The organism is Roseomonas gilardii subsp. gilardii, from assembly GCF_023078375.1.
Lineage (GTDB): Bacteria > Pseudomonadota > Alphaproteobacteria > Acetobacterales > Acetobacteraceae > Roseomonas > Roseomonas gilardii.
Window position 1 is genome coordinate 3,484,635 of record NZ_CP095554.1, and the last position, 56,275, is coordinate 3,540,909.

Annotated in this window: 51 protein-coding genes, 3 pseudogenes and 1 riboswitch (2 of these 55 only partly in view); of the genes and pseudogenes, 35 read left to right on the forward strand and 19 right to left on the reverse strand. The window is 70.8% G+C overall.

The window, feature by feature from the left end; all coding sequences use genetic code 11:
• Positions 1-381 carry the 3' portion of a Na+/H+ antiporter gene (locus MVG78_RS16070; protein WP_247553176.1) on the forward strand. Its footprint begins 1,257 nt before the window's first position, so 381 of the gene's 1,638 nt are visible here — the last part of the coding sequence; its start codon lies off the left edge, out of view; its stop codon occupies positions 379-381.
• A gap of 206 nt (positions 382-587) precedes the next feature.
• Entirely contained in the window at positions 588-1,073 is a 486-nt protein-coding gene (locus tag MVG78_RS16075) for a DUF2059 domain-containing protein (RefSeq protein ID WP_247553178.1), read from the forward strand.
• A 15-nt stretch (positions 1,074-1,088) separates the two neighbouring features.
• Here the strand turns inward: MVG78_RS16075 and MVG78_RS16080 are convergent, their stop codons facing one another.
• Positions 1,089-2,243 (reverse strand): helix-turn-helix transcriptional regulator, encoded by a 1,155-nt coding sequence (locus MVG78_RS16080; RefSeq protein ID WP_247553180.1) that lies wholly within the window; start codon positions 2,241-2,243, stop codon positions 1,089-1,091.
• 82 nt (positions 2,244-2,325) lie between these two features.
• The gene (locus tag MVG78_RS16085) at positions 2,326-3,336 is read right to left on the reverse strand and encodes an LLM class flavin-dependent oxidoreductase (protein WP_247553182.1); all 1,011 of its coding nucleotides are present in this window, start codon (positions 3,334-3,336) and stop codon (positions 2,326-2,328) included.
• 316 nt (positions 3,337-3,652) lie between these two features.
• On the opposite strand from MVG78_RS16085, the gene MVG78_RS16090 reads away from it, so the two are divergent.
• The 3 genes from MVG78_RS16090 (at position 3,653) to MVG78_RS16100 (ending at position 6,856) form a co-directional block, all read left to right on the forward strand.
• Positions 3,653-4,723: a S1C family serine protease gene (locus MVG78_RS16090; protein WP_247553183.1), complete on the forward strand. Its 1,071-nt coding sequence runs from the start codon at positions 3,653-3,655 to the stop codon at positions 4,721-4,723.
• Between the two features lie 250 nt (positions 4,724-4,973).
• Entirely contained in the window at positions 4,974-6,029 is a 1,056-nt protein-coding gene (locus tag MVG78_RS16095; protein ID WP_247553185.1) for a FecCD family ABC transporter permease, read from the forward strand.
• The gene (locus MVG78_RS16100; protein WP_247553186.1) at positions 6,026-6,856 is read left to right on the forward strand and encodes an ABC transporter ATP-binding protein; all 831 of its coding nucleotides are present in this window, start codon (positions 6,026-6,028) and stop codon (positions 6,854-6,856) included. The genes MVG78_RS16095 and MVG78_RS16100 overlap by 4 nt, the downstream gene beginning before the upstream one ends.
• Positions 6,857-6,865: 9 nt before the next feature.
• On the opposite strand, the gene MVG78_RS21585 is transcribed toward MVG78_RS16100, so the two are convergent.
• Positions 6,866-7,093, reverse strand: a complete 228-nt coding sequence (locus MVG78_RS21585) for a hypothetical protein (protein ID WP_282615015.1) — start codon at positions 7,091-7,093, stop codon at positions 6,866-6,868.
• A 470-nt stretch (positions 7,094-7,563) separates the two neighbouring features.
• Here MVG78_RS21585 and mgtE point away from each other — a divergent pair, with 470 nt between their 5' ends.
• From mgtE to MVG78_RS16125, 4 genes are all read left to right on the forward strand, one after another.
• Positions 7,564-8,988 (forward strand): magnesium transporter, encoded by a 1,425-nt coding sequence (gene mgtE, locus MVG78_RS16110; RefSeq protein ID WP_247553194.1) that lies wholly within the window; start codon positions 7,564-7,566, stop codon positions 8,986-8,988.
• A 155-nt stretch (positions 8,989-9,143) separates the two neighbouring features.
• Positions 9,144-9,824, forward strand: coding sequence for a winged helix-turn-helix domain-containing protein (locus MVG78_RS16115; RefSeq protein WP_019461493.1), 681 nt, complete (start codon positions 9,144-9,146; stop codon positions 9,822-9,824).
• 107 nt (positions 9,825-9,931) lie between these two features.
• Positions 9,932-11,527 carry a sensor histidine kinase gene (locus MVG78_RS16120; protein ID WP_247553196.1) on the forward strand — a complete coding sequence of 532 codons (1,596 nt, stop codon included), beginning with the start codon at positions 9,932-9,934 and terminating at the stop codon, positions 11,525-11,527.
• A gap of 56 nt (positions 11,528-11,583) precedes the next feature.
• Positions 11,584-11,886, forward strand: a complete 303-nt coding sequence (locus MVG78_RS16125; protein WP_247553198.1) for a hypothetical protein — start codon at positions 11,584-11,586, stop codon at positions 11,884-11,886.
• Positions 11,887-11,921: 35 nt separating this feature from the next.
• On the opposite strand, the gene aidB is transcribed toward MVG78_RS16125, so the two are convergent.
• From aidB to MVG78_RS16150, 5 genes are all read right to left on the reverse strand, one after another.
• Positions 11,922-12,749 (reverse strand): AidB family quorum-quenching N-acyl homoserine lactonase, encoded by an 828-nt coding sequence (gene aidB, locus MVG78_RS16130; RefSeq protein ID WP_247553200.1) that lies wholly within the window; start codon positions 12,747-12,749, stop codon positions 11,922-11,924.
• A gap of 47 nt (positions 12,750-12,796) precedes the next feature.
• Positions 12,797-13,399, reverse strand: coding sequence for a class I SAM-dependent DNA methyltransferase (locus tag MVG78_RS16135; protein WP_247553202.1), 603 nt, complete (start codon positions 13,397-13,399; stop codon positions 12,797-12,799).
• Complete coding sequence (locus MVG78_RS16140) at positions 13,396-14,154, reverse strand: PIG-L deacetylase family protein (RefSeq protein ID WP_247553204.1); 759 nt, start codon at positions 14,152-14,154, stop codon at positions 13,396-13,398. The genes MVG78_RS16135 and MVG78_RS16140 overlap by 4 nt, the downstream gene beginning before the upstream one ends.
• Positions 14,155-14,232: 78 nt before the next feature.
• Positions 14,233-15,252 carry an acyl-CoA dehydrogenase family protein gene (locus tag MVG78_RS16145; protein ID WP_247553206.1) on the reverse strand — a complete coding sequence of 340 codons (1,020 nt, stop codon included), beginning with the start codon at positions 15,250-15,252 and terminating at the stop codon, positions 14,233-14,235.
• Between the two features lie 21 nt (positions 15,253-15,273).
• Positions 15,274-15,432, reverse strand: a complete 159-nt coding sequence (locus MVG78_RS16150; RefSeq protein ID WP_247553208.1) for a hypothetical protein — start codon at positions 15,430-15,432, stop codon at positions 15,274-15,276.
• Between the two features lie 212 nt (positions 15,433-15,644).
• Between MVG78_RS16150 and MVG78_RS16155 the strand changes: the two genes are divergently transcribed.
• From MVG78_RS16155 to MVG78_RS16190, 8 genes are all read left to right on the forward strand, one after another.
• Positions 15,645-16,181: a CHAP domain-containing protein gene (locus tag MVG78_RS16155; RefSeq protein ID WP_247553210.1), complete on the forward strand. Its 537-nt coding sequence runs from the start codon at positions 15,645-15,647 to the stop codon at positions 16,179-16,181.
• A 148-nt stretch (positions 16,182-16,329) separates the two neighbouring features.
• Positions 16,330-17,319, forward strand: a complete 990-nt coding sequence (locus tag MVG78_RS16160) for a Bug family tripartite tricarboxylate transporter substrate binding protein (RefSeq protein ID WP_247553212.1) — start codon at positions 16,330-16,332, stop codon at positions 17,317-17,319.
• A 367-nt stretch (positions 17,320-17,686) separates the two neighbouring features.
• Complete coding sequence (locus MVG78_RS16165) at positions 17,687-17,953, forward strand: twin-arginine translocase TatA/TatE family subunit (protein WP_247553214.1); 267 nt, start codon at positions 17,687-17,689, stop codon at positions 17,951-17,953.
• Between the two features lie 217 nt (positions 17,954-18,170).
• The gene (locus MVG78_RS16170; RefSeq protein WP_247553216.1) at positions 18,171-18,803 is read left to right on the forward strand and encodes a methylthioribulose 1-phosphate dehydratase; all 633 of its coding nucleotides are present in this window, start codon (positions 18,171-18,173) and stop codon (positions 18,801-18,803) included.
• On the forward strand, positions 18,800-19,354 hold the full coding sequence (locus MVG78_RS16175; protein ID WP_247553217.1) for a 1,2-dihydroxy-3-keto-5-methylthiopentene dioxygenase: 555 nt from the start codon (positions 18,800-18,802) through the stop codon (positions 19,352-19,354). Before MVG78_RS16170 ends, MVG78_RS16175 begins: the two co-directional genes overlap by 4 nt.
• 7 nt (positions 19,355-19,361) lie before the next feature.
• A complete protein-coding gene (gene mtnC, locus MVG78_RS16180) occupies positions 19,362-20,072 on the forward strand; it encodes an acireductone synthase (protein WP_247553219.1) in 711 nt (236 codons plus the stop codon).
• 149 nt (positions 20,073-20,221) lie between these two features.
• A complete protein-coding gene (gene corA / locus MVG78_RS16185) occupies positions 20,222-21,208 on the forward strand; it encodes a magnesium/cobalt transporter CorA (RefSeq protein WP_247553220.1) in 987 nt (328 codons plus the stop codon).
• 85 nt (positions 21,209-21,293) lie between these two features.
• Positions 21,294-22,022, forward strand: a complete 729-nt coding sequence (locus MVG78_RS16190; RefSeq protein ID WP_247553222.1) for a hypothetical protein — start codon at positions 21,294-21,296, stop codon at positions 22,020-22,022.
• A gap of 15 nt (positions 22,023-22,037) precedes the next feature.
• Here the strand turns inward: MVG78_RS16190 and MVG78_RS16195 are convergent, their stop codons facing one another.
• On the reverse strand, positions 22,038-23,279 hold the full coding sequence (locus tag MVG78_RS16195) for an MFS transporter (protein WP_247553223.1): 1,242 nt from the start codon (positions 23,277-23,279) through the stop codon (positions 22,038-22,040).
• Positions 23,280-23,522: 243 nt separating this feature from the next.
• On the opposite strand from MVG78_RS16195, the gene MVG78_RS16200 reads away from it, so the two are divergent.
• The 3 genes from MVG78_RS16200 (at position 23,523) to MVG78_RS16210 (ending at position 26,401) form a co-directional block, all read left to right on the forward strand.
• The gene (locus MVG78_RS16200) at positions 23,523-24,083 is read left to right on the forward strand and encodes a CvpA family protein (protein WP_247553225.1); all 561 of its coding nucleotides are present in this window, start codon (positions 23,523-23,525) and stop codon (positions 24,081-24,083) included.
• Positions 24,084-24,093: 10 nt separating this feature from the next.
• Complete coding sequence (gene purF, locus MVG78_RS16205; protein ID WP_247553226.1) at positions 24,094-25,590, forward strand: amidophosphoribosyltransferase; 1,497 nt, start codon at positions 24,094-24,096, stop codon at positions 25,588-25,590.
• 157 nt (positions 25,591-25,747) lie between these two features.
• Positions 25,748-26,401 carry an SDR family NAD(P)-dependent oxidoreductase gene (locus tag MVG78_RS16210; protein WP_247553237.1) on the forward strand — a complete coding sequence of 218 codons (654 nt, stop codon included), beginning with the start codon at positions 25,748-25,750 and terminating at the stop codon, positions 26,399-26,401.
• Between the two features lie 331 nt (positions 26,402-26,732).
• Here MVG78_RS16210 and der read toward each other — a convergent pair whose 3' ends face one another.
• The 3 genes from der to MVG78_RS16225 form a co-directional block, all read right to left on the reverse strand.
• Positions 26,733-28,097 (reverse strand): ribosome biogenesis GTPase Der, encoded by a 1,365-nt coding sequence (gene der, locus MVG78_RS16215; protein ID WP_247553248.1) that lies wholly within the window; start codon positions 28,095-28,097, stop codon positions 26,733-26,735.
• A 214-nt stretch (positions 28,098-28,311) separates the two neighbouring features.
• On the reverse strand, positions 28,312-29,652 hold the full coding sequence (locus MVG78_RS16220) for an outer membrane protein assembly factor BamB family protein (protein WP_247553250.1): 1,341 nt from the start codon (positions 29,650-29,652) through the stop codon (positions 28,312-28,314).
• A gap of 5 nt (positions 29,653-29,657) precedes the next feature.
• Positions 29,658-30,308, reverse strand: a complete 651-nt coding sequence (locus MVG78_RS16225) for a tetratricopeptide repeat protein (RefSeq protein WP_247553252.1) — start codon at positions 30,306-30,308, stop codon at positions 29,658-29,660.
• A gap of 247 nt (positions 30,309-30,555) precedes the next feature.
• Here MVG78_RS16225 and MVG78_RS16230 point away from each other — a divergent pair, with 247 nt between their 5' ends.
• The 7 genes and pseudogenes from MVG78_RS16230 to MVG78_RS16260 all read left to right on the forward strand — a co-directional run bounded on the left by MVG78_RS16230 (position 30,556) and on the right by MVG78_RS16260 (position 36,147).
• A complete protein-coding gene (locus tag MVG78_RS16230; protein WP_247553253.1) occupies positions 30,556-32,001 on the forward strand; it encodes a paraquat-inducible protein A in 1,446 nt (481 codons plus the stop codon).
• Positions 31,998-33,728, forward strand: a complete 1,731-nt coding sequence (locus MVG78_RS16235; protein ID WP_247553264.1) for a PqiB family protein — start codon at positions 31,998-32,000, stop codon at positions 33,726-33,728. Before MVG78_RS16230 ends, MVG78_RS16235 begins: the two co-directional genes overlap by 4 nt.
• Before the next feature lie 16 nt (positions 33,729-33,744).
• Positions 33,745-34,377, forward strand: a complete 633-nt coding sequence (locus MVG78_RS16240) for a PqiC family protein (protein ID WP_247553266.1) — start codon at positions 33,745-33,747, stop codon at positions 34,375-34,377.
• 24 nt (positions 34,378-34,401) lie between these two features.
• Positions 34,402-34,761: a hypothetical protein gene (locus tag MVG78_RS16245; protein ID WP_247553268.1), complete on the forward strand. Its 360-nt coding sequence runs from the start codon at positions 34,402-34,404 to the stop codon at positions 34,759-34,761.
• 80 nt (positions 34,762-34,841) lie between these two features.
• Positions 34,842-35,078 carry a VOC family protein gene (locus MVG78_RS16250; protein WP_247553270.1) on the forward strand — a complete coding sequence of 79 codons (237 nt, stop codon included), beginning with the start codon at positions 34,842-34,844 and terminating at the stop codon, positions 35,076-35,078.
• Positions 34,988-35,227 (forward strand): annotated as a pseudogene (locus MVG78_RS21810) (VOC family protein); the annotation flags it as partial. The gene MVG78_RS16250 and the pseudogene MVG78_RS21810, both read left to right, overlap by 91 nt.
• Before the next feature lie 233 nt (positions 35,228-35,460).
• A complete protein-coding gene (locus MVG78_RS16260; protein WP_247553273.1) occupies positions 35,461-36,147 on the forward strand; it encodes a carbonic anhydrase in 687 nt (228 codons plus the stop codon).
• A 55-nt stretch (positions 36,148-36,202) separates the two neighbouring features.
• Here MVG78_RS16260 and MVG78_RS16265 read toward each other — a convergent pair whose 3' ends face one another.
• The gene (locus MVG78_RS16265; RefSeq protein ID WP_247553275.1) at positions 36,203-37,552 is read right to left on the reverse strand and encodes a dihydroorotase; all 1,350 of its coding nucleotides are present in this window, start codon (positions 37,550-37,552) and stop codon (positions 36,203-36,205) included.
• Between the two features lie 121 nt (positions 37,553-37,673).
• Positions 37,674-37,906: riboswitch (cobalamin riboswitch) on the forward strand.
• Between the two features lie 36 nt (positions 37,907-37,942).
• Here MVG78_RS16265 and metE point away from each other — a divergent pair.
• Positions 37,943-40,273 (forward strand): 5-methyltetrahydropteroyltriglutamate--homocysteine S-methyltransferase, encoded by a 2,331-nt coding sequence (gene metE, locus MVG78_RS16270; protein WP_247553277.1) that lies wholly within the window; start codon positions 37,943-37,945, stop codon positions 40,271-40,273.
• Positions 40,274-40,340: 67 nt separating this feature from the next.
• Here the strand turns inward: metE and MVG78_RS16275 are convergent, their stop codons facing one another.
• The 4 genes from MVG78_RS16275 to MVG78_RS16290 form a co-directional block, all read right to left on the reverse strand.
• Positions 40,341-40,673 (reverse strand): DMT family transporter, encoded by a 333-nt coding sequence (locus tag MVG78_RS16275; RefSeq protein WP_247553288.1) that lies wholly within the window; start codon positions 40,671-40,673, stop codon positions 40,341-40,343.
• Between the two features lie 4 nt (positions 40,674-40,677).
• Positions 40,678-42,432, reverse strand: a complete 1,755-nt coding sequence (asnB, locus tag MVG78_RS16280; protein WP_247553290.1) for an asparagine synthase (glutamine-hydrolyzing) — start codon at positions 42,430-42,432, stop codon at positions 40,678-40,680.
• Positions 42,432-43,463, reverse strand: a complete 1,032-nt coding sequence (locus MVG78_RS16285) for a glycosyltransferase (RefSeq protein WP_247560475.1) — start codon at positions 43,461-43,463, stop codon at positions 42,432-42,434. The genes asnB and MVG78_RS16285 overlap by 1 nt, the downstream gene beginning before the upstream one ends.
• A 163-nt stretch (positions 43,464-43,626) precedes the next feature.
• Complete coding sequence (locus tag MVG78_RS16290; protein WP_247553292.1) at positions 43,627-44,577, reverse strand: glycosyltransferase family 9 protein; 951 nt, start codon at positions 44,575-44,577, stop codon at positions 43,627-43,629.
• A gap of 62 nt (positions 44,578-44,639) precedes the next feature.
• Here MVG78_RS16290 and ygfZ point away from each other — a divergent pair, with 62 nt between their 5' ends.
• The 7 genes and pseudogenes from ygfZ to MVG78_RS16325 all read left to right on the forward strand — a co-directional run bounded on the left by ygfZ (position 44,640) and on the right by MVG78_RS16325 (position 52,875).
• Positions 44,640-45,461, forward strand: coding sequence for a CAF17-like 4Fe-4S cluster assembly/insertion protein YgfZ (gene ygfZ / locus MVG78_RS16295; RefSeq protein ID WP_247553294.1), 822 nt, complete (start codon positions 44,640-44,642; stop codon positions 45,459-45,461).
• A gap of 63 nt (positions 45,462-45,524) precedes the next feature.
• The gene (locus MVG78_RS16300; protein WP_247553296.1) at positions 45,525-46,157 is read left to right on the forward strand and encodes a 3'-5' exonuclease family protein; all 633 of its coding nucleotides are present in this window, start codon (positions 45,525-45,527) and stop codon (positions 46,155-46,157) included.
• A gap of 21 nt (positions 46,158-46,178) precedes the next feature.
• A pseudogene (locus MVG78_RS16305) lies at positions 46,179-46,990 on the forward strand (transposase).
• A 409-nt stretch (positions 46,991-47,399) separates the two neighbouring features.
• On the forward strand, positions 47,400-47,621 hold the full coding sequence (locus MVG78_RS16310; protein WP_247553297.1) for a hypothetical protein: 222 nt from the start codon (positions 47,400-47,402) through the stop codon (positions 47,619-47,621).
• A 46-nt stretch (positions 47,622-47,667) separates the two neighbouring features.
• A complete protein-coding gene (gene ggt / locus MVG78_RS16315) occupies positions 47,668-49,317 on the forward strand; it encodes a gamma-glutamyltransferase (protein ID WP_247553299.1) in 1,650 nt (549 codons plus the stop codon).
• A 68-nt stretch (positions 49,318-49,385) separates the two neighbouring features.
• Positions 49,386-51,197, forward strand: a complete 1,812-nt coding sequence (locus MVG78_RS16320) for an SLC13 family permease (RefSeq protein ID WP_247553301.1) — start codon at positions 49,386-49,388, stop codon at positions 51,195-51,197.
• Between the two features lie 52 nt (positions 51,198-51,249).
• On the forward strand, positions 51,250-52,875 hold the full coding sequence (locus tag MVG78_RS16325) for an L-lactate permease (RefSeq protein ID WP_247553303.1): 1,626 nt from the start codon (positions 51,250-51,252) through the stop codon (positions 52,873-52,875).
• Positions 52,876-53,245: 370 nt separating this feature from the next.
• Here MVG78_RS16325 and MVG78_RS16330 read toward each other — a convergent pair whose 3' ends face one another.
• Entirely contained in the window at positions 53,246-54,109 is an 864-nt protein-coding gene (locus tag MVG78_RS16330; RefSeq protein ID WP_247553305.1) for an SDR family oxidoreductase, read from the reverse strand.
• 128 nt (positions 54,110-54,237) lie between these two features.
• Positions 54,238-56,275 (reverse strand): annotated as a pseudogene (gene ppdK / locus MVG78_RS16335) (pyruvate, phosphate dikinase) (it continues 636 nt past the right edge of the window).

The window sequence follows — 56,275 nt, forward strand, 5'->3', positions numbered from 1 at the left end:
AGGCTCCGCTTGCCGCCGCAACCCACGGAGGAGCACGAGGAGGACGAGGCCCGTGCCGCCGCCGCCAGCGCCGCCATCCGCGCCATCGAGCGCGTGCAGCACGAACTGGCCGAGGGCCGCGACGACGCCGACCTCTTCGCCGAGGCCGCCTCCCACGCGATGGAGCCCTATCGCCGCTCCAGCGACACCCATGCGCAGGCGCCGGAGGAGCAGGAGCGCGCCCGGAAACGCGTGGCCGTCGAGCACCACCTGCGCCTCGCCGGGCTGCGGGCCGAGCGCGACGAGCTCTACCGCCTGCGCCGCGCCCGGCGCATCGAGGACGAGACGCTCCGCCATCTGGTGCGGGAGATCGACCTTACCGAAGCGCGATACGCATCCTGAGCGAAGCGGGTGGTCCTGCCTGCGCGGAGGACCCACAACCATTCCGTACGGGGAGCGCCAGGCCGGACCCGCGGCCCGCCGGCCCCGGCCCTGCGAAAGACGAGGGACCCGTGATGCGCCTCCCGCCCCTTCTCCCGCGCGCCGGCCTGCTCACCGCCGGCCTGAGTATTGCCCGTGTGGTTATTGCCAGTGTGGGCATTGCCAGCTTGGCGGGTGTCCCGGCATCCCTGGCCCAGCCCGCCCCCGCCGCCACCCCGGCCCCAGCCCCCGATCCGGAGGCCCTGGACGCGGCACAGGACCTCATCCGGGCCACGGGCATGGCGGCGCTGATGGACCAGATGATCACCGCCATGCGCGGTTCCATCATCGAGGGCATGCAGCGCCAGTCGCCCAGGACCCCCGCCGGTGAGATCCGGAAGGTGATGGACGAGGTCCTGCTGCCGGAATTCCGCGCCCGCCTGCCGGAGCTGACCGGTGCCTTCGCCGCGATCTACGCGCAGAACTTCAGCGCCGCCGAACTGCGGGAGCTGGTGGCCTTCTACGGCACGCCCCTGGGCCAGAAGTCGCTGCGGCTGATGCCGCAGATCATGCAGCAGGGCGTGGCGCTGGGGCAGAGCTGGGGCCGGAAGGTCGCTGAGGAAGCCATCGCCAAGCACCGGCAGGAGCTGCGCCGCCGCGGCCTCGACCTGTAGGGGCCGGGCGGGGGCCTATCGCCGCTGTGGCTTCGTCCACGGCGCCAGGCGGCTGAGCAGGGCCACCAGCTCCGCCTGCCGCCCGGTGCCGGTCTTCTCGAAGATCGCGCGCAACTGCGTCCGCAGCGTTTCCCGCGACAGGCCCGTGGCCGCGGCCGCCTGCGGCAGGCTGTGACCCTGCATCAGCAGCCTCGCCAGCCGCGACTGGGCCGGGGTCAGGCCGAAAAGCTCCTGCAACAGCCTGGGTTCCGGCGGGAGCGGCAGCCGCACCTCGTTCAGGACCATCAGCGCCAGCGCACCGCTGAAGAACTCCTGCGCCCCACGGCGAAGGGGGAGGAGCCGCAGGATCACGGCCGGCTCCTCCGCCCGGGCCGCGCTGGCGAAGGACAGGATTGGCGGCACCCGCCCCGCCGAGATCGCGTCCAGCGCCACCAGCACCTGCCGCTCCAGCTCCTGATCCGGCAGGGCCAGCCGATCCCCGGCCCCCGGCACCGCCCCCTTCCGGCCCAGCAGGGCCTGGTTCGCGGCCAGGACGCGGCCGCCACGGCCCAGGACGGCCGCCGGCAGGTCGATCTCCTCCAGCAGGTCGATCTGCCGGTTCAGCAGGCCACGGCCCAGTCGCGCGACCAGGGCCGCGGCACGCGCCAGATGGGGCCGCAGCCGGTCGAGCGCGCGGAGCTGGGCGTCCTCCAGCGGGCCGCGGGAGAACTGCCGCTCGATGCTGAACAGCAGCCCCTCCTCATCCGGCAGACGGATCACGGAATAGGCGCCCCAGCCCAGGTTCTTCGGCCGCAGGAACTCCTGGTAATGCGGGTCCGCCGAAAGCTCGCCACGCGTGTAGAGTTCGGCATATTGCAGGAAGCGCGGCTCGTCCCGCCGCCGCAGGCGCTCCGGCAGGTCCGAACGCCGGTCCCAGCCCTGGGCGAACCAGTCCTCCGTCACCGGCTTCAGGCTGGGCGAGGTGATGAATCCGACGCCCTGGCGGATCGTGACCATCCCCGCGCCCCCATCGCCGACCTGCATCATCCGTCCCAGCTCGTCGAACACACCCTCCCAGAGGTCGGGGCGCAGCGCCGCCTCGTAGAGGCGGTCGGTCAGGGCATCGAGATCCTCGTCCGTCAGGCTCAGGTCGCTCCCCCGTCCGCCCCCCGGCAGTGACCGACGGGGCATTCGCGCATGTTTGCAGGATAGACCGGGCGATCAAGCCACCCACCCCATCCCGCCCACGGTCCCTATCCCCGGCTTTCCGCCTTCATGCCCTGTCACGCCGGGCAGCGAGGCCCTCGCCCAGTTCCGCCACGAGGCGGAAGGAGCGCAGCCGGGCCTCGTGGTCGAAGATCTGCCCGGTCAGCACCAGCTCGTCCGCCCCGGTCCGCTCCAGGAAAGCCTCCAGCCCGGCCCGCACCTGCTCCGGCGTGCCCACCGCGGAACAGGACAACGCCCGCTCCGTGCCGGCCCGCTCGGCGGCGTTCCAGTGCCGGTCCATGTCGTCCACCGGCGGCGGCAACTGCCCTGGCGTGCCGCGGCGCAGGTTCAGGAACTGCTGCTGCAACGAGGTGAAGAGCCGGCGCGCCCCGGCCTCCGTCTCATCCGCGAAGACATTGATCGCGGCAGCCACATAGGGCCGGTCGAGCTGCTCCGAGGGACGGAACTGCTCCCGGTAGATCCGCAGCGCCTCGTCCAGCGCATCCGGTGCGAAATGGGAGGCGAAGGCATAGGGCAGGCCCAGCGCCGCCGCGAGCTGCGCACCATAGAGCGAGGAACCGAGAATCCAGAGCGGCACCTCCTGCCCCGCCCCCGGCACGGCCTGGAGCGGCTGCCCCGGCCGCGCGGGGCGGAAATAGGCCTGCAGCTCCACCACATCGCGCGGGAAGCCGTCCGGGTCGCTGTCCAGGTTGCGGCGCAGGGCACGGGCGGCCCGCATGTCGCTGCCCGGTGCCCGGCCCAGCCCCAGGTCGATACGTCCGGGAAAGAGCGCCGCCAGCGTGCCGAACTGCTCCGCGATCACCAGCGGGGCATGGTTGGGCAGCATGATGCCCGCCGCGCCGACCCGGATGCGGGAGGTCGCGGCCGCCACCTGGCCGATCACCACCGCCGTGGCGGCACTGGCGATGCCGGGCATGTTGTGGTGCTCGGCCAGCCAGAAGCGCCGGTAGCCCCAGGACTCGGCATGGCGGGCCAGGTCGATGCTGTTGCGCAGCGCCGTGCCGGCATCCGCGCCCTGCGGAATGGGCGAGAGGTCGAGAAGGGTGAAGGGGACCATGCGTCCTTCCATCCGGTGGCCCGGGCGGAATTGCCGGGGCCGTCCGGCTACAGATAGGGTGCCGGGGCCTGTTCGTCCCGCCCTGCCCGCGGGGCTGCCCCGCGCCCTTCGGCTTCACGCCCCGGAGCCATGCCGCTGACCGGGGCTTTTCCCCGCCACCGGCGGGCCCAGTTGGAAGGGCCTGACCGGAAGGCCGCGCCACCGGATGGTTTTTTCGCCACATCCCCCGCACACCGCCACCGGAGCGCCGCCGCGACCGGCGCAAACCCCGGCTTCGGCCCTTTTGGCGCCGCGCGGGATGGAGGATGATCCGCCCATGATCCAGCACAGCAGCCGACGCAGCGCCCTGCTTGCCTTCACCGGCCTCGCCATGGCGGGTTGCACCGCCCGCCCCTTCCCCGCCGAGGCGCAGCGGGTGGCGGTGATCGATTTCGCCGACCTGGCCGAGAAGGTCCTGCCCGCCGTGGTGAACATCGCCGTCACCGGGGAGCAGCAGGTCCAGATCCCCCCCGACATGCGCGGCACCCCCTATGAGCGCTTCTTCCGGGAGCGCCGGGGCCGCCAGCAGGTGCAGGGCGCCGGCTCGGGCTTCATTATCGATCCTTCCGGCCTCGTCGTGACCAACAACCATGTGGTCGGCAATGCCAACCGTGTCGTGGTGGCGCTCCAGGACGGGACCGAGATGCCGGCCCGGGTGGTGGGCACCGACGACCTCACCGACCTCGCCCTGCTTCGGATCGAGAGCAAGGAGACGCTGAAATCCGTCCCCTGGGGCTCCTCCAGCAAGCTGCGCGTGGGGCAATGGGTGCTGGCCGCCGGCAATCCCTTCGGCCTGGGCGGCACCGTCACCTCCGGCATCGTCTCCGCCCGCGGGCGCGAGATCGGCGCCGGCCCCTTCGACGACTTCATCCAGACCGACGCCGCCATCAACCCCGGCAATTCCGGCGGCCCGCTCTTCAACCTCGATGGCGAGGTGATCGGCATCAACACCGCGATCTTCTCGCCCTCCGGCGGCTCGGCCGGGATCGGCTTCGCCACGCCCTCCGACCTCGCCCGGCCGGTGATCGAGCAGCTCCGCCGCGACGGGCGGGTGGAGCGCGGCTGGCTCGGCGTGGCGGTGCAGGATGCCGCGCCGGAAGGCGGGCGTGGCCGGCGCGGCGTGCTGGTGCAGGGGGTGGAGCGCAACAGCCCCGCCGCCCGCGCCGGCCTGCGCCAGGGGGATCTGGTGATCGCGCTGGACGGCGAAAGGGTCGATACCTCGCGCGTGCTGATCCGCTCGGTGGCCGGGGTGGCGCCGGGGCAGACCGTGCGGCTGACCCTGATCCGCGACGGGCGGCAGCAGGAGGTCCCCGTCCAGGTCGGGCGGCGGCCCAGCGGCGCCGGCTGAGGCCGGCCTCCGCGCCTGGGAGCGCCCCTCGGGAGCGGCTTGCGGGGCCATGCCCCGCAAGCATGGCGCCGGAGCGTGGCACCACCCGCGAATGATTATCAGCGCCAGGCGAATTGGTGTATGGAGCCGTCCATGCCGCCGACCCCGCCGCACCGCACCTGCGACACCACACATCCCGCCGGAGCCTCCCCCGCCGGGGCCGGACCCATCGGGGCAACCCGCCATGCCCGGGGCCGGGGGCTTTCCCGCGGTGAGCGCCGCCACCTCGCATGACCTCGCCGCGGCGGATTACCGGCGCCTCCTGCTCCGCCGTGGCGCCCTGCTCGCCTTCCTGACCCTGCTGCTGCTGGTGGCGCTGGTCTGCGACGTGATGACCGGCCCCTCCCGCCTGCCCTTCGCCGACGTGCTTTCCACCATCCTCTCGCCCGATGGCGCGACCGGCCCGATGCGCGTCATCGTCTGGGATGTCCGCCTGCCCTACGCGCTGATGGCGGTGCTGGTGGGCGCCGCCCTGGCACTGGCGGGGGCGGAGATGCAGACGGTGCTGAACAACCCGCTGGCCAGCCCCTTCACCCTCGGCGTCTCCTCCGCCGCCTCGCTCGGCGCGGCGCTCGCCATCGTGCTGGGCCGCGGCGTGCCCTGGGTGCCGCAGGACTGGCTGATCCCGGCCAATGCCTTCGTCTTCGCCTTCGCCTCGATGCTGCTGCTGCACTTCATGTCGCGACTGCGCGGCGCCGGGGTGGATGCGCTGGTGCTGTTCGGCATCGCCCTGGTCTTCGCCATGAACGCGCTGGTGGCGCTGCTGCAGTTCGTGGCCACGGAACAGGCGCTGCAACAGCTCGTCTTCTGGTCCATGGGCTCGCTGGCCCGCGCCACCTGGCCAAAGATCGGCATCATGGCACTGGCGCTGGCCGTCTGCGTCCCCTTCTGCGCCCGCGCCACCTGGAAGTTGACGGCGCTTCGCCTCGGCGAGGACCGCGCCCGCTCCTTCGGCGTGGATGCCACCGCGCTGCGCCGGGGCTCGCTGCTGCGCGTCTCGCTGCTCGCCGCCGTCTCCGTCGCCTTCGTCGGCACGATCGGCTTCGTCGGCCTCGTCGGCCCGCATGCGGCGCGGCTGATGGTGGGCGAGGACCACCGCTACTTCCTGCCCGCCTCCGCCCTCTGCGGCGCGGTGCTGCTCTCGCTCTCCTCCATCGCCTCCAAGATGATCGTGCCGGGGCTGCTGATCCCGATCGGCATCGTCACCGCGCTGATCGGCGTGCCCGTCTTCGTGGCGCTGGTCTTCGGCCGGGCCCGCGCGGCATGAGGGACGAAGCCATCCTCCACACGGACAACCGCCAGCCCCTGACCGTCGGGCATGTCTCGGTCGGCTATGGCCGGCGGCAGATCATCCGCGACCTGTCGCTGCGCCCCATGCTGCCCGGCACGCTGACCGCCCTGGTCGGCCCCAACGGCGCCGGCAAGTCCACCCTGCTGCGCGGCCTCGCCGGGCTGGTGCCGGCGAAGGGCCAGGTGCATCTCGGCGGCCAGGACCTGTCCGCCATGTCGGTCGGCCGGCGCGCGCGCCATGTCTCCTACATGCCGCAGGGCCTGCCCCAGGGCGTGGCGCTCACCGTGCTGGAAACGCTGGTCGGCGCGCTGAAGGCCGTGCCCCCCGCCTCCGGCGCCGTCTCGGGCGAGGAAGCCGCCCGCCGCGGCCTCGCGATGCTGGAGCGGCTGGGCATCTCCGACCTCGCCCTGCGCGGTCTGGACCGGCTCTCCGGCGGCCAGCGGCAGCTCGCCGGCCTCGCCCAGGCCCTGGTGCGGGAGCCGGAGGTGCTGCTGCTCGACGAGCCGACCTCGGCGCTCGACCTGCGCTTCCAGCTCTCGGTGATGGGACTGGTGCGGCAGACGGTGCTGGAACACGGGCTGGTCGGCGTGGTGGTGCTGCACGACCTCAGCCTCGCCGCCCGGTTCTCGGACCGGGTGGTGGTGCTGCACGACGGCACGGTGCGGGCGGACGGCACGCCCGGGGACACGCTGACCCCGGCGATCCTGGCCGAGGTCTATGGCGTGGCGGCGCGGATCGAGTTCTGCTCCCAGGGCAGCCTGCTGGTGCTGGCCGACGCGCCTCTCCCCCGGCGGGCGGCCTGATCCGCCGCATCAGCCCAGCCGGTCGATCCGCAGCGCGCTGTCCACGGCCTGGAGGATGCGCCCGTTCATGAGATAGGCCTGCCGCGCCGCCTCCATTTCCGCCGGTGGCCGCGGCTCGACCTGCAGGACCAGAAAGCGTTCCCCCTCCCGCCCGACTGGGAGCGTGTGCCGCCGCATGCCGGGCTGCAGGCCCCCGGCCCGGAGGGCCTGCAGGGAGGCATCATAGGCGGCCAGCACCCGGCCGCCGTCCCGTGCAGGCCCGGCCGGGAGAGGTTCCGGGGATGGGTCGTGAAGGCGTGAATCGGCGGTCGGGCCGAAACCCGGGCCGATGCCCGGAGGGGTGAGGACCATGCTCATGCCCGTGAAATTGCCCTCCGTTCGTTAACGCCATCCTAAAACGCTGCAACTTCCCTAATGGCCCGTAAGGCCGGCAACAGCTTCTTCCCTGTACCGTCGTCCTTCTCCGCGCGGCAGGCCCCCGGGGCCTCCGCGCCCCTGCTTGACACCGCGGCGCGAAAGGGTCATGCGCCTTCCCGCCGCGCGGCACCTTCCGGGTCCGGCACGGCACCGAAACCCCCAGACGAAGCTCATGCCAAGCGACAGTCACAGTCGATCTCGCTCGCCGTTGGTGGCCTGCGCGGACTGATCCCGTCTCCGGGTCCGGTTCCCTGCGTTCCGCTGTCAACGGCCTGACGGAACGGTGGAACATGGACACGAACAGAGACACCCCCGGCGGCGCCCTGGCTGACCGGAGCTCCGGCCCCGGCCCCGCGCCCACCCTGCGCGAGCCGAGCCCGGCCGAGTATTTCGCCACGCAGCTCGCCCAGGGCCATGTCGCGGATGCGGTGGAGCGGGCGAACATCCTCACCCCCGAGGAAGCCGCCGCCGCCCTGGCGCTGCTGCCCGACGAGCGCGCCGTCGAGATCCTCGACAAGCCCGAGCTCGACGATCCGGCGGAGATCATCCACTTCCTGCCGCGCGACCGCGCCGCGGTGCTGCTGGAAGGCATGTCCGCCGACCGCGTGGCCGACATGCTGCGCGACCTCGAGGGCACCGAGCGGGCCGCGCTGGTGGCGCGGCTCAGCGCCGAGATGGCGCTGGCCGTGCAGCGCCTGCTCTCCTATCCGCCGCGCACCGCCGGCAGCATCATGACGACCGAGTTCGTCAGCGTCCCCTCCAACTGGACGGTGGCGGAGACCCTGGCGCATATCCGGGCGGTCGAGCGGACGCGCGAGACGGTTTACGCGATCTATGTGGTGGAGCCGCGGACGCGGGCCCTGGTGCGCGCTGCCACCATGCGCCGCCTCATCACCGCGGAGCCGGGGGATTTCATCCTCTCCGCCACGCGCGAGGCCGAGCCCGTCACCGTCACGCCGCTGACCAGCCGGGAGGAGGTCGCCCGCCTGTTCCGCCGCCACGACCTGCTGGCCGTGCCGGTGGTGGACGACGCGCACCGCATCCTCGGCATCGTCACGGTGGACGACGTGCTCGACGCCATCGTGGAGGAAGGCACCGAGGACGTGCAGCGCTTCGGCGGCATGGAGGCGAGCCACGAGCCCTATACCGAGCTCAGCTTCGTGGGCATGATCCGCAAGCGCGCCGGCTGGCTCTGCGCCCTGTTCCTGAGCGAGATGCTCACCGCCAGCGCCATGCAGCACTACGAGGATGCGCTGGAGCGCGCCGTGGTGCTGACGCTGTTCATCCCGCTGATCATGAGCTCGGGCGGCAATTCCGGCAGCCAGGCGACCTCGCTGCTGATCCGCGCCCTGGCGCTGGGCGAGCTGCGGCTGCGCGACTGGTGGCGCGTGGCGCTGCGCGAGCTGCCGACCGGCCTCACCCTGGGCGCCATCCTGGGCGTCATCGGCATGGCGCGCATCACGATCTGGCAGGAACTCGGCTTCTTCGACTATGGTGAGCACTGGGTGCTGATCGCCCTGACCGTGGGCGCCGCCCTGGTGGGCATCGTGACCTTCGGTTCCCTCGCCGGCTCGATGCTGCCCTTCATCCTGAAGCGCATCGGCTTCGATCCGGCCAGCGCCTCCGCCCCCTTCGTGGCGACGCTGGTGGATGTCACGGGGCTGGTGATCTACTTCTCCGTCGCCTCGGCCATCCTGCGCGGAACGCTGCTGTGATCGCCCCCACCCCCAATCACGGCTGGGGCGGACTCCAGGGCGCGGCGGGAATGACCGCTCCGACTGATCCGGCCTTCACAAAAGGCCGGAATGTCATCAGCCTGCCCATCCAGCACGGTCTGGGCTAAGCACAACTTCCCGCCGGGAGACCTGGAATGCGGATTCTGCTTGTGGAGGACGACGCCGAGGTCGCCCGCTTCGTGACCAAGGGGCTGCGCGAAGCGGGGCATACCGTCGAGCATTCGTCCAATGGCCGGGACGGCCTGTTCCTCGCCGCCTCGGAGCCCTTCGACCTGCTGGTGCTCGACCGGATGCTGCCCGGCGGCGTCGATGGCGTGCGGCTGGTGGAAACCCTGCGTACCCAGGGGAACCGGACGCCCGTGCTGTTCCTGTCCGCCCTCAGCGCCGTGGATGAGCGCGTGAAGGGGCTCAAGGCCGGCGGCGACGACTATCTCGCCAAGCCCTTCGCCTTCGCCGAGCTGCTCGCCCGCGTCGAGGCGCTGGGCCGCCGCCCGGCGGTGGATGCGCCGGCCACGCGGCTGAAGGTCGCGGACCTGGAGCTCGACCTGCTTTCCCGCACCGTGACGCGCGGCGACAAGCGCATCGAGATCCAGCCGCGCGAGTTCCGCCTGCTGGAGCACCTGATGCGCCATGCCGGGCAGGTGGTGACGCGCACCATGCTGCTGGAGAAGGTCTGGGACTATCACTTCGATCCGCAGACCAACGTGATCGACGTGCATGTCTCCCGCCTCCGCCAGAAGCTGGACAAGGGCTTCGACAAGCCGCTGATCCATACCATCCGCAACGCCGGCTACATGCTGCGCGCGGATCCCTGACGGCGGCCCCTCCATGCGTATCCGGGGAGGCCGGCAACGGGAACCGGCCCCGCCCCGCCCCGGTGGCGCGGAGGCCGCGCGGGCCAGGACAGAGGCGTGATGCCGCGATGAACGCCGAGCCACCGGACGGACCGGAGCGGGAAGCGGAGCGCGGACGGGCGGGCGGGCCATCGCCGGGCGGCCCCCCGCACAAGCTGCCGGCCGGAGCGCCGAACGGGCCGCCACGGCGGCCGCGCCAGCCGCTGGCCGGGCTGCGCCTGCTCGGCCAGCGGCTGGCGCGGCTGGTGGGCGGTGCCGGCTTCCGCGCGGCCGCCTTCTTCGCCACCGTCTTCCTGCTGGCCGGGCTGGTCTTCGCCGCCGTGCTCTGGTGGGGCACCGCCGGGGCGCTGGACCGGCAGACGGACGCCACCATCCGCAGCGATGCCGCCGTTTTCCAGGAACGCTGGCGGGAGGCCGGGCGTGACGGGCTGATCGAGGCCATCGCCCAGCATCTCGCCGAGGACGTGGAGGACCAGAGCCTTTACCTCCTGACCGACGCCACGGGGCACCGGCTCGCCGGGAACCTGGAGGCGCCGCGCGACGGCTATTTCGATACCTATCTCGCCGGGCCGCGCTGGCAATCCCTGTCCCTGCTGCGGGAGGGCGTGCTGACCGAGGCGCGGATCTTCCGCCTCGACTTCCCCAATGGCGACGTGCTGCTGCTGGGCCGCGACGTGGAGGACAAGCTGCGGCTGCGGGAGCTGCTGAACGAGGGCCTCGCCTGGTCCGCCGCCGCCGCTGCCTTCTTCGCCTTCGCCGGTGCCTGGGTGCTGCGCCGGGCGCTGGAGGACCGGCTCCAGCCCGCCGCCGACACCGCCGCCGCGATCGCGCAGGGCGACCTGAGCCAGCGCGTGCCGCTTTCGGGCCGGGAGGACGAGTTCGACCGCCTCGGCAGCGCCATGAACAACATGCTGGACCGCATCGCCACGCTGATGGAGGGGGTGCGCGGCGTGTCCGACGCCATCGCCCACGACCTGCGCACGCCGATCGCCCGCGCCCGCGCCAAGCTGGAGGACGCGCTGGCCGAGGCCGAGGGCGCCCCGGACCAGGAGGCGGCGGAGCTGCTGCGCCAGGCGGTGGACCGCGGCATCGCAGACCTGGACGGTATCACCCGGGTCTTCCAGGCGGTGCTGCGGATCGCGGAGGTGGAGGCCGGCGCCCGGCGCGCCGCCTTCGCCCCCTTCGACCTCGCCCCGGTGCTGGCGGATGCGGCGGAACTCTACGGCGCCTCGGCCGAGGCGGCGGAACAGAGCCTGGTGGCGGAGATCCAGCCCAACCTGCCGCTGGTGGGCAACCGCGACCTGCTGCTGCAGGCGGTGGCCAACCTGCTGGACAATGCGGTGAAGTTCTCGCCGCCGGACAGCACGGTGCGGCTGCGCGCCTTCCGCGACCGTCAGGCGGTGCATGTCACCGTGGCGGATGAGGGGCCGGGCATGAACCCCGAGGAGCGCGCCCGCGCCGGGGAGCGGTTCTTCCGCACCGACGGAGCCCGCGCCACGCCGGGTTCCGGCCTCGGCCTGTCGCTGGTCCGCGCCGTGACCGCGCTGCATGGCGGGGAGGTGATCCTCGCCGATACGCGGCCCGGAAATTCCCGGCCCGGCCTGAGCGTCACGCTGCGCCTGCCGATGGACCCGGAGCAGCCGGATGACGAGGCGAGCGGCTAACGCAGCTTTCACGGCACGCTCATGGCGGCACAGTATCCGGTACCCGATAAGGGGCCATGCCACATAAGGCCATCGCGCCGGTCCTGCTCCTCGCCGGGCCCCTGTTCTGTCTCCAGACCGCCTCCCTTCAGACCGCCAGGCTGGCCGTGGAGACGGAGGCGCGGGATCTCTGGCATGTGCGGCCGGACCGTCCGGAATACTGCCAGGAGCTGGCGAGCCGCCTCGCCGCCCTGCCGGGCGCCCGGACCACGCCGGCCAAGGAACTGGGCGATGAGGGCCTGACCCTGTGCCGGAAGGGCTATCCCCGCACCGGAGTCGCCAAGCTGCGCCGCGCCATCCGCGAGGCGCAAGGCAACTGACAGGCGGACATCGGGACCTCGCGCCGGACCGGAGATCAGCCGGCCACCATCCGGAACCCCGCGCCATCCTCCTGCACCCGGCCGAAGCCGGTGACATGCCCGCCCGCGACCAGCCAGCCCGAGGCGGCCGCCCGCTCCAGCCCCGCCCGGCGGCTGCGCCGGGCCTCGGCGGGGTCGAGATCATAGGCCAGGCTCAGCTCCGGATCGGCGGATTGCGGCCCGGCGAGATGCAGCAGGTCGCCCCAGAGCAACAAGCTGTCGCCCGCCCCGGCGCTGTGCAGCAGATAGCCTGCATGGCCCGGCGTATGACCCGGCATCGGCACCAGTTCGATGCCCGGCAGCACCTCCCCGGCGGGGACGGCGCGCAGCCGCCCGGCATAGGCCCCCGCCAGCTTCTCCGCGATTCCGAAGCCGCCGCGCCGCTCCGGCGGCGTCGCCTCGCGGGCTGCGGCATCGGTGAAGAAGGCCAGGTCCCGCTCCGGCGCCAGGATCTCCGCCCGCGGCAGCCAGGGCTGCATGTCGTCGAGCAGGCCCAGGGCGTGATCGCCATGGAGATGGGTCAGCAGCACGCGGTCCACCTGCCCGGGCTCGACGCCATGCCGTGCCAGCGCCGCGCGGATATGCCCGAGCCCCGGCCCCCAGGCATGGCCCGTCCCGGCATCGACCAGCGTGACGCCGTCCGGCCCGCGCAACAGGAAGGCGTTGACGTCGATCCGGACGGTCGTGCCGCGCAGCACGCCCAGCGCGAGGTCGCGCGCCTCCGTCCCGCCGGGATGCACCACCACGCCCGGCGGCAGTTCGAAGATGCCGTCGAGCAGCAGTGTCACCTGCCGGTCGCCGATGCGGCGGCTCTCACCTGTCATGCCGATTCCCCTTCGCGACCCCCGCCCGGCGACAGGGGCGCGGCGATTCAATCCACGCGCCGCAGCGTGTCCATCCGGTAGAACTCGCTCCGGCTCGCCGACAGGGGCTTCAGCACATCCACCGTGCCGGCGATGAAGCGTTCCGTGGCCTCGTCGCCGGAAAGCGGGAAATCGGTCTCCGGTAACCAATGGACCAGCACCACGTCGCCGCCGGGGCGCAGCGAGCGCGCGACCCTTTCGCAGACACGCTTCAGGTCCTCGCCATCGAGGAAATACAGCACCTCGGAGAACAGGATCAGGTCGAACCGCCCCTCCGGCCCATCCCCGGAGGGCCAGTCCTCCGGGATGCGCCCATGCAGGAACTCCACATGCGCCTGCCCGGCCAGCCGCTGCCGTGCCCGCGCCAGCGGCGCCTCGGCCGCGTCCAGCGCCAGCAGGCGGTCGCAGCGCTTCGCCAGCTCCTCCGTCAGCACGCCGATGGAACAGCCGATCTCCAGCGCCGCCGCGTAATGCGCACGCGGCAAGGCCGCGAGGGTGGCGGCGTATTTCTCCCGCTCATAGGGCTTGCTCTCGAAACCCCAGGGGTCCGGGTTCCCGGCATAGATATCGTCGAAATAGCTGCTCGGCAGGCTGCGCTCGCTGCGGCTCATGGCGTCACCTCCAGATAGAGTTCCCAGGGACGCAGCAGCACGTCGAGGGCCGCTGGCGACAGGACGAAACCGCCAGGGTCGTCCCCGATCATCCCGGTGGTCTGGCTGCGATGCGCCGCCACCGCCGCGCGCTTGACGGGAAGCTCCGCCGCGATGTCCAGCCGCACGCCCCGCGGCACGGCGGCGAGTTCCACCGGCTCCACCGGCGCCAGCATCCCCGGATAGAGGTGCCGCCAGCCCCAGACGGGATAGGCCAGCAGGCGCAGGCCCAGATCCCGCGCGGCATGGCGCGCCATCCGCCAGGTGGCGAGGTGGTCGCCATGCGGGTCCTCCTCCCAGGGGGCGAGGATCGTGGTGGCGCCGTCACGCAGCGCCAGGTTGGCGATGGCATGCGCCGCCGCCTCGAAGCCCGGCCCCTCCTGCGGCACCGCCCCATCGGGGAGGCCCAGCGCCACCAGCCGTTCCGGTCCCAGGCCGAGCACGGCCAGCGCCGCCACCATCTCCTCCTGGCGCAACGCCGCCAGCCTGCGTGGCGGATAGAGGCGCGAGGCATGCGAGGCGGCACCGTCCGAGACCAGCACCACCCGGACCTCACGCCCACGCGTCGCGAGCTGCGCCAGCAGCCCGCCGCAGCCGAGGGATTCGTCATCCGGATGCGGCGAGAGCAGCAGGACCGGCCCGGCATCCGGCAACAGCGCCTCCAGCCCGCCCAGCGGCCAGGATTCCGCGGCGCGGAGAAACTCGTGGGCCTTCATGCGATCATCTCAGCCTTCGTCAAACCGGGGGGAGCCGCGGCTGCGCCCAGACTCACCGCTCCCACTCACCGCTCCCACTCACCGTTCCCAAAGCTCGCCGATCGGGGCCGGCGCCGCCAGGGCATGTTGCGCCGCCGAGGTCAGGGCGCGGTCCGGCCCGGGCTGCCGCAGATAGGTGGCGAGGTCCCGCGCGATGCGCTCGATGGCGGCCGGGCGCAGGAAGGCCCCCAGGCCGATGGAACGCTGCGCCAGTTCCATCACCGCCAGCCCGGCCCGTTCCACCGCGCCGCGCGCCAGATCGACATAGGCCACGACCCGCGCCGGATCGGTTCCGCCGGCTTCCGGCTCCTCCGCCATCCAGGCCGCTTCGCGCACCCAGAGCCGCGCCGCCTCGGCCTCCGTCACGGCCTGGCCCAGCCGCGCCTGCTGGTGCGGGTCGCCGCCCCGGCCGGTCGCGTCGAGATGGCGGCGCAGCGCCTCCACCACCGCCTCGATGCCCCCCAGATGCACCGCCAGGAAGCGCCAGGCCCCGCCGGAGAAGCCGGGCTGGGCGAAGTAGGTCCCCGGCGGACCGATCAGCGCCCCGGGCCCCACCTCCATCCCGCCGAAATCCACGTTGCCGGTGCCCGAGGCCCGCATGCCCGAGGCCGTCCAGACGGAAAGATCCGCCCGCCCGGTGCCCTTCGGCAGCGGCAGGAGAAGCATCCGCACCCCATCCGGCGCCTGGGCCGGAGCCAGCGCCCGTTCCACCAGCCCGGCCCCGGAGCACCAGATCTTGCCCCCGCGCAGCCGGCGCATCCCTTCCTCCAGCACCAGCCCCCGTTCCGGCCGCTCGGCGGCCCAGACCCCGAAGAGGCAGCCGGCCCGGGCATCCGCGGCGGCGGCCTCCGCCTGATCCGGCGTGCCATGGGCGGCCACCAGCCGCAGCGCGTTCACATGCCCCTCGAAGAGCCGCCCCAGCGGCAGGCTGGCCCGGCCGATCCGGCGGAGCGCGCGCATCAGCGGCATCGTCCCCTCCGGCTCGGAGCCCCAGCCCAGCCCGCCCAGCGCTCGTGGCAGGGGCGCGGCCAGCAGCCCGGCCCTGCCCAGGGCCGCCACATCCTCCTCCGGCAGCCCGCCCTACTGGTCCAGCCGCGCGGCCCGCTCCTCCACGCCCGGCAGCAGTGCATCCAGGCGGCCCAGCATGTCTTCCGGGGGGGCAGACGACCGGAGGGTGGCACCGAAGGAGGCGGCGCCGAAAGGAAGATCGTCGGGATACCGGGGAGGATGGTGCTTCATGCTGCCGCTTCAACAGGGCAGGCTGGCCCGGGTTGCCCTCCCCCAATGGAACGAAATCGAAACTTTCCGTGGACCGGAACGACCCGCCCGTGATCCTCGCCCGGCCGCGCCACGCTTCGCGGCGGCACCGGTTGCGGGCTAGCATGGCCAAGCCGGGCGCGGGGGCGGCCGGATGGGGATTCGGGCCAGGGAATCCGGAGGGGGCGGCCATCATGTCCGTGCGGTGGAAGCTGCGGGCGGCCGCCCTGCTGGCCGTGCCGCTCGCCCTGGCGGGCTGCGCCGGTTCACGCGGAACCGTCTCCGGCGGAACGGCGCGCGCCCATGGCTACGAGGCCGGCAACGGCACCTATCTGAGCTGCGTGCCCTATGCGCGGGCGCGCTCCGGCCTCGCCCTGCGCGGCGATGCCTGGCAGTGGTGGGACACGGCCGCCGGCAGCTACGCGCGCGGGTCGCAGCCGCGCCCCGGCAGCGTGCTGGTGTTCCGCCGCACCGCCCGGCTGCGCGACGGCCACCTCGCCGTGGTGTCGCGCGTGGTCTCGAACCGGGAGGTGCTGGTGGACCATGCCAACTGGGCCTCCGGCGGGCTGAAGGGCCTCGTGGCACGCGACCAGCCGGTGATCGACGTCTCGCCCGGGAATGACTGGACCCAGTTGCGGGTCTGGTATCCTCCGGCGCGGGTTGTCGGCAGCACGGTTTTCCCGGCCTACGGCTTCATCTACCGGGACCTGCCCCGGCAGGCGTCGCGCTGAATCCTCAAGGCCCCTTCGCCGGGGGCGCCTGGACGCGTGGCACCAGCCGGCGAAGATGGGTCCCGGTGGTTCCCGGCGGCCCGGCAGGCTCCCCTCGCGGGCCGGCGGAAGGCTTGCGGGACCTGCCGGGAGAGAAGACGGACACGCCATGACCACGCCCCTCAGCCGCCGCGGCCTGCTCGCCAGCGCCGGTGCCCTGCCTTTCGCGACTTCGGCCCTCGCCGCCCCCGCCGCGGACGCGCCCTGGCCGGACCGGCCGCTCCGCCTGATCCTGCCCTTCCCGGCCGGCTCCACGCCCGACCTGGTGGCCCGCGCCATCGGCCCGGAACTGGCCGACGGGCTCGGCCAGCCCGTGGTGGTGGACAACCGCCCCGGCGCCGGCGGCAATATCGGCACCGACATGGCCGCCAAGGCGACGGATGGCCATACCATCTGCCTGTCGATCAACGGGCCGATCACCACCGCCCCGGCCCTGTACCGCAACCTGCCCTATGATCCGCAGCGCGACCTGCGGCCGATCGCCATGGCGGTGCGGGCGCCGCAGCTCCTGGTCGTCGCGCCGAGCGTGCCGGCCCGCAGCCTCCAGGAGTTCGTCGCCTATGTGAAGGCCAATCCGGACAAGCTGTCCTTCGCCTCGGTCGGCGCCGGTTCCGGCGGGCACCTCGCCATGGTGGAGCTGATGGCGCGGGAAGGGCTGCGGATGGAGCACGTGCCCTATCGCGGCTTCCCGCAGGCGGTGCTGGACATGGTGGCCAACCGTATCGAGACGATGGTGGTCACGATCGGCGCGGTCCTGCCGCAGGTGCGCGACGGCCAGCTCATCGCCCTCGCCTGCACCGGCGAGCACCGCGCCGCCGAGATGCCGGACGTGCCGACCCTGGCGGAGGCCGGGATCCCGGACGCCACCTCCTATGGCTGGAGCGGCCTCTTCGCCCCGGCCTCGATGCCTGAACCGCACCGCGCCCGGCTGGAGGCGCTCGCCGTGGCGGGCTTCCGGAAGCCGCAGGTCCGCCAGACGCTGGAGAATATCGGCTTCGAGGTGATGGGCCTGCCGAGCCAGGATTTCGCCCGCTTCATCGCCGCCGAGACGGAACGCTGGGGCGGCCTGATCCGCAGGCTGGACATCCAGGCCGACTGACGCCGTTTCCCTCTACCAGGACGCCGGACCGGGGGGCGCTTCCTGTGTGGCGTTACAAGGCGTTGCAAAGCCGTCCACTCCCATGCCCGGCCGGTGGTTGTGCCGGGCCCGGCACGCCCCCATCTCCGGGTCGGGTGCCGGTCCGCCCGGGCCATCGGCCCGAGGCCCCGGCTTCCCCGGCGAGGATCGGCAAGGGGTCCGCCGGCCCGCGCGGTCGGGCGGCGGCGCCCCGGATCACCGCCGGCAGGCAGAATCCGGCGGCCGGGCGATTACGCCGCGTGCCTTTCTGCTCTAGTGTCGGTAGGGAAACGCGATCGAGGCGCCGCCGGGCGCGCCTCGGCATCAAGACAGGAATTGAGGCCGCACCATGGGTTCGTTCAGCATCTGGCACTGGCTCATCGTCCTGCTGGTGGTCCTGCTGCTCTTCGGAAGCGGCAAGATCAGCGGCCTGATGGGCGACCTGGCCACCGGCATCAAGTCGTTCAAGAAGAACATGCGCGAGGACGAGGACGAGTCCATGGCGCGCGACACCCAGGTGCCGCCGGCCAACCTGCCGCCCCCGCCGCCGGGCACGCCGACCACCGGCACCAACAACGCGACCACCACCGCCAATCCGGGCCGCCCCGCGGCCTGATCGCGGCCGGGAGCCCGGGCCATCGGCCCGCGGCTCCCCTTTCCCGGCCCGTCCTTCCCGGATCGCGGCGGGCATGACCCGCACCCTGGAATTCCGCCCGGAAGTCTGACAGACCAGCGCCGGCCCCGGAGGAAGCCCGCAAGGGATTCCCGTGGGGCCGGTTTTCCTTCGCCGGGGCCCCTGGCACCGGCTTCCCTTGTCCGGAGAGATCGGGATCATGGAGCTGGCGGAAGCGGTCAGCCGCATCATCGGGACCGGCCGGCGCATGGATGCGCGCGGCTGGGTCCCGGCCACGGCGGGGAATCTCTCCATCCGCCTGCCCGGCGACCGGGTCGCGGTCACGCGCTCCGGCTGCCACAAGGGCTTCCTGGAGGAAGGGCATGTCATGGTCGTGGACCTGGACGGCCGCCCCGAGGACCCGTCGCTGCGGCCCTCGGCGGAAACCCTGCTGCATTGCGGTGCCTACCGCCAGTTCCCGGAGGCGGGGGCGGTGCTGCATGGACACAGCATCGCCAACACGGTCATGTCGCGCATGTCGGGCGACGAGATCCTTCTGCAGGGCTACGAGCTGCTGAAGGCCTTCCCCGGCCTGCCCACCCATGACGCCACGATCAGCCTGCCGGTCTTCGACAACGACCAGGACATCGCCCGGCTCCAGTCCCGCGTTTCCGCCCGCTGGCGGGAGATGGCGGAGGACGAGGCGATCATTCCGCCGGGCTATTTGATCCGTGGCCATGGCGTCTATGTATGGGCAGCCGATATGGACGGGGCGCTGGCGCGGCTGGAGGCCCTGGAATTCATGCTGAGTTGCGAGCTGATCGCGCAGAGCCGAGGAGGGATGTTCGAATGAGCCGCCTGGTCGTCCACGACGCCGCCACCAAGGCGGTGGAACTCGACACCGACAACGTCACCGCCATCGCCGAGACCCTGGCCGCCATCGGCGTGCGCTTCGAGCGCTGGCCCGTGGTCTCTCTGCCCCATGGCGCCGATGCCGAGGCGGTGCTCGATGCCTACCGCCCGCATCTGGACATGCTGCTGGGCCAGACCGGCGCCGGCTCGGCCGATGTGATCAAGCTCTCCCCCGACCATCCGCAGCGGGAAGCGCTGCGCACCAAGTTCCTGGACGAGCACACTCATACCGAGGACGAGGTCCGCTTCTTCCACGAAGGGTCGGGCAACTTCATCCTGCACGTGAACGGCAAGGTCTACGACGCCCATTGCACGGCGGGCGACCTGATCAGCGTGCCCGCGAACACGCAGCACTGGTTCGACGCCGGCACGCATCCTTCCTTCACCGCCGTGCGGATCTTCACCGACACCTCCGGATGGGTGCCGCACTACACGGGCACGGACATGGCCAGGCGCTTCCCCGCCGCCACGGGCACGCCCGCCCAGGCATGATCCTTTCATGACCCCCTCGGGCAAGGCCGCCCGCCCGGCCGCGATCCTCACCGATATCGAGGGCACGACCAGCGCCATCTCCTTCGTGAAAGAGGTGCTGTTCCCCTTCGCCGAGGCGGAACTCGACTGCTTCCTGGACCGCCATGGGGAGGAGGCCGAGGTCGCCGCCATCCTGGCCGGGGTGCGGGACCTCGCTCCGGGTCAGGAACCCCGCGCCGCCCTGCGCGGCTGGATGGCGGCGGATGCCAAGGTCACGCCGCTGAAGGCGCTCCAGGGCCTGATCTGGCGGCAGGGCTACGAGGACGGGCGGCTCACCTCGCATCTCTATCCGGACGTGGCGCCCTGCCTGCGCGCCTGGTCGGCGGCCGGGCTGCGCCTCTGCGTCTATTCCTCCGGCTCGGTGGAGGCGCAGAAGCTGCTTTTCGGCCACAGCCCGGTGGGCGACCTGACGCCGCTCTTCTCGGGCTTCTTCGACACGCGGGTCGGCGCCAAGCGGGAGGCCGCGAGCTACCGCACCATCGCTTCCGGCCTGCACCTGCCGGCGGAGGAGATCCTGTTCCTCTCCGATGTGGCGGAGGAGCTGGATGCGGCCCGGCAGGCTGGCCTCGCCACCTGCCAGCTCGTCCGCCCGGAGGACGGGACGTATCCTTCCGGCCGCCATCCCGAGGCTGGCGACTTTCCGGCCGTGGCCGCGCTCTTCGGGCTGCCCCGCGCCTGATCCCCGGCGGCGCGGGGTCCCGCGCCCTCACGGGGGGAAATGTCATCGAAGCATGGCGGAATCGTCATGTGGCGAACCCTGGCCGCGACCTTGCGCGGGCGTCATAGATGCTCACCCGCCCATCAAGCACGTGAGATGCCCCTGCTCCCATGCTGACCACCTACACCGTGGTGAACGGCCGCCTGGAAGTCCGGGAAGGCACACGTCCCCCTGAGGAACTGCGGAGCGCCGTCTGGCTCGACCTGCTGAACCCGAGCCGGGAGGAGGAGCGCGCCGTCCAGGACGCGCTGGGGCTGGAAGTGCCGACGCGCGAGGAACAGCAGGAGATCGAGAGTTCCTCCCGCCTCTACCGCGAGGAGGATGCCCTCTTCCTCACCGCCAACTTCCTCTATGGCGTGGAGGAAGGAGAGTTCGGCAGCACGCCCATCACCTTCGTCCTCGCCGCGCACAACCTGATCACCGTGCGCTACGCCACCCCCAAGGCCATCGCCATGTTCTCGGCCCGCTGCCGCAAGCACCCGCCGAGCCTGCTGCGCTCTCCCGACCAGGTGATGATCGGCCTGTTCGAGAGCGTGGTGGACCGGCTGGCCGATATCCTGGAGCGGGTCGGCGCGGATATGGACACCGCCAGCCGCACCGCCTTCCGCTCCGCCAAGGGCACCACCAAGGCGAACCGGCGGGATGCGGACCTGCGCAACGCGCTGATCGCCCTGGGCCAGGTCGGCGAGGTCACCAGCCGTGCCAGCGAGACCCTGCTCGGCCTCAGCCGCATCCTGACCTATCTCGGCACCGAGAAGGACGCGCTGGTGCGCAAGGAGAACACCGCCCAGGTGAAGACCCTGGTGCGCGACCTGAAGTCGCTGGTGGACCATGCGGGCTTCCTTGCCAACAAGGCGAACTTCCTGCTCGACGCCATCCTCGGCGTCATCAACATCGACCAGAACGGCATCATCAAGACCTTCACCGTGGCCTCGGTGGCGCTGATGCCGCCCACGCTGATCGCCAGCATCTATGGCATGAACTTCAAGGACATGCCGGAACTGGGCTGGGATTTCGGCTATCCGGTGGCGATCGGGCTGATGGTGGTCACCGCGATCCTGCCGGTGCTCTACTTCAAGCGCAAAGGCTGGCTCTGAGCGGCCCTCGCGGCATGGAAATCCGCCGCGGGAACGGCATGCGGCCTATCCCGGATCGGGCGGCGCATCCTGTATGCTGCGTTGCGTGAAGCGCCTCCTCCGCCTCTTCCCGCTCCTGTCACCCGCCGGCCTGCTGGTCGCCCCGCTGCTCCTGTCCGGCTGCGGCACAGCCCCGCCCCCGGCGGAGCCGGCCCGGATGGGCCTGAGCGACGTCGCCGCGACGGCCGTGGTCCTGGCGGGGCGCCTGCCGGCGGAGGCGATGGGCTTCGGGCAGAAGCCGGCCCCGGCCGGCGCGGTGGAGCGCCTTTCGCCCGCCGTGCTGCTCGCCTACTACCAGCGCGCGGGGACCGGCGCGTCCGCCTTCACGGCCCTGCTCGACCTGCCGCCCTCCGACGAGATCGCGCCCGACCCGCCGGACGGGATCGAGGCTCCGGAACTGCTCCTCTTCCTGGAAACCCGGCGCCGCTTCATCACGGCGGGCGAGATCCTCGATGGCCGGGACACGCGGGGGCGCCTCTTCACCGCCCGCCCGCGCGGCGCCCGGGTGAGCCTGCGCTGCGTCGCGGTCCTGTCCTCGGAGGATGGCACGCCGGACCGGCAGCACGTGACCTGCGCCCGCATCCTGGGCCGGCGCATCGTCATGGTCTCCGCCATGGCCCGCCCCGGGCGTGGCCGGGCCGCCGAGACCGAAACCCTGCTCGTGGCCCTCAGCGGGCGCCTCCTGGCGGCGCTGACGGGGGTGGTCCATCCGTCCACCCCTCCGCCGGAGGAGGCCGATCCCTTCCTCCTGTCCCCGCCCGCCTCGCGTACCTGAGGGGGCCGCCCGGTCTCAGGCTTCCGGCAGGGGCTTGAGCACTGCGAGGCGGAAGGCCGCCAGCAGTGCCACCAGCAGCATCGCCCCGACCATGGCCACCACGCCCGGCCAGGCATGGCTGGCCCAGGCCAGCCCGCCCAGCGAGCCGGCGACGCTGGAGCCCATGTAGTAGCAGAAGAGGTAGAGCGAGGAGGCCTGCGCCCGGCCCCGCCGTGCCCGCCGCCCGACCCAGGAACTGGCAATGGAATGCGCGCCGAAGAAGCCGAAGGTGGTGACGGCGATGCCCAGGATGACCACGGCCAGCGAGGCGGAGAGCGTCAGCGCCACCCCCGCCAGCATGGCCAGCACGATGGCCCAGAAGACCCGCCGCCGCCCCAGCCGGTCGGCCAGCCGCCCGGAGACGGTGGAGCTGACGATCCCCACCAGATAGACAGTGAAGATCATGCCCACCACCGCCTGGCTGAGCCCGAAGGGCGGGGCGAGGAGGCGGTAGCCGATGTAGTTGTACACGGTCACCAGCCCACCCATCAGCAGGAAGCCCTCCAGGAAGAGCCAGGGCAGGCCGGGATCGCGCAGATGCACCACGAAATTCGCCACCAGCTCCCGCGGGCGGGCGCTGCGCGGGGTGAACTGGCGCGACGGGGGCAGCAGCCGCCAGAAGGTGAGCGCCGCCACGAGGCCGAGCAGCCCGATCACCCCCACCGCCAGCCGCCAGGAGCCGAGATCCGTGATCAGCCCGGTGATGACGCGCCCGCCCATGCCGCCGAGCGCGCTGCCGCTGATGTAGAGCCCCATGGCATAGCCGGAGGATTTCGGGTGCACCTCCTCGCTCACATAGGCCATGGCCACGGCGGGCAGGCCGGAGAAGGTGATCCCCTGCAGGGCCCGCAGCAGCAGGAACTGGTGCCAGGACGGCACGAGCGCCGAAACCACGGTCAGGATCGCCGAGACCAGCAGGGAGAAGAGCATCACCGGCTTGCGTCCCATCGCCTCCGACAGGGTGCTGGCCACCAGCATGGAGACGGCGAGCAGCCCGGTGGTCAGCGAGAGCGACAGGCTGGCCGAGGCGGCGCTGACCCCAAACTCCTCCGAGAAGACCGGCATCAGCGGCTGCACGCAGTACATCAGCGCGAAGGTCGAGAAGCCCGCCGCCAGCATCGCTAGGTTCACGCGCCGGAACTCGGGCGTCCCGCCCTCGATGAAGGCCGGCGCCGGCGGCGCCCGGTCATCCTGGAGGGGGGCTGTGTCGGTGGTCATGCGCGGATGTCCCGTTTCCGGCCGGGCATGGTCCGGCCAAGGGCGCAGGCGGCGCCCAGGGGAGCCCGCCCTGGTTGCGGTCCGGCGCCCGGCTGGCGGGTGCCTCCGCCAACATGGCCTCTCCTGCTGCGCCGCACCAACCCGCGCTCCCTCCTTCCGCCTCCCGCTCCGCGCATGGGTCGAAGCCATGGCCCGGCCCGGCATGGCGTGGTGCCCGGCCGTGGACCCTGCTAGGAGGCCGCCATGACCTGGGCCGATGGCGCCATCCTCCTGATTCTCGCCGTTTCGGCCATCCTGGCCTATTCGCGCGGGCTGGTGCGGGAAGTCCTGGGCGTCGGCGCCTGGGCCGGGGCCCTGGTGCTGGCCTTCGTGATGCTCCCAGGGATGCGCGCGGCGCTGGGCGATGCGGTAAGCCCCGCATGGCTGGCGGATGTCGTGGCCGTGGGGTCGGTCTTCGTCATCGCCCTTATCATCCTGAAACTGTTGATCGCCTGGGTGGCGCGCGCGGTACAGTCCTCGGTGCTGGGCGGCGTGGACCGCGCGCTCGGCACCGTGTTCGGAATCGCAAGGGGTGCATTCCTCGTCGTGCTCGCCTACATCGTGGCCGGACAGCTCCAACCCGTCACGGAACGCTGGCCCGAGGCCCTGCGCGATGCCCGCGCATTGCCATTCGTGGCGCAGGGCGCGAAGTGGCTGGTCGGCCAGCTTCCGCCCGAGTACCGCCTGCGCGTGCCGGATGCCCCGGCCCGCCCGCTGCCGCCCATGGAGGACCTGTTGCGCCCGCCTGCGCGCAACCGGACCTGAGGATTGTCGCATGGATTTCACGACCAACCCTCTCGCGCCGTCCAGCCCGGAGAGGGACGAGGATGACGGCTTCCACGAGGAATGCGGCGTCGTCGGCATCTGGAACGCCCAGGACGCCGCCGCCCTGGCCGCGCTCGGCCTGCACGCGCTGCAGCACCGGGGGCAGGAGGCGGCGGGGATCGTCACCCTGGCGGAAGGCGGCCAGTTCCACTCCCACAAAGGCCGCGGCCTGGTGGGCGACAATTTCGGCGATGCCAAGGTCATGGCCGCCCTGCCCGGCCGCGCGGCGATCGCCCATAACCGCTATGCCACCACCGGCGAATCGGCGCTGCGCAATGTGCAGCCGCTCTATGCCGATTTCGAGTTCGGCGGCCTCGCCGTGGCGCATAACGGCAACCTGGTGAACGCCTTCCAGCTCAAGCGCGCGCTGGTGCGCCGCGGCTGCCTGTTCCAGAGTACCACGGATTCCGAGGTCTTCGTCCACCTCATCGCCATCAGCCTCTATTCCACCGTGCTGGACCGGCTGATCGACGCGCTGAAGCAGGTCCAGGGCGCCTATTCGCTGGTGACGCTGCACGAGGGCGCGCTGATCGGCGCGCGCGACCCGCTGGGCGTGCGGCCGCTGGTGCTGGGCCGCCTCGGCGGGCCGGAAAGCAATTCCTGGGTGATGGCGAGCGAGACCTGCGCCCTGGACATCGTCGGCGCCGAATTCGTCCGCGACATCGAGCCGGGCGAGGTCGTGATCGCCGACGAGAAGGGGCTGCGTTCCATCCGCCCCTTCGGCAAGCAGCCCAGCCGCTTCTGCATCTTCGAGTACATCTATTTCGCCCGTCCCGATTCGGTGATCGAGGGCACCTCCGTCTACAACACGCGCAAGCGCATCGGCGAGGAACTGGCCCGCGAATCCGGCGTGCCGGCGGATGTGGTGGTGCCGGTGCCGGATTCCGGCGTGCCGGCGGCCATGGGCTATGCGACGGAAGCGGGGATTCCCTTCGAGCTCGGCATCATCCGCAACCACTATGTCGGCCGCACCTTCATCGAGCCGACCGATCAGATCCGCCACCTGGGCGTGAAGCTGAAGCATTCCGCCAACCGCACCATGATCGAGGGGCGGCGCGTGGTGCTGGTGGACGATTCGATCGTCCGTGGCACGACCAGCAAGAAGATCGTGGAGATGGTCCGCCAGGCGGGCGCCACCGAGGTCCATATGCGCATCGCCGCGCCGCCGACCACGCATCCCTGCTTCTATGGCATCGACACGCCGGACCGCGACAAGCTGCTCGCCGCCAACAACAATGTCGAGGAGATGGCACGCTTCATCGGTGCCGACAGCCTCGCCTTCATCTCGCTGGACGGGCTTTACCGCGCGCTGGGGCATGAAGGCCGCGACAAGCGCTCGCCGGGCTATTGCGATGCCTGCTTCACCGGCGATTATGCCATCCCGCTGGTGGATCTGCAGGAGGCGCCGGAACGCGCCCCCGCCCTGATCGCCGCCAACGGAGCCTAACCCCCTCCCCCCAAAGAGGCCCCATGAACGGCACGATCGAGGAGACGCCACCGCCGGAGGGCCTGCCGCCCAGCCCGGCTCCGGAGACGGAGGCGGGGCGGCCCTCGCCGGCCGCGTCGCCCTGGTCACCGGGGCCTCGCGCGGGATCGGCGCCGCCGTGGCGCTGGAACTCGGCCGGATGGGCGCGCATTGCGTGCTGGTCGCCCGCACCCAGGGCGGTCTGGAGGAGATGGACGATGCCATCCGGGAGGCTGGCGGCGAAGGCGCCACCCTCCTGCCCTTCGACCTCGCCAAGGGCGCCGAGCGGATCGATGCGGTCGGCCCCTCGATCTATGAGCGCTTCGGCCGCCTCGACATCCTGGTCCATGCCGCGGGCTCGCTCGGTACGCTGACGCCCGTGGGCCATGTCACCCCGCGCGACTGGGAGGAGGTGGTGGGGCTGAACATGACCGCCACCTGGCGGCTGATCCGTACCTGCGACCCGGTGCTGCGCGCCTCCGATGCCGGGCGCGCCGTCTTCCTCACCACCCGCCGCACGGCGGAGCCGAAAGCCTATTGGGGCGCCTATGGCGCGACCAAGGCGGGGATGGAGCATCTGGCCCTGACCTGGGCGCAGGAAGCGGCGATCAGCCCCCTGAAGGTGAACCTGGTCGATCCCGGCGCGGTGGCGACGCGGATGCGGGCCCGCGCCTATCCGGGCGAGGACCCCGCCACCCTGCCGCAGCCGGCGGATGTGGCCCCGGCCATCGCGGCGCTCTGCCTGCCGGAGGAGACGCGCAACGGCGCCCTGGTGCGGCTGGGCGATCGGTGAAGGGGCTTGCTACGGCCGGCCTCGCCGGCCTGCTGCTGGCGGGATGCGCCCGCCCGCCTCCACCCGCCCCGCCGGCCGCCCCGCCGCAAACCCTCGCCGCCGGCACGGCGGGCGGATCGGGGAGCGGTGACTGGGAGCCCGCCCCGACCACCGCCGCTCCGCTGCGGCCCCAGCGCGATAACGGACGGCGTGGCCTGAGCGTGAGCCGCTCTCCCCTGCTCTCCGGCACGGCGCGCGCGGCGCCATGGGCTGGCCGGACCGCTACCAGGGCGACCTGGGCGGCGCGCCGTACCGGCCGCAATACTGATCGTCCGGGAAGGGGCGGAGGCCCCTACTCGGCATCCTCGTAGGGGTTGCTCGTCCCGCGCAGATGCAGGCGGATCGGCACGCCCGGCATGTCGAAGCTCTCGCGGAACAGGTTCACGAGATAACGCCTGTAATCCTCCGGCAGCAGTTCCGCCCGCGTGCCGAAGACGGTGATGGTCGGCGGCCGTGCCTTGGGCATGGTGCAGTAGCGCAGCTTCAGCCGCTTGCCGCCCACCAGCGGCGGCTGATGCTTCGCCAGCGCCTCCTCGAACCAGCGGTTCAGCGCCCCGGTCGGGATGCGGCGGTTCCAGCGCTCATAGACCTCGCGCACCGTGGGCATCAGCTTCTCCACGCCGCGCCCGGTGGCGGCGGAAAGCGGCACCACCGAGATCCCCTTCATCTGCGCCAGCGAGGCGGTGAGCACGTCCTCCAGCTTCCGCCGGGCGGCGTTGCGATCCTCCACCGCGTCCCACTTGTTGTAGGCGATCACCACCGCCCGCCCCTCGCGCTCGGCGAGGCGGGCGATGCGCAGGTCCTGCTCGTCCATGCCGAGATTGGCGTCCAGCACCAGGATCGCCACCTCGCATTCCTTCAGCGCCGCGATGGTGGCGCCGGTGGACATCTGCTCCAGCCCCTCATGCACCCGGGCGCGGCGGCGCAGCCCGGCCGTGTCCACCAGCCGCACCCTGCCGCCGGTCTCGTCCACCCATTCCGAGGCCACGGCGTCGCGGGTCAGGCCGGGCTCCGGCCCGGTGATCATCCGTTCCTCGCCCAGCAGCGCATTCAGCAGGGTGGACTTGCCCGCATTGGGGCGGCCGACGATGGCGATGCGCAGCGGGCGGTTGCGGCGGGCCTCCTCGGTGTCGGGCTCCTCCTCGTCCTCCGCCGGCGCCCAGTCCTTCAGGCGCGCGGCCACCTCGTCATGCAGTTCGCCCCAGCCATCGCCATGCTCCGCCGAAACCGGCAGCGGCGAGCCCAGGCCCAGCTCATAGGCTTCGAGGGCGTTGGCGGCGCCGGTGCGGCCTTCGGCCTTGTTGGCCAGCAGCAGCACGGGCCGTTCCTGCCGCCGCAGCCAGGTGGCGAAGGCGCGGTCCGAGGGGGTGAGGCCCGTCCGGGCGTCCACCACGAAGAGGATCAGGTCCGCTTCCCGCAGCGCGGCCTCGGAGGAGGCGCGCATGCGGCCGGGGATGGTATCGGGCGGCGATTCCTCCAGCCCTGCCGTGTCCACCACGGTGACGTCGATGCCGCCGATGCGGGCCTCGCCCTCCTTGCGGTCGCGGGTCACGCCCGGCGTGTCGTCCACGATCGCGGTGCGTCGGCCGACCAGCCGGTTGAACAGGCTCGACTTGCCGACATTGGGCCGTCCGAGGATCGCGATGCGCGGCTTCATGCCGTGGTCCTTATGCTCTGCGGCCGATGCCGCGCCATTCCGGAAAGCCGGTCCTGGCGCGCCGCTTCCTGATAGTCTCTTGATTCGGTGCTGCGGCCGCGCGGGACAAGGGGGATACGCGTCCCCTGCCCCGCGAAACGGGCCGCGCGCCGGGTCAGCGCGCCCGGCCCTCACACGAGCCACCCCGGCGGCATGCCGCGCAGGGGCGGCGTCCTCAGCCCCGCAGCGCCGCCAGGGTGCCGTCGTCGCTGAGCACGAGCACGGCGCCCCCGGCCGTGGCCGGGGCCAGGGTGACGGGGCCCGGCAGGGGCACCCGCCCGGCGATGGCGCCGTCATTGACGCCGACGATCAGCGCCTGGCCGCCGCTGCCCGGCACCAGGAGCTGCCCGTTGGCCAGCAGCGGCGCCGCGAAGCGCGCGGGCTCCGGCGCCTTCTTGTCCCCCGCCGCGGCCGGCGGGTTCAGTTCGGTGATCCAGCGCACCTGCCCGGTGTCGCGGGTCATGGCGACCAGCCGCTGCGTGGAGGAGACGAGGAAGATCCAGTCCCCCGCCACGGCCGGGGTCACGCCGCCCCCGACATTGCGCTCCCAGAGCCGCCGGCCGGAGCGGAGGTCCACCACCATGGTGGTGCCGCCCATGCCCAGCGCGATCACCCGCCCGTCCGAGATCACCGGCAGGGCATGCACGCCCGCGATGTCGGCGATGCCACGGTCCACCCCCGGCGCGGCCGAGAGCGCCTCGGTCCAGACCACGCGGCCATCGGCGGTGCGCAGGGCAACGAGTTCGCCCGACGGGAAGCCGGCCACAAGCGTGTCGCCGTCCACCGCCGGGGCGGCGAGGCCGAGCGGCACGGCGCTCACCTGCTGTCCCTGGAAGGACCAGAGCTTGTGCCCGTCCTCGGCCGAAAGGGCGTTGAGCTGGTTGTCCAGCGTGAGGACGAAGATCCGGCCTTCCGCCACGGTGGGGGCGCCGCGCATCGGCGCGGACAGGCGCGTGCGCCAGCGCAGCTTGCCGCTGCCCGCATCCAGCGCGATGACCTCCGCCATGCCGGTGGCGATGTAGAGCGTGCCGCCATCGAAGGCGCAGCCGACGCCCAGCGCACCGACATCGTCATCCTCCGGCCGCGTGTCGAAGCGCCAGCGGCGCCCGCCCCGCGCGAGGTCCCAGGCCGAGACCAGGCCGAAGGCATCGGAGGCGAAGACCGTATCGGCCGAGGCGATGGGCCCGGAGGTCATGCGGCGGCGGAAGGCGCTGCCGGAACCGACCGAGCCGCTCCAGGCCAGCCGCAGCCCTTCCAGCCGCAGCGCGGCATGGCCGGGGGAATGGTCCAGCGTCCCGCCCGCCTGCGGCCAGGACTCGATCGGCATCGGCGGCGGCAGGTCCACCGGCCGCGCGGCCAGGGTCTCGTCCACCGAGACCGGCTTCTCCATCTCCAGCACCGAGCGCCGTTCGCCCGGCAGGATGTCCTTCCGGCTGGCGAAGATGTCGTCCAGCGTCTCGCAGCCGGCGAGCATGCCGGTCGCCGCGAGGAGGGCGGCGCGCCGCGTGATCGTCATGCGTGTCATCCCTCTAGTCCCGCCGCCAGCCGCGCCGCGCGGTCGCGGAGGCCCTGCGGCGCCGTCTCATCCGCGGCCAGCGCCTGGAAGGTCTTGCGCGCCTCGTCCTTCTGCCCCTGCCGCAGCGCCACCAGCCCCTGCATCTCCTGGGCCGAGTAGCGCCAGGGCTTCGTGGCGCCGGAAAGCGGCGCGACCCGGCTGGCCAGGGCGCCCGGGTCCTCGGAGTCGAGGCCGTGCATCACCCACATCAGCGAGGCGAGCTCGCGGTAGACCTCCCCGGCCTTCGGGTCCTGCGCCACGGCGTCCCAGAGCGCCAGGGCGGCGGCGCGGTCCCCGGCCTCCGCCTTCAACGCGGCGGCCCGCAGCCGCGCCAGGGTGCGGTAGCCCTCGGGCGCCCCGGACGCGATCCGGGCGAAGCGTTCGCCGAGCGCGGCGGGGTCGGCGCCCGGCTGCTCGGCGGCGCGGCTGGTCTCCAGGAACAGTGCGGCGGCCTGCTCGGACTGGCGCGACTGGTACCAGCGCCAGCCCTGCCAGCCGCCGGCGCCCAGGGCCGCCACCAGGGCCACGACTCCCAGGGCGCTGCCCCAGCGCAGGGCGAGGCGGCGCATGCGCTCGGCGCGCACTTCCTCCTGAAGTTCGTCGAAGATATCGGACAAGGCGGTCCCGTCCCCCAGGCAAAGGCGGCGGTCCATATACCCTCCATCCCCCGGCCCGTTAAGCCCGGCCGGCCTCGCCTCCCCCATCCATGCCCCGCGCCTCCTCCGAAGGTGAGGCCCCGCGATGCTGGACAGGCCGGGGTGGAGGGGGCTACCCGGATCATCGCTTGTCCCCGCAGCCGGAAGACCCACCCTTGGCCTGGCCATCCCGCGAACCATGCGCCGGGCCGTCCCGCCCGGCCCGCGGATGACCGCCCGCCTCCATGAATGCCCGGATTGCGGGCTGCGCCTGCGCCTGCCTGCGCTCGATCCCGGGATGGAGGCCCGCTGCCCCCGCTGCGCGCGGGTGCTGCGGCGGCACCGGGTGAATGCCTTCTCCGCCCCGCTGGCCCTGTCGCTGGCCGGCCTCTTCCTCTACGCGATGATCCTCACCATGCCCTTCCTGGGCCTGAACCTGCTGGGGCGGGAACGGGTGAGCCTCGTGGATTCGGGGGTCTTCTCCTTTGCCCAGGATGGGTACTGGAGCCTGGCTGGGCTGGTCTTCCTGGTGCTCGTCGTGGTGCCCGGGCTGCAGCTCATACTGCTGCCCACGGTGATCCTGGGCCTTCACATGCGCGCCCCGCCCTCAGGCATGCACCGGCTGTTCCGCTGGTACATGGCGCTCGACGCCTGGATGATGGTCGAGGTTTTCCTGTTCGGCGCCCTGGTCTCTTACACCAGGCTGGTGGATCTCGCGCATGTGGAGATCGGCCCCTCCGCCTATGGCATCGCCGCGCTGTCCCTGGTGCTGGTGGCGCGTAACGCCTCGCTGGAGCCGCAGGTGGTCTGGGACCGGCTGGAGGAACGCGGCCTGGTCGCCGATCCCGCCGCCATTCGGCGCGGGGAAACCGGACCCGGCGCCCCGCCCCGCGCCTTTCGGGCCGAGAGCGTGGCGGCGCCCGCGCCCGGGACGGCCGCCCCGGGAAATGCCGCCGGCGGAACCACGCTGATCGCCTGCCACCGCTGCCACCGCCTGGACCGGGTGCGGCCGGGCGCGCCCTGCCCGCGCTGCGGCAGCCGGCTGCACCATCGCAAGCCGCACAGCATCAGCCGAAGCTGGGCCCTGGTGGTGGCCGCCTTCATCCTCTACCTCCCGGCCAACTATTATCCGGTGATGCGGATCGTGACGCTGGGCCAGGGCGGGCCGCACACCATCCTGGGCGGGGTCATCGAATTCCTGGAGACGGGCTTCTGGCCGCTCGCCCTCATCATCTTCCTGGCCAGCGTCGCGGTGCCGATGCTCAAGCTGGTCGGGCTGATGGTCATGCTCACCAGCATCCGCCGCCGCTCCGCCCGCCACCTGCTGCGCCGCACCCAGCTCTACCGGCTGGTGGAGGCGATCGGGCGCTGGTCGATGATCGATGTCTTCGTGGTCTGCGTGCTGATCGCCCTGGTCCGCTTCGGCGTGCTGGCCGAGATCACCGCCCAGGTCGGCGCCGCCTGCTTCGCCGGCGTGGTGGTCGTGACCATGGTGGCGGCCGAATGCTTCGACCCGCGCCTGATGTGGGATGCCGCCGGCTCCCCGGCCCAGGATCCCGACATGCCCCGGCGCTGGCGTGACGAGGCCAGGGCGGTCGCCTCGCAGGATGGTCCCGCACACTCCTCCTCTTCCACCGGCCCCGGCGAGGCCGCCAACCAGCACGGAGCCGCATGAGCGGAACAGAACCACCCTCCGGCGGCATGTCGCGCGAACCGATCCCCGGCCAGAGCCCCGACAGCCCACGCGAGGCACGCATCCGTCACCGCCGCTTTTCCGCGATCTGGCTGATCCCGATCGTGGCGGCGCTGGTCACCGGTTATCTCGGCTGGCGCACCTTCTCCGACCGCGGGCCGCTGATCACCGTCAGCTTCGGCAACGCGGACGGGCTGACCGCCGGGCAGACGCCGGTGCGCTACAAATCCGTGCAGGTCGGCATGGTGGAAGCCATCCATCTCACCGAGGACCTCCGGCGCGTGGAGACCCGGATCCGCATGGACCGGGCGGTCGGCGACCATATCAGCGACCATAGCCGCTTCTGGGTGGTGCGGCCGCGCTTCACCGGCGCCAGTGTTTCCGGCCTGGAGACCATCGTGTCCGGCAGCTACATCGAGTTCGACCCGGGCGAGCCGGGCACGCAGCAGCGCCGCTTCACCGGGCTGGAGAACCCGCCCGGCCGCCGCTCCGACGAACCGGGCCGCGACTTCGTCCTGCGGGCGCGGCGCCTGGGCCCGATCGACCGGGGCTCGCCGGTCTTCTTCCGCGATGTCGAGGTCGGGCAGGTGCTCAGCTACAACCCGCCCGGGATCGACGGCAGCTTCACCCTGCACATCTTCGTGCGCGCGCCCTACAGTGACTATGTCCGCAAGGGCTCCCGCTTCTGGAACGCCTCCGGCGTCAATCTCCGCCTGGGCGCCGAGGGCGTGCGGCTGGAACTGGAAAGCGCCCGGGCGCTGCTCGCCGGCGGCATCGCCTTCGACACCCCGTCGCAGTTGCGCGACCAGCCGCCGGCGCCGGAGGAGGAGAGCTTCACCCTCTACAGCGACCTGGAATCCGCCATCGCCGCGACCTCGGAGAACCGGCTCGCCTTCCTGGTCTATTTCGACGGATCGGTGCGCGGCCTCTCGCCCGGCGCACCGGCACTGCTGCGCGGCATCCGGATCGGCAGCGTCCTCGACGTCAACCTGGAATACGACCAGCAGGAGGACCACTTCCGGGTGCCTGTGCATATCGCCATCGAGCCGGACCGCATTTCCTTCCCCGCCGGCCGCCCGACGCGGGAGGTGCGCGCCATGGCCGAGGAGATGGTGGCCAAGGGGCTGCGCGCCCAGCTCATCAGCGGCAGCCTGCTCACCGGGCAGCTCGTCGTCTCCATGGACTTCATGCCGGATGCCCCGCCCGCCCAGGTGCGCATGCAGGGCGAGGAGATCGTGCTGCCCAGCATCGGCGGCGGCACCGACAACATCATGGCGGCGGTCAGCAACATCGCGGGCAAGCTCGACCGCTTCCCGATCGAGGAGATCGGCCGGAACCTGAACGGTGCCCTGGCCTCGGTGAACGGGGTGGTCGGCGGGCCGGAGCTGCGCAACGCCCTCAACGCGCTCAGCAGCAGCCTGGGCTCGGCGCGCGACCTGATCCGCAAGGCCGATGGCGGCATGACACCGCTGCTGCGCCGCCTGCCCGCCATCGCCGACAACCTCGACCAGACGGTGGCCCACGCCAGCACCGCCATCCGCTCCATCGAACGCGGCTATGGCGGCGATTCCGAGGTGAACCGCGAGATGGAACGCCTGATGTCGCAGCTCACCGACACCGCCCGTTCCATCCGCCTGCTGGCCGATTTCCTGAACCGGCATCCGGAGGCGCTGATCCGCGGCCGGACCGGCGCCGCCACCGAGCGATAGGAGCGGAGCCGCCCCCATGCCCCATCCCCTCACCCGCCGCCGCCTCGGCGCCCTGCTCCCCGCCACCCTGGCGGCCACGGGCATGCTGGCGGGCTGCGCCTCGCCCAGCCCGGCCTATTACCGCCTCTCCGCCCTGCCGGGCCCGGCCCTGCCGGGGAGAGGGAGGCAGATCCAGCTTCGCCGCGTCGGCATCCCCGGCTATCTCGACCGCCCCGGGCTGGTCCGGGCGCGGGAGGGCGGGCGCCTGGCCGTGGCCGATGCGGAAAGCTGGGCCGAGCCCTTCGGCGACATGGTGACGCGCGTGCTGGCCGGGAATCTCGCCCTGCGCCTGCCGGAGGATTCGGTGGCGGCCGAGGGCGACGCGCTGCGGATGCCGGCGAACATCCTGGCCGAGGTGCAGATCCAGCGCTTCGAGGCCGGGCCGGACGGCGTGGTGGACCTCACCGCCCAGGTGGCCGTGCACCCCCGCAACCGGGAGGCCGCCGGCAGCCGGACGCTGCGCTTCCGCGTGCCTTCCGGCGCCGGGTCGGGAACGGGGCCGGATGCGCCCGGGGTGGTGGCCGCGATGGACCAGGCCCTCGGCCAGCTCGGCGATTCCCTGGCCGGGATGATCGCCGCCATGCCCATGGCGGCATCCACCGCCCGTTAATCCCCGCCGGCGCAGGATGCAGGCGTGCGCCCGCTCCTGCTGCTCCCCCTGCTGATCCTTCCCCTGGCTGGCTGCGACGCCTTCTGGGGCCCCTTCGCCGCGGCCAATGTCGCCTCGCTGACCACGACCGGGCGCGCGGTGCCGGATCTCTTCGTGTCGGCCATCACCGGCAAGGACTGCTCGATCGCTCATCTGGACGCCGGCGAGAAACGCTATTGCCGGCGCGATCCCCTGCCGCCTGTGGGGGCGGTCTGCACGCGCTCCCTGGGCTCGGTGGATTGCTGGGAAGGCCCGCCGCCGGGCATGCCGCCGCAGCGCCCGCTGGGCGACGCGCCTCCCGCCCCGCCCCGGCCGCCCGAGCCCTGGCCGCTGCGGAGCCTCTGAAACCGGTCTTCCCCTGGGCCCCGCCCCTGGCCACAGCCGCCATCCCGGGGTCCAATGCCGGGAATCGCGAGGAACAGACCATGACGGATTTCACCTGGGACCACCTGCACCTGCGCAGCCCTGACCCCGAGTCCACGGCACGCTATTTCCACGAGATGTTCGGCGCGACCGAGACCGGGCGCGTGGAGAATGGTGGCGCGCTGCGCGTGATGCTCGACCTGGCGGGGCTGCCGCTCTTCGTCGAGCAAGTTCCGCCCGGCACCGCCGCACCGCCGGAGCCCCCTTCCTCGGGCTGGAGCATGTCGGCCTGCGGGTGAAGGACCTTGACGCCACCGCCGCCGCGCTGAGGGCCAAGGGGGCCCGCTTCGTGGTGGAGCCGCACTCGCCCCGCCCCGGGCTGAAGATCGCCTTCCTGGAAGGGCCGGAGAAGCTGCGGATCGAGCTGCTGGAGCGCGCTGCGGCCTGATCCCCACGCGGTACGGGGCGGGCATTTCATTGGCGTAACGCAACTTCTGCGTGCTATCCCGGACTTCGGCCGGAATTGCGCCGGGGCTTCCCGTCGGGGTTTCCCATCTGGGCTTCCCATCCGGGCTTCCTTGGGCGCGTCCGGTCCAATCATGGGATCACGGAGAGCCGTCCATGCCATCCACCTGTTCCTGTTGCGCGCCGGGCCACCACTTCCGGCCCGGCCGCCGCGCCATGCTCGCCGGACTTGGCGCGCTGGCGGCACTGCCCATGGTGGCGCCGGTCCGGCGCGCCCTGGCGGCGGAGGCCGTGCCGAAGACCAGCCTGACCAGCGACCAGGCGCTGGATCTGATGAAGAAGGGCAATGACGAGTTCGTCGCGGGAGAGCCGCATCGCGGCCTGCTGGGACGCGAGCGGCGGCTGGAACTGGCGCATGGCCAGGCTCCCTTCTGCATCCTGGTCGGCTGTTCCGACAGCCGCGTGCCGCCGGAACTGCTGTTCAACCGCGGGCTCGGCGAGCTGTTCATCGTGCGCAATGCCGGCAACACCGTGGACACGGCGGCGCTGGGCAGCATCGAGTACGGCATCGGCGTGCTGGGCTGCCCGCTCGTGATCGTGCTGGGCCATGAGAGCTGCGGCGCCGTCGCCGCCGCGATCGACGTGGTGCGGAAGAACGCCACCTTCCCCGGCGTGATCGGCGAGATGGTGCAGCCGATCATCCCCGCCGCGCTGGCGGTCCGCGACGAGAAGGGCGAGATGCCGCTGACCGCGGCGGTGCACGAGAATGCACGCCGCGTCGCGAAGCGCCTGAAGACGCAGAGCGTGGTGGTGCAGCAGGCCGCGGCCCAGGGCAGGCTGCGGGTGGTGGCGGCCTATTACCGCCTCGCCGATGGCGACGTGGAGTGGTTCGAGGAGATCTGAGGCCGATGGGCCGGGCCTTCCTCGCGGAGGCCCGGCCAGCGACCTGGTGCCGGTCTCAGGCGCCGCGCGCCTCGGCGAAGCGCACCGGCTCGCCGCGCGGGGCGCCGATCACCTCGTCCTCCCGCATCACCGGCACGCCGCGGATCACCGTCATCACCGGCCAGCCGGTGCATTCCATCCCGGCGAAAGGCGTCCAGCCGCAGGGCGAGGCGATCCAGCTTTCCTCGATGGTGCGGCGGCGCTTCAGGTCCACGATGGTGAAATCGGCATCGTAGCCGGCGGCGAGCCGCCCCTTGCCCGTCACGCCATAGACCCGGGCGGGCCCGGCGCTCATCAGGTCCACCAGCCGTGCCAGCGGCAGGCGTCCCTCGGCCACATGGTTCAGCATCACCGGCACCAGTGTCTGCACGCCGGTCAGCCCGGCGGCGGTGGCAGGCCAGGGGCGCTCCTTGGCCGCGCGGGAATGCGGCGCGTGGTCGGAGCCGATGCAGTCCACCGTGCCGTCGCGCACGGCGGCCCAGGCGGCCTCCATGTGGCGCGCGTCGCGGATCGGCGGGTTCATCACCGCATAGGCGCCCAGCCGCTCATAAGCCTCCGGTGCCGCCTGGGTCAGGTGGTTCACCAGCAGCTCGACCGTGGCGATGTCGCGGTAGTCCTTGAGGTAGTCCAGCTCCTCCGCCGTGGAGACGTGCAGGATATGCGCCGGGCGCCGCGTCTTGTGCGCCAGCGCCATCAACCGCCGCGTGCCGAGGAAGGCGCATTCCACGTCGCGCCATTCGGCATGCAGCGCATGGGGGCCGCCGGCGGCATAGAGCGGCTTGCGCTCCTGCAGCCGGTACTCGTCCTCGGAGTGATAGGCGATGCGGCGGCGGCCGGAGCGCATCACCGCCTCCAGGCTGGCGTCGTCCTCCACCATCAGGTCGCCCGTCGAGGAGCCGGCGAAGACCTTGATGGCGCAGACATTCGGCTGCAGTTCCAGCTCGGCGAGGCCGGCGATGTTCGTCCTGGTGGCGCCGACATAGAGGCCCATGTCGCACCAGGCACGGCCGGCGAGATAGGCGCGCTTGTTGTACAGCGTTTCCCGCGTCGTGATGGCGGGATTCGTGTTCGGCATGTCGAAGAGCGCGGTGATGCCGCCCAGGATGGCGGCGCGCGTGCCCGTCTCGATGCTTTCCACCGTCCTATCCGGCCCGGCGCCCTGGCCAGGGTCGCGCAGATGCACATGCGGGTCGATCAGCCCGGGCAGGATATGCAGCCCGGCGCAGTCCACCACCTCCTCCGCCGTGTCGGAGGCGGCGAGGCCGATCGCCGCGATCCGCCCGTCGCGCACCCCGAGATCGGTCCGCTCCTCCCCCCAGGGCAGGACACAGGTGCCGCCGCGCAGGATCAGGTCATAGGCCGCCATCGGGGGGATCTCCTTCACAGGGAGGGGCCTTATCGCACCGCTTGCCACCGACCGGGAGGGGCAGCGGCGAGGAGACGGCCGGACGACACGAATCCTCTTGCCTTCCCATTCTGATTTAAACATATCCTTATATCGCACCGGTCCCCCGCGAGGGGGCTAAGAGGGAACACCGTGCGGCGGGGCTGGAAGGCCCGGCCCAGTCGGTGGCTGCCCCCGCAACTGTCGGCGGAGAGCCGATGGTCCGCGCGGCGCCGCGAGGCGCCGCATCACTGGCCCCAAGCCCGGGGCTGGGAAGACAGGATCATCGGCGTGCGATCCGCGAGCCAGGAGACCTGCCGGCGCGCTGAACCCTTTTTCCACCGGGGCGGGGTGCCCCGGGAGGAGGAACGCATGACCGCCACCAGCCTCGGCTTCCCGCGCATCGGCGCGCGGCGCGAGCTCAAGACCGCCCTCGAACGCTTCTGGTCCGGACAGGCCGACGAGGCCAGCCTGCGCGCCACCGCCGCCGCGCTGCGCCACCGCCACTGGGCCCTGCAGCGCGAGGCCGGGATCGACACCGTGCCCTGCGGCGATTTCTCGCTCTACGACCATGTGCTGGACACGGCCTGCGCCGTTGGCGCCATCCCGCCCGGATATGGCTGGCGGCCGGGGGAGCCTGTCTCGCTGGAGACCTATTTCGCCCTGGCGCGCGGGCGCGGCGGCCAGGAGGAAGGCTGCGGTTGCGGGCACGAGCACGGCCAGGGTACCGGCCTGCCGGCACTGGACATGACCAAGTGGTTCGACACGAACTACCACAACCTCACCCCGGTCTTCCGCCCGGGACAGGATTTCGCGCCGACCGGCTTCCCGGCGGTCGAGAGTTTCGAGGAGGCGCGCCAGGCGGGCTTCGCGGCCCGGCCGGTGCTGCTCGGCCCGGTCTCCTTCCTGCTGCTGGGCCGCATGGCCGAGGGGGATGGCGATCCACTGGACCTGCTGCCCGGCCTGCTGCCGGTCTATGCGGAAACGCTGCGCCGCCTCGCCGCCGCGGGAGCGCGCTGGGTGCAGATGGACGAGCCCTGCCTCGTGCTCGATCTCGGCGACAAGGCCCGGGCGGCCTATCAGTCCGCCTATCAGGCGCTGGCCGGGGTGGCACCGCCGCTCTCCCTGTTGCTGACCACCTATTTCGGCGGGCTGCGCGACAATCTCGACCTCGCCCTGCGCCTGCCGGTGGAGGGGCTGCATCTCGACCTGGTGCGCGCCCCGGAACAGCTCGCCCCGGCACTGCGCGCGGCTCCCGCACGGATGGTGCTGTCGCTCGGCCTGGTGGATGGCCGCAATGTCTGGCGCACCGATCTGCGCCGCGCCTTCGGCCTGCTGCGGGAGGCTGCGGCGAACCGGCGGCCCGAGGCGCTGCTGGTCGCCCCCTCCTGCTCCCTGCTGCACAGCCCGATCGACCTGGAGCAGGAAACAGCGCTCGATCCCGAGCTGCGCGGCTGGATGGCCTTCGCCCGGCAGAAGCTGGAGGAGGTCGCCATCCTGGCGCGCGGGCTGCGCGAAGGGCCGGGCACCATAGAGCCGGCGCTGCGGGACAGCGATGCACGGCAGGAATCCCGCCGCGCATCGCCCCGCCTGCACGACCCGGCCGTGGCGGCGCGGCTGGCGGCGGGCAGCGCCGCGGATGCCACGCGCCAAGCGCCCTTCCCCGAGCGGCAGGCGGCGCAGCGGGCGCGGCTGAGGCTGCCGCCCTATCCCACCACCAGCATCGGCTCCCTGCCGCAAACCGCGGAGATCCGCGCGGCGCGTGCCCGTTTCCGTCGGGGCGAGCTGGATGAGGCCGGCTACGAGGATTTCCTGCGCGGCCGGATCGTGGAGGCGATCCGCTGGCAGGAGGAAGCCGGGATCGACATGCCCGTGCATGGCGAGTTCGAGCGCAACGACATGGTGGAGCATTTCGCCGAGCACCTGTCGGGCTATGCGGTCACGAAGCATGGCTGGGTGCAGTCCTATGGCAGCCGCTGCGTGAAGCCGCCCATCCTCTATGGCGACGTGTCCCGCCCGGCGCCGATGACGGTGCGCTGGAGCGCCTATGCGCAGTCGCTGACGGCGCGCCCGGTGAAGGGCATGCTCACCGGCCCCGTCACCATGATGCAATGGGCCTTCGTGCGGGACGACATCCCCGCCGCCACGGTGCGCCGCCAGCTCGCCTATGCCTTGCGGGACGAGGTGGTGGAGCTGGAAGCAGCCGGGATCGCCGCCGTGCAGATCGACGAGCCGGCGATCCGCGAGGGGCTGCCGCTGCGCCGCGCCGACCGGGAGGCCTATCTGCACGACGCGGTGGAATGCTTCCGCATCGCCGCCAGCGGCGTTGGCGACGCGACGCAGATCCACACGCATATGTGCTATTCGGAGTTCAACGACATCATCGGCTCCATCGCCGCGATGGATGCGGATGTGATTTCCATCGAGACGGCCCGTTCCCGCATGGCGCTGCTGGAAGCCTTCGCCGACTTCCGCTACCCGAACGAGATCGGGCCGGGGGTCTGGGACATCCATTCCCCCCGCGTGCCGGAGGCGGAGGAAATGCGCCGCCTGCTGCTGGCCGCGGCGCAGCGCATCCCGGCGGACCGGCTCTGGGTGAACCCGGATTGCGGCCTGAAGACACGGCGCTGGGAAGAGGTGCGGCCCGCCATCGCCAATATGGTGGCGGCCGCGCGCACGCTCCGCGCCCAGGCGGCGGAATGATGGAATGGCCGGGGGAGCATGGCTTTCCCGGCCTTCCGCTCACGCGGCGCGCATGGCGATATCGCCGTCAGTGCCCCGCCGTGCCGGAGAAGACGTTGATCACCAGCACTCCGGCCAGGATCAGGGCCATGCCGAGCATCGCGGGCAGGTCCAGATGCTGGCGGAACAGGATCAGGCTCAGCACCGAGATCATGACGATGCCGAGGCCCGACCAGATGGCATAGGCCACGCCCACCGGGATGGTCCGGATGGCGAGCGAGAGCATGTAGAAGGTCAGCAGGTAGCAGAGCACCGTGACGGCTGAGGGCCAGAGGCGGGTGAAGCCATCCGAAGCCTTCAGCGACAGCGTGCCCGCGACCTCCCCGCAGATGGCCACCAGCAGGAAAAGATAGGGGCGCATGGCGTCAGCGGGCCGACAACGCCTCGAAGACATCGCCCCGCATGGCCCGCCGCTCGACATGCCGCGCGTGCCAGAGCGCGTAGAAGAGCAGGTGCCAAGCGGCGAAGCCCTCGCGCTTGCCGCCCGCCGCGCGGAACAGCGGCAGGATGCGCTCCGGCCGCGCGATCTCCGCCACGCCGGGCTGCGCCGCCACCAGGGGCGCCAGGCGATCGGCGGCGGAGGCGATCCAGGCCCCCATCGGCACGGTGAAGCCCTTCTTCTTCGCGAAGGGCTGCGAGGCCGGGAAATTCTGCGCCAGCCATTGCCGCAGCAGCCACTTGCCGGTCTCCCGCCGCACCTTCAGCCCGTCCGGCAGGCGCCAGCAGGCCGCCGTCACCGCCCGGTCGAGGAAGGGTACCCGCCCCTCCACCCCATGCGCCATCAGGCAGCGGTCCAGCTTCAGCAGCAGGTCGTTGGGCAGCCAGTCGGCGATGTCCAGCGCCTGGGCGGCCATCAGCCGGGTGCGGCCCGGCGTGGCGGCAGCGGTCTCGGCGGCCTCGAACCCGTCCCGCCAGAGGCGCGGCGGATCGCGCAGCACGTCGAGCCGGTCGAAGGTGCCATGGGCGCGCATCGCCTTGCCGCCCAGCCACCAGGGGCGCATGGCGGAGCGGTGGCGGCCATAGCCGGCCAGGATCTCGTCGCCGCCCTCGCCGGAGAGCACGACCTTCACCTCCTCCCGCGCCCGGCGGGCGAGGAACCAGGTCGGCACGATGGCGTAATCCGCCGCCGGGTCGTCCATGGCGCCGACGATCTCCGGCAGGTGCCGCCAGACCTCGGCCTCCGTCACCTCCAGCCGCACATGCCGGGCGCCCGCGGCCTTCGCGGCGGCGGCGGCCTGCTCGCGCTCGTCCTTGTCGCCCGTGTCGAAGCCGGCGGTGAAGGCCAGCACCGGCCGCTCGTTCAGCCGCGACATGGCGTGCAGCACCGCCGCGCTGTCCGTGCCGCCGGACAGGAACATGCCATAGGGCACGTCGGCGCGCTGGTGGAACTCCACCGCCTCGGCGAAGGCGCGGCCGAAGCGGGCGATGGCCTCGGCCTCGCCGATCTCCTCCGGCCCGCCTTCCGGCAGGGCGGGCTGGCGGTGCCGCTCCACCACGGCGCCGTCCGAGATGGCCAGGGTCTCGCCCGGCAGCACCCGCTGGATGCCCTCGAAGATCGTGTCCGCGCCGGTGGTGAACTGAAGCTGCATCAGCTCGTCCCGGCTCTCCGCCCGGACGCGCGGCGTCACCAGCCCGGCGGCGACCAGCGCCTGCGGCTCGGAGGCGAAGGCGATGCCGCCCGCCACCTCGGCGATGTAGAGCGGCTTGATGCCGAAAGGGTCGCGCGACAGCACCACCCGCCGCGCCGAGCGGTCATGGATGGCCAGCGCCCACATGCCGCGGAGCCCGTCGGCGAAACCGATGCCCTCCTGCCGCCACAGATGCAGCGGCGGCTCGCAGTCGCTGCCGGTGGCGCAGGAGAAGCCGTGCGCGGCGCGGAGCTCCGGGTTGTTATAGATCTCGCCATTGCCGACCAGTGCCGCCGGCCCGGCGAAAAGCGGCTGGTCGCCCGTCTCCAGATCGATGATCGCCAGCCGCGTATGGGCGAGCGCCACCGAGCCCACGACATGGTGCCCCTGCCCGTCCGGCCCGCGATGCGCCAGGGCGCGGGTCAGCGCCTCCAGCACCCGGGAATCCGGTGCCTGGCCGGAGCGGAGGGCGAGGCCCGCGATGCCACACATCAGCCCGCCTCCCGGCCAGGGGAACCGGCCTCCGATGGCGCCACGGCGCGCAGGAAGCCCTGCCATCGCGCCAGGACCGGCGCCGCCGCGTGCTCGGCCTCGAAATCCCGCCGCCCGGCGCCGGCGAGGCGTTCCGCCAGGGCCGGGTCGTCCAGCACGCGGCGGATCGCGGCCGCCAGGGGGGCGGGCTCCTCCAACGGCACCAGCAGCCCGGTCTCGCCCTCGCGGATCACCTCCCTGGGTCCCTGGGCTGCGGCGGCCACGACGGGGCGCGCGGCAGAGAAAGCTTCCAGCACCACATTGCCCAGCGGCTCGTGCCGGGAGGGGCAGACGAAGACCTCCGCCCCCGCCAGCAGTGCCCCGGTCTCGGTGCGCCATCCCAGGAAGGAGAGCCGGTCGCCGAGGCCCAGCTCCCGCGCCAGCCCTTCCAGCGTGGCGCGCTCCGGGCCTTCGCCGGCCAGGGAGAGATGCGCCTCCGGCAGGTCCGCCAAGGCGCGCAGCAGCACGTCGAAGCCTTTGTTGCGGTGCAGACGGCCCATGGCGAGCAGCCGCCGCTTCCCGGGCGGGGCGGGCAGCGTGGCGGGCATGGCGCCGGACAGGTCCGGCACGAAGTTCGGCAGGTGGTGCACGCGCCCGGGGGCCCAGCCTTGCCGGGTGATCCAGGCGACGAGGTCACGCGTATTGGCCACCAGATGGTCGCAGCGCCGGTAGTGCCGCAGGTCGTAATAGCCGCCCAGCCGCCCCACCAGGGTCCAGTCGCCCTTCGGCGTGAAGCGCGCGGCGCGGTTCATCCAGGCCACCGTCACGGCAGGGCGGAAGCGCCGCAGCGCGGCGCGCAGGCGCGGCCCGGTCAGCAGGTCGAGCGGACCGCCAAAGCCCAGCGTGACGGGGGCGAGGCCCCCCTCCCGCAGCCGAGCCTCGCGCGCCGGCTCGCGCCGGATCACCGGCAGGACCTCCTCGCCGCTGTCATGCAGTCCGAGGCAGAGCCGCTCGTAGAAGGTCTCGGCGCCCCCCTTGGCGGCACCGGCCATCACCTGCGCGACCCTCACCGCGCGTCCGGACTCGGCTGATCGGTGGACGGGGTGCAAGGCGCGGCGCGGCGTGTCGGCATGCGGGGGTGGTGGCACAGGCGCGTGTGGAGGGGCAAGGGGCACTCGTCCCGCCATCCGCGTGGCGCCGGGGGCAGACCCGCCGTCACGCCGCCAGGCGCGCCGGCAGGAGCTGTCCGGCCGCCTCGGCCACCTGCGCCACGGACAGCCCCGCCATGCTGCCATCCGCCGCGATCACCGCCCGCGCGGCGCGGCCGGCGGGTGCGTATTCATCGGCCGGGGTTGGGCCGAACAGGCCGAGCGTCGGCGTGCCGGCAGCGGCGGACAGGTGCATCAGCCCGGAATCATTGCCGACGAAGAGCGCAGCGCGGCGCAGCACCGCCGCCGCCTCCGGCAGGGAGAGCTTCCCCAGCAGGTCGGTGACACCGCCGGGATGGTTGCGCAGGGCCTCCAGCAGTGGCGCGGCGATGGCCCGCTCGGTCTCCCCCGGCCCGCCCAGCACGGCGATCCGGGCGCCCGGCAGCAGCCCGTCCGGCGCGGTCAGCCTGCGGGCCAGGGCCTCGAAACGCTCCCAGGGCCAGATCTTGCCCGACCAGTTGGCGGTCGGCCCCAATGCAAGGATGGGGGCGAGGATCGGAGCCTGCCCGGGCAGCGGCGCGGGCGCCAGCCCCAGCAACGCGTCCGCCCGTGCCTCATCCTCCGGCGCCGTCCATGCCACCGGCATGGGCGGCGGGTCCAGCGCCAGGGTCTCGGCGATATGGCCCAGCCGGTGTCCCGGGCGGCGCCCGCCCCGCATCACCGCGCGGTTGCCGGCGCGCAGGGTCCAGGCCAGGGCCGAGCCGCGCAGATCCACCACCAGGTCCCAGCGCCGCCCCGCCACGCGCTGCCACAGCTCCAGCCAGTGCAGCGACAGGCTGCGCTTGGCGAGCACGATGGTCTCCTCCCGGCGCGGCATGCGGGCGAAGACCCCCTCCGCCACCGGCCCGCAGGCGATGGTGAAGCGCGCCTCCGGATAGGCGCGCAGCAGGTGGTCCAGCAGCCCGGTGGACAGGACCGCATCCCCGATGCGGGTGGAGGTGACGAAGAGGATGCGCATGCGGGGCGCCTCATAGCATGTTCCCGGTTGCAGCAACGCTGTCTCCGCGCCAACTCTGCCCCATGCCGATCGCTTATCTGCCGGACCGTGGCGTGGTGGAGATCTCGGGCGAGGACCGGGCCACCTTCCTACAGGGTCTCATTTCCAACGACGTCGCCGCCCTGGCCCCAGGGCAGGCCGTCTGGGCCGCGCTGCTGACCCCCCAGGGCAAGTGGCTGGCCGATTTCTTCGTGCTGGCACAGCCGGAGCGCTTCCTGCTCGATGGCGAGCGCGCCCAGGTGGAGATGCTGGTGGCGAAGCTGTCCCGCTTCCGCCTCCGCTCCAAGGTGGCGCTGCGCGACGCCTCGGCGGAATTCGCCGTCCATGCCGGGTGGAGCAGCCCCGCGCCGGAACACGGGATCGTCTTCGCCGATCCGCGCCTGCCCGATGCCGGCTGGCGTGCGATGCTGGACAAGCCGATGCACGGTGCCATGGACGCTTCCGCCTATGCGCTGCACCGGCTGGAACTCGGCCTGCCCGACGGGTCGCGGGACATGGAGGCGGAGAAATCCGTGCTGCTGGAGGCCGGTTTCGACGAGTTGCACGGCGTCTCCTGGACCAAGGGCTGCTACATGGGCCAGGAGCTGACCGCCCGCACCCGCTATCGCGGCCTGGTCAAGCGGCGCCTCGTTCCCGTGACGGTGGATGGCCCCCTGCCCGCGCCCGGCACGCCCGTCTTCCGGGGTGAGGTGGAGGCCGGCACGATGCGTTCCGGCCTGGGCAGCCAGGGCATGGCCCTGCTGCGGCTGGAGGCGATCACGGCGGGCGAGCCCCTGCGCTGTGGCGAGGCCAGCCTGACGCCCCGGCTGCCCGCCTGGATGCACCTGCCGGAGAAGACCGTCTGACGCTCCTTTGATGCAGCGCACAAGACAAGAGCCACGGGTCCGGCGCAGGATGCGGCACTCCGGGTGAAGGGATTCGCGGTGACGCCGGTCTATGTGGTGACGGATACCGAATTCGACGGCCCCACGCCGGGCCGCAACTCGCTGCTCTCGATCGGCGCCGTCGCCGTGGCGGCGGATGGGCGGGAGGTCGCGGATTTCGAGGCCGTGCTGGCCCCCTTCCCGGGCGCGGAACCCGATCCCGGCACGCTGGGCTGGTTCGCCACCCAGCCCCTGGCCTGGGAGGCCGCGACACGGGACCCGCAGCCGGCGGAGGCCGTCATGGCCCGCTTTGTGGCCTGGGTGCGGGGCCTGCCTGGCGATCCGGTCTTCGCCGCGCACCCGCTGGCGGTGGATGGTCCCTGGATGGACCTCTACCTGCAGCGCTTCACCGGAACGCGCCTCGTGCCCGTTCCGCGCGCGGTGGACCCGCTTTTCCGCGGCACGCCCCTTTGCCTGCACTCCTTCGCGGCGGGCCGGCTGCACTGGCCACCGGAACGCTGCCGGGTGGAGCACTATCCGGCGGAATGGCTGGGGGAGACGGCGCACACCCATCGTGCCCTGGACGATGCCCGCGGCTATGGACATCTGCTGGCCCGTCTCTTCGCCATCGGCGGGGGCCTGCCTAGGGTCCTGATCGTGAAGTTTCTACGATCATGAGGATGATCGTAGGGGGCGCCGATGGGCAAGCCTGCGGTGTCGATTGCGCTGGGTGATACCGAGCGGCGGGAACTGGAGTCACTGGCCCGGGCGCACAAGACCGGTCAGGCGATGGCGAGGCGGGCCCGGATCGTACTGGCAGCGGTGACGGGGCTGGAGAACAGGGCGATCTGCACTGAGGTGGGCCCGGACGCGAACACGGCGGGCAAGTGGCGCCGCTTTGCCGCACAGCGGCTGGACGGGCTTCTGGATGAGCCCAGACCGGGCACGCCGCGCCAGATCAGCGGCAACCGCATCGGAGCGAGATCTTCAAGCTTTCAACCGATCCACTCTTCGTCGAGAAGATGCACGACATCGTCGGGCTCTACATGGCCCCGCCCGAACGCGCCCTGGTCCTGGTGTAGACGAGAAGCCCCAGATCCCGGCACTCGACCGCACGCAGCCTCTGCTGCCGATGCGCCCTGGCCAGGCTGAGCACCGCACCCACGACTACACCCGCCATGGCACGACCTCGCTGTTCGCAGCCCTCGACATCACCACCGGCGCGGTGATCGGCCGCTGCTACCCCAGGCACCGCTGCCGTGAATTCCGGCGCATCCTGGATCAACCAGGTCGAGCGCTTCCTCGCCTTTCTGACCGAGCGCCAACTCCGGCGCGGGGTCTACCGCTCGACCGCCCAGCTTGAGGCCAATATCCGCGCGTTCCTCGATGCCCATAACGCCAGCCCCAAGCCCTTTCGCTGGGCCAAATCCGCCGACGACATTCCCGCCGCCATCCAGTGCTTCTGCCCCCGATCCCAGCAGATCGGAGGAACTACGGAATCAGGACAGTAGAGGCAGCAGATGGGAAAGAGGGCATGCAGGCACTTGGTGCGAATAGCGCCAAGGTGGATCTGCTGCTGGCGGTTGCCGTCCCACCCGGTGGCCCATGCCGTTTACATGTCGAGCTGCGCTGGGCAATCCATCATACAAGCAGACGATACGAATGCCATCGATCTGACGGGCCGCCGGAAGGATTGACCACTTGGTCCAGGCAGCCGGAACGATGAGCATGATCAGATCAGGTGCCCCCTCATCCGGCATTTTGGGACGCACAGCCAAACAACGGGATGCAGAAACAGTGTTCGAACCGGGAAACAGTTTATCGTGATCACTTGGTGAATAGACATGTTACGTCCTGCAAATGCAATATTTTGTCATGACCTAACCCTTTGCCGCAGCCCCAAGATCCGGAGGCAGCAAGATGGACAAAAAACTCAGATCGGAATGCATAGCTCTGTTGCTGCTGTTTACAGCATTCCCGATCATAAGCCTGGGAGCCACGGCCGGTAATAACTGGGTCTGGTGGATCGGGCTGCTCAGCCTCATTGCAGGCGGCTTGCTGCCTGTCCTGACCCGCTACATGGATCACTCTGCGGACACGATCCGAGACGCCGGCATCGAGTTCGACGACCGCGTGTCGTAACCGGAGCCGAGTGAGCGCCAGAACAGTCCGACAATGGGAGGGGATTGTGAGTCATCCCAACGGTCCGCGAACAGGGCGTCCACCCACACTCGCCCAGAATGGGATTATCGCCACGCCGCACTATCTGGCGAGTAGCGCAGGGCTCGCCATCCTCCAGCAGGGAGGCAGCGCCGTCGACGCCGCGATTGCGGCAAACGCAGTCCTCTGTGTCGTCTATCCCCATATGGCGGGGCTTGGGGGCGACGGGTTCTGGCTCGTGGCGGAACCCGGCACCGGACAGGTGCGCGGGATCAACGCGAGCGGGCCCGCTGCGCAAATGGCCACCGCCGACTACTATCGAAAGGGTGGTGCAATCCCCTCGCGTGGCCCGCTGAGCGCGCTTACCGTCCCTGGTGCCGTCGATGGGTGGCGCATAGCGCATGAGAAGTACGGTCGTGTTGCTTGGGCAGACCTTTTCGCTGCAGCGATTGGTTATGCCCGTGACGGCATGCCGGTCAGCCGTTCGCTTGCTGATTGGCTGTCACAGGACGAAGCAATTCTCTCGCAGTATCCCACTAGCGGCGCCATCTTCTTGCCCAGCCAACATGTCCCGCGGGAAGGTCAGCGGCTCAGGCAAACCGATCTGGCCCGTTCGTTTGAGGTCATTGCCAAGGAAGGTGCCCGCGCATTTTACGAGGATTCCATCGCGCAACGTTTGTGCGGTGCGCTCCAAGCTGATGGGTGTCCGCTACGCCCGGCGGACTTTGCCGCATTTCGAGCCGAATGGGTTGATCCGATCAAGGCTCGTTATCGTGGCTATGACGTGTACGAACTGCCGCCAAACACACAAGGCTTCACTGCCTTGCAGATCCTCAACCTTATTGCCGGCTATGACATCGCCGCGTGGGGGGACGGGACAGCCGATTACTACCACCACATGGCAGAGGCTGTGAAAGTGGCCTTTGCCGACCGCGACGAGTGGCTGACCGATCCCCGCTTCATCACCATGCCGGTCGACGAGTTCATCAGCGAGGAGTACGCGGACCGGAGACGCCAGCTCATTCAGCCAGACCGGGCACTCGATATCGCCGCGGTGCCGGCGGGGATCGCGTATTCGCACCCCCACGCACGTCGCATTCCGGACGGCGACACGTGCTATTTCTGCGCAGCCGACCGCGATGGTATGGTCGTGTCGCTCATTCAGTCCATCTACCACGATTTCGGTAGCGCTATCGTCGCTGGCGATACCGGGATCATCCTTCAGAATCGCGGTGCGTTCTTTGCCCTGGAGGACACGCACCCCAATCGCCTGGAGCCAGGCAAGCGCACTTTCCATACCCTTATCCCGGCGCTCCTCATGCGCGATGGCATGCCATATCTTGCATTTGGTTCCATGGGTGGCGAAGGGCAACCGCAATCACACGCGGCGCTCGTGACGCGCATCGTTGATTTCGGCTATGACGTCCAGCAGGCCATCGAGGCGCCACGCTGGCTTATGGGCCGCACTTGGGGCACGCAATCGCGTCACCTGTCGCTTGAAGGGCGGATTTCCGACGAGGTCGCGCGCGAGCTGAAGCGCCGAGGCCAGCCGGTGCAGATGGTCACCGATTGGAACGACAATATGGGGCACGCCAGCGCGATCCGCGTTGATCGGGAACAGGGATTTTTCGAGGGCGGCGCCGATCCCCGCGGGGATGGCGCTGCAATAGGATACTAGCATCCCCCCTCGGGTAGAAGCTTCGAAGATTCCAGGCAAACAGGGCGCAGATCCTCGGAGCAAGCCACGTGGCACAGATCATCACGACGCTATCGATCATCCTCGTAGCTATGGCGTTATTTGCGTGGAATCGTATCCCCGCGGCGGCGGTGGCCGTGGGCGCTTCACTCGCACTATATTTCAGCGGCATTCTGACAATGCACGAGACGCTTAGTGGATTCGGCGACCCCGTGGTGGTCATGATCGCCGCGCTGCTCGCGATCGCCACCGGGCTCGAAATGGCAGGTGTCGGTGCATGGTCCGGTCAATTGCTAATTCGCCATACCGGCACGAACGATTCGTGGCGCTTGTTCGCCATCATGATCAGCGCGGCGGTGTTCAGCGGCCTGATCGGCATGAATGGGGCCGTCGCGGCAATGCTGCCGATCACTGTCGTGGTTGCCGTTCGAACGCGTGTAGCTCCCTCCCGGCTGATGATTCCGCTCGCCTTCGCGTGCCTGACAGGTTCCAAGCTCACGCTCCTCGGTACACCGGTGAACCTTATCGCTGCCACCCAGGCCGACGAGGGTGGTGCCGGACACATTGGCTTCTTCGAATGGGCAGTACTCGGTGTACCGCTTCTGGCCGGGACCATTGTGCTTACCTTGGCGTTCGGTCGGTCGTTGCTGCCCGAGCGACATGGTCAGTCGATACCGGCGGATTTCAGTGCGCATGCAGAAACGCTGGTCGAGCAGTATCGTCTCGACGACGGGCTGCATTACTTCCGCGTCCGTCACACCTCACCGTTAGTTGGCAGACCACGTGGTGAAATCGCCCCGGAAACGTTCGGCGGTCTGCAGTTGGTTTCCATCCTGGCAGGCGATACGCTAGCACCGCTACAACGACCGGAGATCGCTGAGGGCGATATCCTGCTTGTCCGTGGAGAAGCCGAACAGGCCGGCCGGTTTGCGGCGGACATGCATCTCTCCGTCCGCGAAAGCGATACCGACGGGTCGATTGCCGATCTTCTGATGAGTCGCAGCTCGGGCCTCGCGGAGGTTGTTATTCCGCAGCGTTCAAACCTCATCGGTCAACAGGCCTTTCCGGGCATGACGACGGAAGATGGTAGCCTGATGGTCCTGGCAATCCAGCGGGGCAGCGAGGAGATCCGTCAGAGGACGATCACGCTCCGCGCTGGCGACCATCTCCTACTGCAAGGAACCTGGAAGGCACTCGATCAGTATCTGGCTGATCCCAAAGTGCTCGTCGTTGACTCGCTCGAGGCTGTGCAAAGACAAGCGGTCGCGCTTGGTCAAGGCGCTGCGATGGCAATCACCGTTCTGCTCCTGCTGGTGCTGCTGCTCGCTTTCGACATCGTCCCGGCTCCGATCGCCGCCGTGGTGTGCGCCACGCTGATGGTTCTGGGACGGGTACTGACGCTCGCGCAGTTCTATCGCGGAATCGACTGGAACACCTGCATCCTGATCGGTGCAATGATCCCGCCTGCGACGGCCATGACGAAGACCGGCGCAGCCGAACTCATTGGCGACCATGTTGTCGAACTACTGGGCGGCGCCGGTCCACACGCGGTGCTCGCGGGAATTTTCGTCGTGACTGCACTCATCTCTCAGTTCATCTCGAACACCTCGGCTGCCCTCGTGATGATGCCGATAGGCTTCGCCACCGCGTCCGAGTTAGGGGTCAGCCCGCTTCCCCTCATCATGGGTGTCGCGATGGGTGCGAGTGCGTCTTTCCTTACCCCCTTTGCGAACGGCGTGAGCCTGATGGTTTATGGGCCAGGTGGTTACCGTTTCGGTGATTTCTGGCGCCTCGGCCTGTTGATCATGGCCTGGACACTTATCGTCACAGTGGTCATCGTGCCCCTCTACTGGAGGTTCTGAGAAGTAACTGGCCACCGGCGCATGGCAATACAATGACTCACGGAGAAAATTCATGGAAGCGGCTCAGGTTCCGGTTGATCTCCTGCACTGGGTATTGGCGGTCTTGTCTATCGTCGCGCTCCTCGTTTTCCTGGTTCCCCTGCGATGGCGCGCGCCGGAGGCGGGACCGATGGCCATGTTCACTGCGGCAATCGTGGCACTCGTCGCATTCCGTACGCCGTGGGAAACGCTGGCCGTTGCCAGCGGCAAGGGCGTTTGGGATGCGATATTCATCCTGTACGTGATATGGCCGGCGCTGCTTCTCTATCAGGTCACCAAACAGGCGGGTGCTTACGACGCACTACGGCAGGGAATATCCCGTTTCAGTCAGAACGAGTTGTTCATTATTCTCGCTTTAAGCTGGGTGTTTGCATCCTTCCTGCAAGGCATTGCCGGCTTCGGCGCACCGGTCGCCGTCGTGGTGCCGCTGCTCATTGCCGTCGGTGTCAAGCCGGTCTACGCGGTGGTTATGGGGGTCGTCGCGCATGCGTGGGCGCGGTTCTATGGCACTCTGGGGGTGGGATGGCTGGCGACGCTACAGGTTGCCTATCTGGACAACATTGTCCGGGCAGCTGTCGAGGCGTCCTTTCTGATTCTAATTCCGACCTATCTTGGCGGCCTTCTTGTCGTTTGGCTCTATGGCCGGGGACCGGCGGTACGCCATGCCTGGCCGCTTGTGCTGATCCTGGGTACGATCCTCGGTGTCGGACAACTGCTCGTCGCTATCTTGAGCCCTGAGCTGTCGACCTTCCTCGCCGCCGCCGCGGCGCTTCTGGCCCTTTATCCCTTGTCGCGCTGGCGTCGCTACGGCGATCCGATCCAGGGCATCCGCGAGCGGCCTGCCATGATGGAACGGGCCACAAGTTCGTCGGAGGAGACTGCGCCGGTGATGAGCCTCGCCATGTCCTTCCTGCCTTATGTCATTCTGACGGTGGTGACACTAAGCGTTCTGCTGATTCCAAGTCTCAACGCGCTGATGCGCGACGTGCGCATCGGATTGCCGTTCCCAACGGTGGAAACCGGATTCGGCGTACGCAACCCGGAAATCGCGCGCTATGCGCCCATTGCCCCACTTACCCACCCTGGTGCCATGCTGCTGGTGACGGCGCTGGTCGTGTGGGTCATCTACAGGGGGTGTGGCTACTACCACAAATGGGCGCAACATCGCCAAGCCGAGAGCATCTGGTCGGCGCTCCTGGTCGATGCGGTTCCCGCTTCTGTACCCGTCATTGCATTCCTCGTGACGAGCCGCATACTGGATCACAGCGGCCAGACACTTACTATTGCCTATGGGATCGCCGCGGTTTCACCTCCGCTGGTCTTCGCCGGTGTCGCGAGCGTCATTGGTGCCCTGGGCGCGTTCATGACCTCTAGCAGCACCGCTTCCAACGTGCTGTTCGGCGGCGTTCAGGCGAGCGTGGCTCAGTTGCATGGGCTTTCCACCGAGACGGTGATCGCCGCGCAAGCAGCTGGCAGCGCTTACGGCAATGCCATTGCACCGGCAAACATCGTCCTTGGAACCAGTATCGCTGGCATCAAAGGCCAGGAGGGTGCGGTTCTCCGCCATACTATGCCGTGGACAGTCCTGGTCGCACTTCTTACCGGTTTGGCCACGATTTTTCTTATTCTGATGCTTTAACGTGATCGTCGGCTGTGATGAAGATCCGAAGGGTTGCCGCCGCGCCATCCGCGGCACGCCCGCGAGGATGCCTATCGGGCCAAGGTCACGGCCGGCGCCGGGCAGTGGCTTCCTACCGTGATCCGCCAGCGGATCGAGGAAGGGCGCACCTGGGAGCATGTGGTGCGGGCAGTGAACACCTGGCTGGCCGGGAGCCGGCCAGGGGGCACCTCGGGCAACCGGACGGCCTGGAACTGGTGCGGGCGGTGCACGACGAGCTGGCGCCGGTGGAGCTGTTGCACGGGCGCGGGCGAGGACGCGAACCTAGCTCAGGTGAGCGGTGACGCGACGTCTATGGCTCGTCATCCTCCTGTGATGCGCGTCACATTCTCTAGCCGTTCACCGGCTCCCCGCCATTGGGATGGATCACCTGCCCGGTGATGTAGGAACTGTCGGCATCGGAGGCGAGGAAGATATAGGCGGGCGCGCATTCGTCCGGCTGGCCCCTGCGTTCCAGCGGCGTGCTGCCGCCGTGCTTCTCCACCTCCTCCGGCGAGAAGGAGGCCGGGATCAGCGGCGTCCAGATCGGCCCGGGCGCCACGCCGTTCACGCGGATCTTCCTCTCCGCCAGTTGCGCGGCCAGGGAGCGGGTGAAGGCCAGGATGGCGCCCTTGGTCGCCGAATAGTCCACCAGATGCGGGCTGCCGCGATAGGCGGTGACGGAGGTAGTGTTCACGATGGCGCTGCCTTCCTTCAGATGCGGCAGCACGTATTTCACCATCCACATGTAGCCCAGGATGTTGGTGCGGAAGGTGCGCTCCACCTGCGCCTCCCCGATCGTGGCGAAATCCTTGTTCTCGTGCTGCTCCCCCGCATTGTTGACCAGCAGGTCGATGCCGCCGAGGAAGGCCGCCGCCTTCTCCACGGCGGCGCGTGCGAAAGCCGGGTCGCCCACATCGCCCGCGACGGTCTCGCAGCGCCGGCCCTCCGCCTCCACCAGCCGCTTCGTCTCGGCGGCGTCCTCATGCTCGTCCTTGTAGAGGATGAACAGATCGGCCCCTTCCTTGGCGAAGCCGATGGCCACGGCGCGGCCGATGCCGGAATCGCCGCCGGTCACGATGGCCTTCCGGCCCGCCAGTTTCCCCGAACCCTTCCAGTGCCGCATCTCGGCGGCAGGCTTCGGCACCATTTCGGATTCCAGACCGGGCTGCCTGTCCTGCTTCTGCGGCGGGACCTTCTGCATCTCTTCGTACATGGCCGGCGCTCCATTTTCGGGGATGCCGGAAGAACGGTCCTCGCCCCGCGAGGCTTCAGGCCGGCCCATAACGAAAAACGGCGGGGCCGAGGCCCCGCCGCTCCGATCACGCCGTCCGTCGGGCGGAATCAGGCCGTGCGGTCAGCGCCAGCGCTGGACAGCGCCGCCTGCGCCGCCGCCAGGCGCGCCACCGGCACGCGGTAGGGGGAGCAGGACACGTAGTCGAGCCCGACCTTCTCGCAGAACTGGATCGAGGCCGGGTCGCCGCCATGCTCGCCGCAGATGCCGAGCTTGAGGCCGTTCTTGACTTTGCGGCCCTTCTCGGTCGCGATCTCCACCAGCGCGCCCACGCCCTCCACGTCGATGGAGACGAACGGGTCCTTGGGCAGGATGTCCTTCTCCACGTAGTAGGGCAGGAACTTGCCGGCATCGTCGCGCGACAGGCCGAAGGTCGTCTGCGTCAGGTCGTTGGTGCCGAAGGAGAAGAAGTCCGCGACCTCCGCGATCTTGTCCGCCGTCACGCGCCGCGCGCGGCAGCTCGATCATCGTGCCGACCGAGTAGTCGAGCGTGGTGCCCGTCTCGCCGAAGACCTCCTGCGCCACCTTGTCCACCTGGGCGCGGGTGATCTCCAGCTCCTTCTTCATGCCGACCAGCGGGATCATGATCTCCGGCACCGGCGCGTTGCCCGTCTCCTTGGCCACCTGGATGGCGGCCTCGAAGATGGCACGGGCCTGCATCTCGTAGATCTCGGGATAGGTCACGCCCAGGCGGCAGCCGCGATGGCCGAGCATGGGGTTCGCTTCCGCCAGATCCGCCGCGCGGCGCTTCATGGTGGCGAGGTCCGTGCCCAGGCTCTCCGCCACCTCGGCCAGTTCCTCGTCCTTGTGCGGCAGGAACTCGTGCAGCGGCGGGTCGAGCAGGCGGATCGTCACCGGCAGGCCGGCCATGATCCGGAACAGCTCGACGAAGTCGGAGCGCTGGAAGGGCAGCAGCTTGGCCAGGGCGTCGCGGCGGCCGCCCTCGGTCTCGGACATGATCATCTGGCGGACGGAGCCGATGCGGTCCGCGTCGAAGAACATGTGCTCGGTGCGGCAGAGGCCGATGCCCTCGGCGCCGAACTTGCGGGCCGTGTCGGCATCCAGTGGGGTTTCCGCATTGGCGCGCACCTTCAGACGGCGCACCGCGTCGGCCCAGCCCATCAGCGTGGCGAAGTCGCCGGAGAGCTGCGGCTCGATCATCGGCACGGCGCCGAGGAAGACCTCGCCGGTCGCGCCGTCCAGGGTGATGGTCTCGCCCGCATGCACCACCGTACCGCCGGCCGAGAGCGTGCCCGCCGCATAATCCACCACCACGCCGCCAGCACCGGCCACGCAGGGCCGGCCCATGCCGCGCGCCACCACGGCCGCGTGGCTGGTCATGCCGCCGCGGGTGGTGAGGATGCCCTTGGCGGCATGCATGCCGGCGATATCCTCGGGACTGGTCTCGATGCGGACCAGGATGACCGCCTCACCCTTGTTGGCGCGCGCCTCGGCCTCTTCCGCCGAGAAGACCACCACGCCGCAGGCCGCGCCCGGCGAGGCCGGCAGGCCCTTGGTCAGCACCTTGCGGCTGGCCTTCGGATCGAGCGTCGGGTGCAGGAGCTGGTCGAGCGAGCCCGGGGCGACGCGCTTCACCGCCTCCGGATGGTCGATCAGCCCTTCCTCGGCCATGTCCACCGCGACCTTCAGCGAGGCGGCGGCGGTGCGCTTCCCGTTGCGGGTCTGCAGCATGTAGAGCTTGTTGCTCTGCACGGTGAACTCGATGTCCTGCATGTCCGTGTAGTGACGCTCCAGCGTCTCACGCACCTTGCAGAGTTCGGCATAGGCTTCCGGCATCGCCTCCTCCATGGAGACCTCGCCGGGCTTGGCGCGGGCCTTGGACATGGGCTGCGGCGTGCGGATGCCCGCCACCACGTCCTCGCCCTGCGCGTTGATCAGGTACTCGCCGTAGAAGATGTTCTCGCCGGTCGAGGGGTCGCGGGTGAAGCAGACGCCCGTGGCGCAGTCATTGCCCATGTTGCCGAAGACCATGGCCTGGACATTGACCGCCGTGCCCCAGCTCGCGGGGATGTCGTGCAGGCGGCGATAGGTATTGGCGCGCGGGTTCATCCAGGAGCCGAAGACGGC

What these genes read in the sequence shown, in the direction of transcription:
- MVG78_RS16080 (WP_247553180.1), bottom strand. Translation starts at nt 2,243, where the DNA reads ATGCCCCGTCGGTCACTGCCGGGGGGCGGACGGGGGAGCGACCTGAGC.
- MVG78_RS16085 (WP_247553182.1), bottom strand. Translation starts at nt 3,336, where the DNA reads ATGGTCCCCTTCACCCTTCTCGACCTCTCGCCCATTCCGCAGGGCGCG.
- MVG78_RS16090 (WP_247553183.1), top strand. Translation starts at nt 3,653, where the DNA reads ATGATCCAGCACAGCAGCCGACGCAGCGCCCTGCTTGCCTTCACCGGC.
- MVG78_RS16100 (WP_247553186.1), top strand. Translation starts at nt 6,026, where the DNA reads ATGAGGGACGAAGCCATCCTCCACACGGACAACCGCCAGCCCCTGACC.
- mgtE (WP_247553194.1), top strand. Translation starts at nt 7,564, where the DNA reads ATGGACACGAACAGAGACACCCCCGGCGGCGCCCTGGCTGACCGGAGC.
- MVG78_RS16115 (WP_019461493.1), top strand. Translation starts at nt 9,144, where the DNA reads ATGCGGATTCTGCTTGTGGAGGACGACGCCGAGGTCGCCCGCTTCGTG.
- MVG78_RS16120 (WP_247553196.1), top strand. Translation starts at nt 9,932, where the DNA reads ATGAACGCCGAGCCACCGGACGGACCGGAGCGGGAAGCGGAGCGCGGA.
- MVG78_RS16125 (WP_247553198.1), top strand. Translation starts at nt 11,584, where the DNA reads ATGCCACATAAGGCCATCGCGCCGGTCCTGCTCCTCGCCGGGCCCCTG.
- aidB (WP_247553200.1), bottom strand. Translation starts at nt 12,749, where the DNA reads ATGACAGGTGAGAGCCGCCGCATCGGCGACCGGCAGGTGACACTGCTG.
- MVG78_RS16135 (WP_247553202.1), bottom strand. Translation starts at nt 13,399, where the DNA reads ATGAGCCGCAGCGAGCGCAGCCTGCCGAGCAGCTATTTCGACGATATC.
- MVG78_RS16140 (WP_247553204.1), bottom strand. Translation starts at nt 14,154, where the DNA reads ATGAAGGCCCACGAGTTTCTCCGCGCCGCGGAATCCTGGCCGCTGGGC.
- MVG78_RS16150 (WP_247553208.1), bottom strand. Translation starts at nt 15,432, where the DNA reads ATGAAGCACCATCCTCCCCGGTATCCCGACGATCTTCCTTTCGGCGCC.
- MVG78_RS16155 (WP_247553210.1), top strand. Translation starts at nt 15,645, where the DNA reads ATGTCCGTGCGGTGGAAGCTGCGGGCGGCCGCCCTGCTGGCCGTGCCG.
- MVG78_RS16160 (WP_247553212.1), top strand. Translation starts at nt 16,330, where the DNA reads ATGACCACGCCCCTCAGCCGCCGCGGCCTGCTCGCCAGCGCCGGTGCC.
- MVG78_RS16165 (WP_247553214.1), top strand. Translation starts at nt 17,687, where the DNA reads ATGGGTTCGTTCAGCATCTGGCACTGGCTCATCGTCCTGCTGGTGGTC.
- MVG78_RS16170 (WP_247553216.1), top strand. Translation starts at nt 18,171, where the DNA reads ATGGAGCTGGCGGAAGCGGTCAGCCGCATCATCGGGACCGGCCGGCGC.
- MVG78_RS16175 (WP_247553217.1), top strand. Translation starts at nt 18,800, where the DNA reads ATGAGCCGCCTGGTCGTCCACGACGCCGCCACCAAGGCGGTGGAACTC.
- mtnC (WP_247553219.1), top strand. Translation starts at nt 19,362, where the DNA reads ATGACCCCCTCGGGCAAGGCCGCCCGCCCGGCCGCGATCCTCACCGAT.
- corA (WP_247553220.1), top strand. Translation starts at nt 20,222, where the DNA reads ATGCTGACCACCTACACCGTGGTGAACGGCCGCCTGGAAGTCCGGGAA.
- MVG78_RS16195 (WP_247553223.1), bottom strand. Translation starts at nt 23,279, where the DNA reads ATGACCACCGACACAGCCCCCCTCCAGGATGACCGGGCGCCGCCGGCG.
- MVG78_RS16200 (WP_247553225.1), top strand. Translation starts at nt 23,523, where the DNA reads ATGACCTGGGCCGATGGCGCCATCCTCCTGATTCTCGCCGTTTCGGCC.
- purF (WP_247553226.1), top strand. Translation starts at nt 24,094, where the DNA reads ATGGATTTCACGACCAACCCTCTCGCGCCGTCCAGCCCGGAGAGGGAC.
- der (WP_247553248.1), bottom strand. Translation starts at nt 28,097, where the DNA reads ATGAAGCCGCGCATCGCGATCCTCGGACGGCCCAATGTCGGCAAGTCG.
- MVG78_RS16220 (WP_247553250.1), bottom strand. Translation starts at nt 29,652, where the DNA reads ATGACGATCACGCGGCGCGCCGCCCTCCTCGCGGCGACCGGCATGCTC.
- MVG78_RS16230 (WP_247553253.1), top strand. Translation starts at nt 30,556, where the DNA reads ATGACCGCCCGCCTCCATGAATGCCCGGATTGCGGGCTGCGCCTGCGC.
- MVG78_RS16235 (WP_247553264.1), top strand. Translation starts at nt 31,998, where the DNA reads ATGAGCGGAACAGAACCACCCTCCGGCGGCATGTCGCGCGAACCGATC.
- MVG78_RS16240 (WP_247553266.1), top strand. Translation starts at nt 33,745, where the DNA reads ATGCCCCATCCCCTCACCCGCCGCCGCCTCGGCGCCCTGCTCCCCGCC.
- MVG78_RS16250 (WP_247553270.1), top strand. Translation starts at nt 34,842, where the DNA reads ATGACGGATTTCACCTGGGACCACCTGCACCTGCGCAGCCCTGACCCC.
- MVG78_RS16260 (WP_247553273.1), top strand. Translation starts at nt 35,461, where the DNA reads ATGCTCGCCGGACTTGGCGCGCTGGCGGCACTGCCCATGGTGGCGCCG.
- MVG78_RS16265 (WP_247553275.1), bottom strand. Translation starts at nt 37,552, where the DNA reads ATGGCGGCCTATGACCTGATCCTGCGCGGCGGCACCTGTGTCCTGCCC.
- metE (WP_247553277.1), top strand. Translation starts at nt 37,943, where the DNA reads ATGACCGCCACCAGCCTCGGCTTCCCGCGCATCGGCGCGCGGCGCGAG.
- MVG78_RS16275 (WP_247553288.1), bottom strand. Translation starts at nt 40,673, where the DNA reads ATGCGCCCCTATCTTTTCCTGCTGGTGGCCATCTGCGGGGAGGTCGCG.
- asnB (WP_247553290.1), bottom strand. Translation starts at nt 42,432, where the DNA reads ATGTGTGGCATCGCGGGCCTCGCCCTCCGCTCCGGCCAGGCACCGGAT.
- MVG78_RS16285 (WP_247560475.1), bottom strand. Translation starts at nt 43,463, where the DNA reads ATGGCCGGTGCCGCCAAGGGGGGCGCCGAGACCTTCTACGAGCGGCTC.
- MVG78_RS16290 (WP_247553292.1), bottom strand. Translation starts at nt 44,577, where the DNA reads ATGCGCATCCTCTTCGTCACCTCCACCCGCATCGGGGATGCGGTCCTG.
- ygfZ (WP_247553294.1), top strand. Translation starts at nt 44,640, where the DNA reads ATGCCGATCGCTTATCTGCCGGACCGTGGCGTGGTGGAGATCTCGGGC.
- MVG78_RS16310 (WP_247553297.1), top strand. Translation starts at nt 47,400, where the DNA reads ATGGACAAAAAACTCAGATCGGAATGCATAGCTCTGTTGCTGCTGTTT.
- MVG78_RS16325 (WP_247553303.1), top strand. Translation starts at nt 51,250, where the DNA reads ATGGAAGCGGCTCAGGTTCCGGTTGATCTCCTGCACTGGGTATTGGCG.
- MVG78_RS16330 (WP_247553305.1), bottom strand. Translation starts at nt 54,109, where the DNA reads ATGTACGAAGAGATGCAGAAGGTCCCGCCGCAGAAGCAGGACAGGCAG.